The following is a 42,997-nucleotide window of genomic DNA, read 5'->3' on the forward strand; positions in this document are numbered from 1 at the left end:
TCAGCTCTCGAATTTTAACAAATGCACCGGAATTTCGGCTTGACCCGTTTTTACCCCTATGTAAGAAATTTTGTAGGAGAAATATATGGAGAATGTTATTGGAACGAATATAATATGTTATGGTACTTCTCAGGGTTCATGGGATATGTTGTGCTTGCTCATTATATTCGGCATCATCTTCAATGGACTTTTAAAAAAAGTATAGGAATCGGAACCATGCTATATATCATAGGCTATTGTGTTACAGCGTTAATCTGGTATAATCGCATACCAACGGCAACCACTCTACAAGAACTTGAACTAAGTTGGCGTTTTTGCACCCCCAATGTCATATTGATGAGTTTTGGTGCCTTTATTGTAATTCAATCCATATTCTCTAAGTATAGGAAAGGCAACCGGATAGTCAATGAAATTTCAATATTGAGTTACGGCATATATCTGATGCATATTTTTGTCCTCGAAGTTGTTCATTCTCAGTTTAAAGACATATTTCCTACACAATGGACAATCATATTGGTCGGTACAGTTACTTTTGTAATATGTTGCATCATCACAAAAATAATATCCTTTTTACCATTCAGTAAATATATTATTGGCTAAAAATAAAAGTTTACCTATCAGCGGAAGTCCTAGAATACGTTCATCACCCTGAAAGAAGAATGAAATGCACTATAAAAATACCGTATTTGTAGATAATTTCTTACATCCTGAAAATTTCATAAAGCCCCCAACGCCATAGTATATCAATCCCCTCTTAGATAATACAAAAACACTCATTTTTACACCTAAGAATGTAAAAATGAGTGTTTGTCTTGCAATTTACTGATTTTCAGCAATTATTGCGGAAAGAGAGGGATTCGAACCCCCGGAACAGTTACCCGTTCACCGCATTTCGAGTGCGACCCGTTCGACCACTCCGGCATCTTTCCATGAAACGATTGCAAAGTTACGAGTTTTTTTCATTTTTGCAAGCAACCGCATCCATTATTTTTTCATATAGCGCTTGTTCAACCCAACTATGACCTCATTGGTAATATCCAAACTCTTATCTGCGTAAAGTGTAGCATTTTTATAAACAATCATAGAATATTTCTTGCTTTTATTATAAACAGCCAAGAAATTGTTTATGCTATCCTGAAGGGTTTTTGCAAACTTTTCCTGTTCTTCACCCATTTCCTGTTGCGCGCTCAAAGTATACTTCTGATAAGCATTTTGTTGCTTCTGGAAGTTTGCCATTTCTGAATTATACTGGGCCTCAGTTGTAATCTGCCCACCCTGCATGCGCTTTTGAATATTAGCCTGTAGCTGCTGCAAAGATTGTTCCTTTTGTACAATATTGTTTTGAAAACTCTTCTGTTTAGCTTCAAGAATTTCTTTTTGGTCTATACAAAATTGATATTTTTCCTGCAAAGAATCTATATCGACAAAAGCTATACTATTGGATTTTACATTATTGGAAACCAAAGGAGCTACTTCCTCCTTTTTTTCACCACAAGCAGTGAAAAGAATTGTACCGGTAACGATTACAAGAATTTTTTTTAGTGAATTCATATTGATAATGTATTTTGTTTATTCTGGTTTATATATTTCTGACACCTTAAACGCTGATCAAACGTTATTATCCAACCCTTTTTCTTTAATTTATAGGTGGCTATCTATTTTTCACTGACGGCATGCGGATTGTCCTGACGCTTAGCCGCATCAAGAGACTGAACACAATGAATACCTTTTTCATTCAGGGCCTTGTTACCATCTACGTGAGTATGAACAAAACGTTTGCCAACCCAAATACGAATACATAAAAAGCCTAATCCAATTGCAATAATTAACAATGTAAAAAGGAAAGTCTCTAACATTTCTTATTATTTTTGCATAAAATACTTCTACGCCAACATGATGTATGCGGATTTTCGCTGCAAATATACAGTAAAGGCGGCACATAGGAGATAAAAGATATTAAAAACTTACTTAAATATGAGCAACATGAAATCTTTGCAACCTAACGTTGTGTTCAGCTGTTTTGAAGAAGTGACTAAAGTGCCCCGTCCTTCAAAGCGGGAAGAAAAAATGATTGATTTTCTGACAAACTTTGGGAAAGAGCTCGAACTGGAAACAATCGTTGACGAAACCGGCAATGTTCTGATACGGAAACCGGCCACACCCGGATATGAAAATTGTAAGACAATCATTCTGCAAAGCCACATGGATATGGTGTGTGAACCAAGTGATGGTTCTTTTGATTTCAATAACAATCCCATTGAAACAGTTATTGACGGTGAATGGCTGAAAGCCAATGGTACAACACTGGGAGCCGATGACGGCATTGGTGTAGCCATGCAAATGGCCATCTTGAAAAGTACAGATATAGAACATGGACCGATAGAATGTGTCTTTACTCGTGATGAAGAAACCGGGCTGACAGGGGCAATGGGCATGAAACCCGGTTTTATGACGGGTAGCTTGCTCATCAACCTTGATTCGGAAGACGAAGGACAAATATTCGTAAGTTGCGCTGGCGGTGCACGGACTACTGCTGAATTTGAATGCAAAGAAGAAGCCATACCTGCCAACTATTATACTTTTCGCGTAGGTGTCAAAGGTTTTACCGGTGGCCACTCTGGCGATGACATCAACAAAAAGCGCGCGAATGCCAATAAAGTGCTCATACGTTTTATTTGTGATGAAATGGCAAAAATGGATCTCCGTCTGGTAGATATCCAAAGCGGCGGCCTCCACAATGCCATTCCCCGCGAAGGGTATGCGGTATGTGCAATTCCTATGTCACAGAAAGAACAGATCCGTATTGACCTGAACATATATCAAAGTATACTTGAGGAAGAATATTCCAATACAGAGAAAAATTTTGTTCTTACACTTGACAGTATTGAACCGGCAGTAACTGCCATGAATGCCAAAGATGCAGAACGTATGCTATTGTCATTGCGCGTTGTCCATAATGGTGTCTTTGCCATGAGCCAAGACTTGGATTGGCTGGTAGAAACCTCTTCAAATCTGGCAAGCATACGCAAACAAGACGGAAAAATAATAGTAACAACCAGCCAACGCAGCAGTTTGCAGGAAGCACGCGAGAATATCAGTGCCACAGTACGTGCCGCTTTTATTCTTGGTGGTGCCCGTGTAGAAACAAATGAAGGTTATCCCGGCTGGAAAATGAATCCTAACAGTCTGATGCTGAAAATCACCAAAGAAAGTTACGAACGATTGTTCCACCAAGAGCCCCAAATATTAGCCATTCATGCCGGACTGGAATGCGGACTCTTCAGCGAAAAATATCCAGGTCTTGACATGGTAAGTTTTGGCCCCACATTACGTGGAGTACATTCGCCTGACGAACGTCTGCTGATTCCTACTGTACAAAAGGTATGGGATCATTTACTTGACATTCTGAAACACATTCCTCAAGCATAAAGATTCTCCGAAGAGCACATAGATTAATATTCCACTGCTCATAATATTATGGATACCATTTTCCGTAAAATATTACGAAAGCTACCCCATTGCACGTGGGGTGGCTTTGCCATTTTATATCTGCTTACCGCATGTATGGCAGACGAAGAATATAGCCTCTCACCAGCAGACAAGTTAACTTTTCCAACGGATACCATAGCATTTGACACAATTATAAGCGGACAGCCTACCAGCACCTACTCTTTTCAAATTTATAACCACAATGAAAAAGCCCTGCGTTTACCAAAAATTTATCTGGAAAGAGGCATAGAATCGGACTTCGTAGTAAATATCGATGGCACTTATCTGGAAAATGGCAGTGCCTCTGATTTTGAAATAAGCGGACGTGACAGTTTGCGGGGCTTCGTCTTCGTAAACACCCCCTCAAAAGACTGTGACAATCCAGTTAAGACAACGGACAAACTTGTTTTCATTACAGAGGCTGGTACACGGCAGGAAATTGTACTTACAGCTAGCGGACAATCTGTTATTCCCATAACAGGTATAATCTTTAAGAATGACACAATTCTTGATGCGCATCGCCCTTATCAAATAAAAGACAGTCTGGTTGTTGAAGAAAATACGACTCTGACGATTGCTCCTGGTACAAGACTTTACTTCCATCCCAAAGCAAAATTAATTGCACGAGGAACAATCATTGCACGAGGAACAGCCGAACAACCGATTGTCATGCGAGGTGACCGCCTGGAAAATATGTTTTCCCAACAACCCTATGACCGCATACCAGGGCAATGGGGAGGTATAGTATTAGATAAGGGAAGTTATGATAACAAATTAAATTTCTGTGATATACACAGTGGTAGTTTCGGTATTCTCTGCGACTCTTCAGACATTACAAAAGAAAAACTTGTAGTAGAGAACAGCATTATCCACAACATGAGCGGTGACGTACTTTCTGTGCGTGCATCTAAAGTTTTTGTCGGCAATAGCCAGTTAACCAATGCCGGAGGCAACTGCGTAACACTTCAGGGCGGAGATGCCACATTCGTACATTGTACCATTGGCAATTTTTATTCCTTTACGGGCGGACGCGGCGTTGCTTTAAGTTACAGCAATACAGACGGAAATATCCGTCTGCCTCTTCACAAAGCCCGCTTCATGAACTGCATCATCACAGGCTACTCTGATGATGAGATTATGGGTAATCAATCCGACCGCTATAAAGACGATCCTTTCAACTATTCATTTGAAAGTTGTCTGCTCAACACTCCTGAAATTAACAACGAATATATTATCAATTGTCTTTGGGATAACGACAAAAACAATCATAAGGTATGGCGCGAAAACAACTTTTCGCCAAAATTCGACTTAAACAAATTGATTTTCACTTTTGCTTTAGATTCTTTGTCACAGGCTATTGATTCTGCCGATCCCCAGATAACCCGACAGTACTATCCCTACGACCGCCTCGGACGCTACAGGTTGCAAGATAACCGGCCAGACATGGGATGTGAAGAATACAAAGATAAGACACAAGTAGAAAAGAACTGATAACAACTCTCATTTATGCCCGCCAACAACAGAGAAAGAAAATATACGCCTAAAAAAGGACAAACTCCAGCCACCGACGACTATGGCCACCTTCAGCCTCAAGTTCCTGACTTGGAGAAGGTGGTACTCGGCGCTCTGATGATTGAGAAAGACGCTTACTCTCTCGTCAGCGAAATACTCCGCCCTGAAAGTTTTTACGAAACACGCCACAAACTCATCTATGAGGCGATCCGTAAACTCAACATCGAACAGAAGCCGGTGGATATACTCACCGTTACCGAGCAGCTGAAATCCTCCGGCACCTTGGAAGAAGTGGGCGGTCCTTTCTACATCACCCAACTGAGCGGCATGGTGGCGTCATCGGCTCACATAGAATACCATGCCCGCATCATCGCTCAAAAATATCTGGCTCGTGAACTGATAACCTATACAAGCGGCATTCAAACCAAAGCTTTCGATGCCACACAGGATGTGGACGAGCTGATGCAGGAAGCTGAGGGCCGTCTCTTCGAAATTTCACAGCGTAATTTAAAGAAAGATTATACACAAATAGACCCGGTTATCAATGATGCCTACAACATGCTGCAACTAGCCGCCGCACGCAGTGACGGATTAAGCGGCATTGCCAGCGGTTTTCAGGAATTAGACAAAATGACAAGCGGATGGCAAAACTCCGATCTCGTGATCCTGGCCGCACGTCCCGCTATGGGTAAGACGGCTTTTGCCTTGAGTATGGCCAAGAACATAGCCGTAGATCAAAAAATCCCAGTAGCCTTTTTCTCATTGGAAATGTCAAACGTACAATTGGTTAACCGCTTGATTGTGAACGTATGCGAAATAACCGGCGAGAAAATAAAAAGCGGACAACTGGCCCCTTACGAATGGGGACAACTCGACCATCGCATAAAAGACCTTTATGGCGCCCCACTATTCGTAGATGACACTCCATCGCTTTCGGTATTCGAATTACGCACCAAAGCACGGCGTCTGGTGCGGGAACACGGCGTAAAACTGATTATGATTGACTACCTTCAGCTTATGAACGCCTCAGGCATGAGTTTCGGCAGCCGTCAGGAAGAAGTCTCAACAGTGAGCCGCTCTCTCAAAGGACTGGCTAAAGAACTTAACATCCCTATTCTTGCCTTGTCACAGCTGAACCGTGGAGTGGAAAATCGAGGCGGCCCAAATGAAAATGCCGCAGAGGCCAAACGCCCGCAATTGTCAGACTTGCGAGAATCCGGCGCCATCGAACAGGATGCCGACATGGTACTTTTCATTCACCGTCCGGAATATTACCGTATATTTTCAGACCAACAAGGCCGTGACCTCCGCGGAAAGGCAGAAATCATCATTGCCAAACATCGTAACGGTGCCGTTGGCGATGTACTTCTTACATTCAAGGGGCAATATGCACGTTTTCAGAATCCTGACGACGACTTTGTCGTACCAATGCCGGGAGAAGATAACGGCATGATCAGCGGAGGATTCACAGCCAACGACATTCCTCCCACACCGAATGACACACCTCCTCTCCCACCCGATGCCGTACCTTTTGCGCCACCTTCAAGCGAAGTACCTTTCTGACATTAGTCCAACCACTTTAATCAGGAAAATCCTCCTAGAAGTGTGCTTTATGCCCTTCTAGGAGAACTTGAACCAACGTCTTCCACTTTAACATATTTAACTTCTTATTACATTTCAGAGCATTGAAAAACAGGTTTCAAACCTGAAAAAAGGAAAAGTCCTTATCGGATTTTTAACACGAATACTTGGAATTTAAATTCGAATACGGGGATTTTGAGCAACGAATATGGTGATTTTTCTCTTGAACTTACCTGAAAAACAATGAAAAAGCGGGACTTCCATGTGTAAAGTCCCGCTTCGCTATTACAAAGATACGACATTTTACGGTCAAAAGCAAATAGTGTTAAAATTCAGTACCTATCATTCCATTCACTCTGTCCCTCCCATTAATAACATCGACTTAGCCAACTCAACCTTTCCTGTTTTCAAACGAAAACACGACGCAACGCGTTTCTTTCAGGCGAACCAATCCCTTCCCTGGATATGTAATCCTTAAACGTCTGCGCAAACGTTCCCCTCCCATTCCATCATACCATTTCACTGTGTTATTTTAACAAAAGAAAAAAAGCCGTTGAAAATACTTGTCCATACTATTTTTTTTTCATACATTCGCCGTTGTAAGAAAAAAGTATTAACCTATCTAAAACTAACCTACAATGAAAAAGTATAATTTCGGCGCGGGTCCTTCCATTCTCCCGCAAGAAGTAATGAAAGCCACAGCTGAAGCTTGCATAGAATTTCAAGACATGGGACTTTCTCTCATGGAAATCAGCCATCGCACCCCAGAATTTCAAGCCGTTATGGATGAAGCGCAAGCTCTCTTCAAAGAGCTTCTCAATATTCCAGAAGGTTACTCCGTACTCTTCGTTGGCGGTGGAGCCAGCTTGGAGTTTTGCATGGTACCTTTCAATATGCTTGAGAAAAAAGCAGCCTACCTCAACACTGGAGTATGGGCAAAAAAGGCCATGAAAGAAGCCAAGCTCTTCGGTGAAGTCATTGAAGTTGCCTCATCAGCCGATGCCAATTACACTTTCATTCCCAAGAACTATGACATTCCGGCAGATGCGGACTATTTCCATATCACGACCAACAACACCATATATGGAACGGAATTACATGAAGACCTAGACAGTCCGGTTCCCCTAGTTGCCGATATGTCAAGTGATATATTCTCCCGCCCCATAGATGTAAGCAAATACGGGATGATTTATGGCGGAGCACAAAAAAACCTCTCCATGGCAGGTGTTACCTTTGTTATCGTAAAAGATGAACTTCTGGGAAAAGTCAGCCGTTCAATTCCTACAATGCTTGACTATCGCACACATGTAGACAAAGGTTCGATGTTCAACACTCCTCCAGTCGTACCTATTTTCTGCGCAGTTCAAACGCTCAAATGGATTAAATCGCAGGGAGGCGTAAAAGAAATGGAACGGCGCGCCCAAGAACGGGCAGAATTGCTCTATGGTGAAATAGACCGCAACAAAATGTTCCAAGGAACCGTGACAGCAAAAGAAGACCGTTCACTGATGAACATTTGCTTCGTAATGGCCGATGAATACAAGGAATTGGAAAAAGACTTCCTGAAATTCGCCACAGAAAAAGGTATGTCCGGCATCAAAGGCCACCGTTCAGTCGGCGGATTCCGCGCATCATGTTACAATGCCATGCCAATAGAAGGCGTAAAGGCGTTGGTAGCCTGCATGCAGGAATATGAGAAAATGCACGCCTGACAATTTTCTTTTTTCCCATCCCTGAAACCTGACAACTTATGAAAGTATTAATTGCAACCGAAAAGCCTTTTGCCTCCGCTGCGGTAAAAGGTATACAGGAAATACTCGACACAGCCGGTTATGACTGTGAGATTCTGGAGAAATACACAGAAAAATCACAGCTTCTGGCAGCAGTAAAAACAGCCAATGCCCTGATAATCCGCTCTGATAAAGTGGATAAAGAAGTGATGGAGGCCGCGCCGGAACTTAAGATTGTGGTACGTGCCGGAGCCGGCTACGATAATGTAGATCTTGAAGCAGCAACACAGCTTGGCATAGTGGTTATGAACACCCCCGGACAAAATGCCAATGCTGTAGCCGAACTTGTTGTCGGCCTGCTGATTTATACTATTCGTCACAAATATGACGGCACTTCCGGTACTGAATTAATGGGTAAGAAAATCGGTCTGATGGCCTTTGGAGCTGTAGCACAAAACCTGGCCCGTATTGCCAAAGGTATCGGCATGGACGTATCCAGCTTCTCTCCGCTTAACCGCCCACAGAAAATCATTGACGCCGGTTTCCATGTACACGAATCGGTAGAAGCCTTATTCCTCTACAATGACATCGTAAGCCTACATATTCCGGCAACCCCCAAAACCCGAGGCAGCATAGGCTATGACCTTATCAGGAACATGAAGAAAAACGCCATTCTCGTGAATACTGCCCGCAAAGAAGTGATTGACGAACAAGGATTGCTCCAAGCCATGACGGAACGCGAGGATTTACGTTATGTAACCGACTTGAAACTTGATGCCCATCAGGAAGCTATAGAAAAACTAGGTGAACGCTATGTTTTTACACCTAAAAAAATGGGGGCACAAACCTCAGAAGCCAATATCAACGCAGGTTTGGCCGCAGCACAACAAATAGTGGATTTCTTTGAAAACGGCACAAAACAATTTCAGGTAAACAAATAATCTCTCAAACGGATAACAAGAAAACCGGCAGACTGACAATTTTTCCAAAAAGATTATGCGATGTCTGCCGGTTTGTCCTTTTATCATCCATTGCTAATATCGTACTTTTATCAACCTAAAAAATTCTACAATACGATGACAAGAGTTAAGCCTTTCCGCGGAGTAAGACCGCCTGCAACATTGGTTGAAGAAGTGGAATGCCGCCCTTATGACGTTTTGACTTCAGAAGAAGCCCGCATCGAAGCCGGCAGCAACGAAAAGTCACTTTACCACATCATAAAACCTGAGATCAATTTTCCTGAAGGGACCAGCGAATATGCCCCATGCGTATACGACAGCGGCGCCGAACAGTTCAAAAAATTTCTGGACAAGGGCTGGCTGAAACAGGACGAAAAGGAAAACTACTACCTCTACGCCCAAACGATGAGCGGCAAGACACAATATGGTTTTGTACTTTGCGCCCATGTAGATGATTACTGGAACGGCATCATAAAAAAACACGAACTCACCCGCCGTGACAAGGAAGACGACCGCATGATGCATGTCAACAAGACTAATGCCAACATAGAGCCTGTCTTTTTAGCCTACAAAGAAAATGCCCCGTTAGCGGCACTTATAACAAAATACGCCAATTCTCAACCGGAATATGACTTTATCGCCCCCATTGACGGTTTCGGTCATAAATTGTGGATTATAAGCGACGAAAAAGATCAGAATATCATCACCAAAGAATTCTCGGCAATGGAAGCCCTCTACATTGCCGATGGTCACCATCGCTCTGCTGCTGCTGCACGCGTTGGTAAAGAAAGAGCGGAACAGGATGCCAACCACCGTGGCGATGAAGAATACAATTACTACATGGCCGTATGTTTTCCGGCTGACCAACTCACGATCCTCGACTACAACCGCGTAGTGAAAGACCTCAACGGCCTATCTTCAGAAGAGTTCATTAAGGCGCTGGAAAAGAATTTCATAGTAACTCCCAAAGGAACAGAAAATTACAAGCCCAAACAGTTACATGAATTTTCGCTTTATCTTGACAACCTATGGTATAGTCTGCTAGCGAAACCCGGAACATTTAATGCAGAAAGCCCTATCGGTGTACTCGATGTCGATATTTCCTCACGCCTCATACTTGATGAAATTCTAGGTATCAAGGATTTGCGAAGCGACAAGCGCATCGATTTCATTGGCGGACTGCGCGGACTTGGCGAACTGAAAATGCGCGTAGACAGCGGGGAAATGAAAATGGCTTTAGCTCTCTACCCTGTCAACATGCAACAAATTATAGACATTGCCGACAGTGGCAATATAATGCCACCCAAAGCTACATGGTTTGAGCCCAAATTGCGGAGCGGTCTGATTATACACGTTTTAGACTAGACCCAACAGACACTGAAATGTAACAAGCTCCAATGAGGATAAAACGATAAATCAATCCCCTTATTCTTTCTTACAAAAATTGTAATCTCAAAAGAATAAGGGGATATTTTCATGTTTTCAGGGTATATCCTGAAAATATTTTACAAATCCGAACGAACTATGCGTCCCATCTGCATGACGAATTTCAGTTCCTGTTTTCCGTCAAACATGATGATGTCTGCGTCCTTACCTTTTTCGATAGAGCCTTTGCGGTCATAAATTCCCATAATTTTAGCAGGCGTCTCACTAGCCATACGGCAGGCATCCTCCATCGGTATGCCGGCCTGTTGCACACAAGTACGCACAAGGCGGTCCATGGTCGCAATACTTCCGGCCAAGGCCGAACGGTCGGAAAGTTTGCACACACCATCTTCAATAATAACCCGAGGATCAAAAGCTCCGTCAATCCGGCTGGCCGTACAGGAAAGAGCATCCGTAATGAGTGCTGTCTTGTCTACACCTTTTATCTGGTAAATCATACGAAGCATCACAGGAGGCACATGAATGCCGTCAGCAATCATCTCCACAGTCATATCCTTGAGCGTAAAGATACTCTCCACCGTACCCGCCGTTTTAAATTCGCGAGACTTATAAACCACAGGCATCGCATTATAGAAATGAGTAGCGTGTGTCATACCTGCATTGTAAGCCGCCTCTACATCTTCATAAGTGGCACGGGTGTGGGCGATAGAAGGCAATACTCCATGCTTGCGGCAAGCTTTGATGAAATCCACCGAGCCTTCCAGTTCGGGAGCTTCGTCCCAACGTTTCAAACACTTGGCCTTTTCAAGTAAAGGCTCATATTCTGCGGCATCAGGAGCTTTAATCCATTCAGGAATTTGCGCGCCAGCCTGTTTCATGTTAAAGTACGGCCCTTCCAAATGCAATCCCATTATCGGGCTGTCCGGTTCTGCCATTAACTTTTCACACGTTTCCACAGCCGCTTCAATCATTGGCATGGTAGACGAAGAAAGTGTCGGATAAATAGCTGTTGTACCATATTGCAAATGAGCGTCAACGGCTACACGGAAAGCCTCTTCCGTGCCTTCCATAAAGTCACGTCCGCCGCCACCGTGTACATGCATTTCAATGCCACCCGGCACAACATCTGCGCCTTTAGCATCTATAATCTCTGCATCTTTCACCTGAATTTCACTGTCCAGAACAGCTACGATTTTGTTGCCTTCCACAACAACGGAGCCGCCTTCCAACCATCCCTGAGGCGTTAGAATACGGCCGTTTATTATCTGTTTCATCATAATGAGTAATGTTTAAATAGTTTATTGACGCAAATATACGCAAAAGCACTGACAAAAACGAACTTTTGAGGATTTATATAAAGGCTCCTCCTCCCTGATTTCAATATGTTCAATCTTTAAGCGCTTTTCCTAAACAGAAAATGCTGTTGCGGAGGTCCACCGGAAAAAAGAGAATTAAAGCAAATCAACAAGAGTTCCTCACCATCCGCCACACGCGATACGACATTTTAAAAGTCATGTTCGGCTAAATCAGATCCGCTCCACCTCTTTACATTGGTCAAAAATTCCGTTCGGCACCATCATCCATATTTTAACACAATTTGCTTTTAGGCGAAAAATATCGTATATTTGTAACAGCAGAGCGGAGCTTCCAAGTAGAAAGTTCCGCTTTTTCAATGTTTTTCAAACCAGCAACCACAGTTTTCCAGCGTTTTTTTGAGAAAACTCCCCGTATCGGAATTTAAAATCCAAGTATTCGTGTTAAAATTTCAATAAGGACTTTCACCACTCCAATACTTAGAGTTGATATTCCACCTCTTCAGAATACATAAAAAGGTTAAAAATGTTAATTTCCAATTATGTAAAAAGTCGGTTGACAGATAAAGTTGACAACGTAACGATGGTTACGGCTACAAGACTGCGGCGGGACAATACAATGCAGACAGTACAACAATGCCGTGCTAGAGTTGCCGCTTTACGCGATAAAGGCATTTCATTGACTAAAACTGTTGACATCTTGTTCTTGACAGGAGTAAAGCCACACTTTCCCCGCTTGTGGCTTCGCCCTTTCAAAGAATAGTTGTAATTTCGCAGCCATAAATAAACAAAGAAAATAAAAAACAGACAACACATGTATAGAAGTAGAACTTGTGGGGAACTTCGCCTTGAACATGCCGGCGAAGAAGTGACCTTGGCAGGCTGGGTACAACGCAGTCGCAAAATGGGTGGTATGACTTTCATTGATCTCCGCGACCGTTACGGTATAACCCAACTGGTTTTTGACGAAAGTTCTGATGCCGAACTATGCGGACGCGCCAACAAGCTTGGCCGCGAATTTGTCATCCAAATTGTCGGCACTGTCAATGAGCGTTATGCCAAAAACGACAAAATGCCTACCGGAGAAATTGAGATTATCGTAAAGAAACTCAACATACTCAACGCCTCCGAAGTTCCTCCTTTCACCATTGAAGAAGATACTGACGGCGGCGATGACCTGCGCATGAAATACCGTTATCTTGATATCCGCCGCGCTAATGTACGCGCAAATCTTGAATTGCGTCACAAATTCTGTCTGGCAGTGCGCCACTATCTCGATGAAAAAGGTTTCATGGAAATTGAGACCCCGGTCCTAGTCGGCTCCACACCTGAAGGCGCACGCGACTTTATCGTGCCCTCACGTATGAATCCCGGACAATTTTACGCCCTGCCACAGAGCCCTCAAACACTTAAACAACTGCTCATGGTAGCCGGCACAGACCGCTATTTCCAAATTGTAAAATGTTTCCGTGATGAAGACTTGCGTGCAGACAGGCAGCCGGAATTCACACAAATAGACTGTGAAATGTCATTCGTCGAGCAAGATGACATACTCAAGCTCTTTGAAGGCATGACAAAATATCTTTTCAAAGAAGTGCGCGGCTACGACTTGGGAGAAGCGCCTTTCCTGCGCCTGCCGTGGAGCGAGGCAATGCGCCGCTTCGGCTCCGACAAACCAGACATGCGTTTCGGCATGGAGTTTGTAGAATTGATGGATATTCTCAAAGGAACCGGAGATTTCGCCGTGTTCAATGATGCGGCCTACATAGGAGGCATCTGTGCAGAAGGTTGCGCCTCTTATACGCGCAAACAAATAGACCAACTCACCGATTTTGTGAAATCCCCACAGATAGGCGCAAAAGGACTTGTTTATGCCCGCATACAGGAAGACGGAACCGTGAAAAGCTCCGTTGACAAATTCTACTCTCCCGAAACATTAACCGCAATGGCAGAAAAGATGAATGCCAAGCCGGGAGACCTTATCCTCATCATTTCCGGTCCGGACATGATGAAAGCACGCAAGCAACTATGCGAACTCCGTCTTGAAATGGGACAACGACTCGGTCTGCGCGACAAGAACAAATTCGCCTTGCTGTGGGTGGTGGACTTCCCTATGTTTGAATGGAGCGAAGAGGAAGGCCGTCTTATGGCTATGCACCATCCGTTTACCTCCCCAAAACCCTCCGACATAGCCAAACTCGACACCGATCCGGCAAATGTTCTGGCCGATGCCTATGACATGGTATGTAACGGCATTGAAGTTGGAGGCGGAAGCATCCGTATTCACGATGCCGTGCTTCAGGCCAAAATATTCAACGTCCTTGGTTTCACTCCCGAACGTGCGCAAGAACAGTTCGGGTTCCTTATGAACGCATTTAAATATGGCGCTCCACCTCACGGCGGACTTGCCTATGGCCTTGACCGTTGGGTTTCACTTTTTGCCGGACTCGACAGCATACGCGACTGTATAGCTTTCCCAAAGAACAATTCCGGACGCGATGTTATGCTCGACGCACCTTCATGCGTAGACCCCAAACAACTTGACGAACTTTATCTGGACATCAAACCAACTGACAAGTAAAAAAGCAACTGACCTTACCACTTTACAAGACACTCATTGTTTATATATAGGAGTAATCACGCTATGAGGAATAACTTCCAAAACTTCAGCCTGATTACTCCATATATCATTATAAAACCTAATTGAACATGTACAACGGTTTCATTAAAGTTGCCGCAGCCGTACCACAAGTAAGGATTGCCGACTGCCGCTATAATACGGAACAAGTGGAGCAAATAATGGCTCGTGCAGAAGGAATGGGCATTAAAATAGTATGTTTCCCAGAATTGAATCTGACAGGTTACTCCTGCCAGGATCTCTTTTTGCAGCAAATATTACTTGACGAAGCAGAGGCCTCCCTACTGCGTCTCATGGAATTCAGCCGAAACCTCAATGTCACAACCATCATCGGCGTGCCTATAGCCTATAGCGGAACACTCTTCAACTGTGCAGCAGTTCTGCAGCGTGGCAAAGTACACGGCATCGTCCCAAAAACATTCATTCCCAACTACAATGAGTTCTACGAAATGCGCTGGTTCCACCCCGGAACAACATTACCGGAAGGTGCCACACTCAAATTCTGCGGACAAAATGTGCCATTCAGCACAAAATTACTTTTCGACATTGCCGATATTAAATTCGGCATAGAAATATGCGAAGATCTTTGGGCAGTAATTCCTCCGAGTTCATGGCTTACATTGGCCGGCGCAGACCTGATCTTCAACCTGAGCGCAAGCAACGAGATTATCGGTAAGGCAGAATACCTGAAAACACTCGTCATCAACCAAAGCGCCCGCTCACTTTGCGGCTACATATATTCCGGATGCGGCTGGGGAGAAAGTACGCAGGACGTTGTCTTTGGCGGACGTGCCTATATTGCCGAAAATGGTCATCTTTTGGCAGAAGGAGCACCTTTCCTATTGGAAGAACAGATTATTGTAAGTGATATTGATGTCGAACTGTTGCGCCACGAACGACGTGTCAACACATCATTTTCCTCCGCATACGAACTTCTACATCAACAAATCAACCGGTCTGCATACCGTACCATAGAACTAGAATCCGGCACAACACAAGAAAACACCCATCCTCTCTCACGCTCCGTCAACGCCTTGCCGTTTGTACCTCAAAGTGGAGAGTTGAACAGACGTTGCGAGGAAATCCTCAGCATACAGTCGGAAGGACTAGCAGGTCGGCTTCGCCACACCAACACAAAAACAGTCATTGTGGGTATCAGCGGCGGCCTTGACTCCACTCTGGCTCTCCTCGTTGCGGTCAATGCTTTCGATCGTCTCAAACTCGACCGCCGAGGAATTATAGGTATTACCATGCCAGGATTCGGCACAACAGAACGTACCTACACCAATGCAATAGAACTCATGAAGAGTCTAGGCGTAACCATCCGTGAAATAAACATTCGCGAAGCTTGCGAATTGCACTTCCGCGACTTAGGACATAATCCTCAACAACATGACATCACCTATGAGAATGCTCAAGCTAGAGAACGCACTCAAATACTGATGGACGCCGCCAACCAGATGAACGGTTTTGTCATAGGTACAGGAGACCTCAGCGAACTGGCACTGGGATGGGCCACTTATAACGGCGATCACATGAGCATGTACGGCGTAAATGCTTCTATCCCCAAAACACTTGTCCGGCACATCGTAAAATGGGTGGCGGAAAATGTCGCGGACGAATATAGCCGTAACATTTTACTCGATATTGTTGATACCCCTATCAGTCCCGAACTCATTCCGGCCGATAGCGACGGAAATATAGCACAGAAGACAGAAGACCTCGTAGGCCCCTACGAACTCCACGACTTTTTCCTTTATTATACTTTGCGATTCGGGTTCCGGCCGACTAAAATATATAAAATGGCCCAACAGGCATTCGGCGGATCCGATGAACGTGTAACTGTTTATGATGATGAAACAATCAAGAAATGGCTTATTACATTTTACCGCCGCTTCTTTTCCCAGCAATTCAAGCGCAGTTGCCTGCCCGACGGCCCTAAAGTAGGAAGTTGCTCCCTCAGTCCTCGTGGCGACTGGCGCATGCCCAGTGATGCTTGTTCAACGGCATGGTTGGAAGAATGCAAAACACTTAACTGAAAGAGTCTCTAGGTTTTTCAAAAGAAAAAATGCCCCGCAAAATGAAACGTACTCTCTTCATTCTCGCCAGTATTCTTTTCTGCTTGCCCTCACTGACTAAAGAAAAAAAGGAAGTGCAATTCTTTGTGCGTACTTTCTGCGACAAAAAAGAGGTGTACCAAGGCGACAGCATACTGGTTTCATACATACTCTTCGCCAACATGCCTTTTACCCAAGTAGAATGCAAAACAAAAATGAAGGTAAAAAATGCACGGAGCCGAGCACTAAATATCAATCGCCATAACACTTTAAGCCGTTCCCTTGAAAAAGGCCGTCCTTATTATACCATAGTGTGGGAACAATATGTGATAGTTCCTCTGGACACAGGCATCATCAAACTGCCGGAACTCCATTTTGATGCGACATTCAACATGCACCAAACACCACGTAGTCCTTTCGAAAGTTTCTTTGGGAACCACACTCCCACAATAACGATAAAGGCAACAGCCAAAAACGAACTTCACACCTTGCAAGTGTTAGAAAAGCCACGCCGCACAACACGCGAATTGATAAGAGAAGGGGGTATCTGAAACACTACAAACTGCTTCTTGCGTCAAAATACAACACACACAATAAGGGAAGATACTGAACATTCCAATGGCAGTAATCTTCCCTTATTGTATTCATTGGTCAATCGGAGGCACTCCCACAGAAAAATCCCAGAATCTTAAAACAAATCAAGGTATCTGAATTCTAATAGGACCTGTCACCGAAAATGGATGAACCAATACGTACCATATTGCTTCCCTCCTCAATAGCTATTTGAAAATCTCCACTCATCCCCCAAGAACGGAAGCGGAAAGCTACCGTATCATTAAAGAACTCCTGTTTAACCTTTCTGTAAAAGTCATAGGCCATACGAAAATCATGGCGGATGCGATTTTCATCATCCGTATTTGTTGCCATGCACATAAGACCGACTATTTGGACATGATGCAAATCACGCCACTCACCGCCAGATAGAAGTTCATGACATTCACTAAGTGTCAATCCAAACTTAGTTTCTTCTTCCGCCACATGAAGTTGAAGCAAACAAGGAATTATCCGATCGCAACGATGCGCCTGTTTATCAATTTCGCGGAGTAGTTTCAAACTGTCAACAGCATGAATAAGGGACACAAAAGGAGCTATGTATTTCACCTTGTTGGGTTGTAAATGACCTATAAAATGCCACTCAATATCTTCGGCCAATACCTGATGCTTAACCACAAGTTCCTGAGCGCGGCTTTCGCCGAATAGACGGGCTCCCGAAATATAAGCCTGTTCAATCGCCTCCGCCGGATGATACTTCGAGACAGCCACTAACTTCACATCAGTGGGGAGCTGGGCCTGAATATCTGTCAGTCGTCTCTGAATATCAGTCATAATTACTCCTCCACCGATTGTTTCTGCGAAAATTCAGGTACAGCCTCTTTATAATGGTACACATCCATGATTTGCGTCTCGGCCACAGAGGCAATCACATAGTCCATCATCGATCCCTTCATGCCTTCGTCAAGGCGAGTAATAGCCCCTCTCAAATCCGCGGCCTGAATAAGAACGTTCTGAGACGTTTTACGTTCCTTACCAGTTTTTTCATCCAATGTCACAAATACCAATTTAGCCTTAAACCAACGGTCAGCACTCTCTTCTGCCGTCTCGAAAAACTCGGCATAATGAGCACGCTTGATGTCGGCCACCTGAAATTCACCGGTCATAAAAGGTGTCATCTCTTCTATTATACGGCGTTCAGCCTCCGTAAAGTTCAAGGCATCCACCAGATAAGGTTCTGTGACCTTCTTCATCAGACCATTCTCCATGGTCTTGTCATACTTTATTTTACATTCAAACCATTCGTTCATCATAATACCTTTTAATTTTGATGTTTATAAAACCGAAAGCAAAGTTACGAATCTATTTTCGGTTGACAAGCAAACGATAGCATGTAAACCAATAATATTTTTTATTTTTGCACCATCATACATTTACAATAAAACAGCAGATATGTTTTCAGGAATTATTGAAGACGTCGCACAGGTCATAGCCTTGGAACGCGACCAAAAGAACCTACATCTCACCTTTAAGTGCGGCTTTACCGACGAATTAAAAATAGATCAGAGTATAGCGCATAACGGCGTATGCCTGACTGTGGTGGCACGAACAGACGACACCTATACCGTAACTGCCATAGACGAAACCCTCAGCCGGTCCAATTTAGGGTCACTAACCATAGGTGACGAAGTAAACGTGGAACGTTCCATGCCTATGAACGGGCGCCTGGATGGACACATTGTACAAGGACACGTAGACACCACTGCCGAATGCACGGCTATAGAAGAGGCTGAAGGCAGCACCATATTCACGTTCACTTACCGGCACGACCGCCAAATGGCGCAACGAGGATATTGTACCGTAGACAAAGGCAGCGTTACTGTGAACGGCGTAAGCCTCACTGTATGCAATCCGACCGATAACAGCTTTCAAGTCTGTATAATACCCTATACACTCACACACACCAACTTCCGCAACATACAAAAAGGCAGCAAGGTAAACATTGAGTTCGACATTCTGGGCAAGTACATCAGCCGCCTGATAAGTTTTGCCGATAAAAAAGCGTAAAACGGTGTCAGAACAGACACGAGAAAAGAGAACAGGAACCAGTTTTTGTCCCAAATGCGGTAAAAGAAAAAACTCCAGGAGAATATCCGACATCAACCTTAATCAACATGATATTTCGGAGAAAATACCCACCGACACGATTTTAACATTTCTTGTTTTTCAGAAAAAATTTTCGTATATTTGTAATAGCGAAGCGGGGCTTTCTACACGAAAGTCCTGCTTTTCCATTGTTTTTCAGGCCTGACAGCGCGAAAAACCATCTCATTTTACGAACAAAATCTCCGTATTGCAATTCAAATTCCAAGTATTCGTGTTAAAATTCGAATACAGACTTTTCAAATCCAATACTTGAAATATAGTTTTTCAGCCCTCTTAAATGTATACAAAGGTTAAATATGTTAAAGCTAAGGGTGGTCTCCATCTCAAGAAATCTTCCCCTATTCCTCTTCGGAAAATCTTTGAACAATCTCTTCCATGGCCATTGACTTAATGATCAAAAACAGTAACCTGCACTCCTTTTTCACTTCCAATATAGCATATAATATACACTGGTCATACCATTTTCATTACAACGACAAAAGCTCATTGACACTCCCACCTCACAAAAAAACACAATATCCTAATCCTTGTTATTTTTTCTTCATTCTTTCTCACCTGTCAATTTATTGTTATATCTTTGCCACGTAATAAAAACAAAAAACATGATACAGTCGATGACCGGCTACGGTAAGGCCGAAGCCCATTTCAATGGAAAAAAAATACATGTAGAAATAAAATCTCTCAACTCCAAAAATTTTGACCTTTCAGCACGCATCGCACCTCTCTACCGCGAACGCGAAATGGAAATCCGGCAACTGCTGGCCAAACAGCTGGAACGCGGAAAAGTCGAGTTCAACTTATGGATTGAAAAGGAAGCCGTTTCCCAGTCAGTCTCCATCAACGCAGAAGCCGTAACGGAATACATCCGCCAAATGCGTGAGATCAGCCAGGCCAACCACATACCTTTTGACGAAAGCAGGATATGGGACGTGGTCATGAAATTACCAGAGACGACCCAAAGCGCATCAACGGAAGAGATTAGTGATGAAGAATGGGGAATAATGCTCCACACCGTAAAAGAAGCCATTAACCGGCTGGTAGAATTCCGCAAGCAAGAGGGTGAAGCCCTTGCCGAAAAATTCACGGAAAAACTTGACAACATCGCAGCTTTGATGATAAGCATCGAACCTTATGAGAAAAGCCGCGTAGAGAAAATCCGCCAACGGCTCACCGAGCGCCTGAGCGAACTAAAAGGTATAGACTATGATGCCGGCCGTCTGGAGCAGGAGTTGATATACTATATAGAGAAACTTGACATAAGCGAAGAACGGCAACGACTGACCAACCATCTGGCCTACTTCCGCGAAACAATGGAAAACGGCCACGGACAAGGGAAAAAACTCGGTTTCATAGCTCAGGAAATGGGCCGTGAGATTAATACCACCGGTTCGAAAAGCAACAACGCAGAAATGCAGAACATCGTAGTAATGATGAAAGACGAACTGGAACAAATTAAGGAGCAGGTGCTCAACGTTATGTGACAGACGCTAAATTGTCATGCAACTCTTACTGTAGCCTCTCAATGAATAAAGGTAAAGTCATTATTTTCTCCGCACCTAGCGGTAGTGGAAAAAGTACCATCATCAACTACTTGATGACAAAAGGGCTAAATCTTCATTTCTCCATTTCCGCCACCAGCCGACCGCCACGCGGCCGTGAGCAACACGGTGTGGAATACTTCTTTCTCTCACCGGAAGAGTTCCGCCAACATATCACCGCCGGTAAATTTCTTGAATATGAAGAAGTCTATAAAGACCGATATTACGGCACTCTCAAAGAGCAGGTAGATAAACAATTAAAAGCCGGAGAGAACGTGGTTTGCGATGTCGATGTCCTAGGGGGCTGTAACATCAAACATCACTACGGTGAAGAAGCCATCAGCCTGTTCATTCAGCCACCGTCAATCAACGCTTTGCGGAAACGGCTGGAAGGCAGAGGGGAAGACTCTCTTGAAATCATAGAGCAACGCATAGAACGCGCAGAATTCGAACTTTCATTCGCTCCAAAATTCGACCAAATCATCATTAACGATGATTTGGCTACAGCGCAAGCCGAAACCCTGGCCGTCATCAAGACATTTCTCTCGAAATGAAGCGGGTAACAATTTTCGGCGGTTCTTTCAACCCTATCCACAACGGCCATATAGCTTTGGCAAGAAGCGTATTAGCGAATGACATGGCCGATGAAGTTTGGTTAATGGTATCTCCGCAAAATCCACTGAAAGAACAACAAGACCTCATGCCTGAAAGGTTTCGCCTGCGACTGGCCGAACTGGCTGTTATTAATGAACCCCATATCGTGGTGAGCGACTTCGAATTCAAACTGCCACGGCCTTCCTTCACTTCAAATACACTCAAGGCCTTGCGCCATCAATATGCAGGCACCGATTTTTCCTTACTGATTGGAGGAGACAATTGGCGGGTATTTCACAAATGGGCTGACTATGAGGAGTTGTTACGCAACCATACAATTATCATTTATCCACGTCCGGATTATGCTATAGAGAAAGAAAATCTACCTTCTAATGTATTGATGCTGAAAGACGTACCACTCTACCCTTGGAGTTCCACCGAAATCCGACGCCATTTGCATTGCGGAGAAGACATTTCAACAGCAGTTCCACCAATTGTAGCCGATGTCCTCAAGCAAGAGTACCATGTATTCAAGAAACATTTACCTACATGAAAATATAAGAGATTTAGTTAAATTGTTTTATTATTAAGAATTTTGTTATGAAAGAATTGAAAGGAACGAAAACAGAGAAAAACCTTCTGGAAGCTTTTGCCGGAGAATCAATGGCGCGGAACAAGTACACTTATTTCGCTTCTAAAGCTAAGAAGGACGGATACGAACAAATTGCGGCGATCTTTGAAGAAACAGCCAACAATGAAAAGGAGCATGCCAAATTATGGTTTAAATTTCTTCAGGGAGGAGGAATCAAATCCACCATCGAAAATCTGGAAATAGCTGCGACTGGTGAAAACTACGAGTGGACTGACATGTACGACCGCATGGCCAGAGAAGCAGAGGAAGAAGGTTTCACAGAAATCGCTGCCCACATGCGTGGTGTAGCTGCCGTTGAGAAAAATCACGAAGAACGATACCGTAAATTACTGCAAAACATCAACGAAAAAATTGTATTCTCCCGCGATAACGATTGTATCTGGCAATGCCGCAACTGCGGCCATATCGTAATAGGCAAAAAAGCCCCTGAGGTTTGCCCTGTTTGCGAACATCCCAAAAGTTATTTCGAACTCAAAGCAGAAAACTATTAATCAACGATGCTACGATAATAGAGAAATCAAGAGCAGTTTCTTCTTTTATATAAAGAACGGAACTGCTCTTTACTATTCACCGCTACAAACATCTCTCAGGACGGCAGATGGGAAAAGACTGTGCTTTTTAGATCGACCAAATGCTTTATTATTCAAAAAATATCGTTACCTTTGCGCCAATATAAAACAATCGGATTATGCTTAAAATAACTTTTCCCGACGGATCAATACGCGAATATGAAAAAGGCGTTACGGGACTTCAAATAGCCGAAAGCATTTCTTCGCGTTTGGCTCAAGATGTTTTAGCTTGCGGCATCAATGGGGAAACGGTAGAATTAAACCGCCCAATCAATGAAGACGCAACCATTCAACTCTATAAATGGGAAGACGCTGAAGGTAAACATGCCTTTTGGCACACCTCAGCCCACTTGATGGCCGAGGCCATGCAGGAACTATGGCCTGGCACTCAATTTGGTATTGGTCCTGCGATAGAAAACGGTTTTTACTATGACGTAATGCCTCCCGAGGGCATTTCAATTTCTGAAAGCGATTTTCAAAAAATTGAAAAGAAAATGCAAGAACTAGCCACCCGTAAAGAAGTTCTTGTACGCCAAGAAATCAGGAAAAGTGATGCTTTAAAATTCTTCGGCAATTGCGGCCAGCATTATAAGAACGAGCTGATTGAAGAACTTGAAGATGGCAATATAACAACATACACACAAGGCAATTACACAGATCTATGTCGTGGTCCGCACCTTATGAGCACAGCACCGATCAAAGCGGTGAAGGTGATGGCTGTAAGTTCGGCATATTGGCGCGGTGACGAGAAACGTCCCCAAATGACACGTGTTTATGGTGTTGCATTCCCAAAGAAAAAGTTTCTGGATGAATATTTACAATTATTAGAAGAAGCAAAACGTCGCGACCACCGCAAAATTGGCAAGGAAATGGAGTTATTCATGTTCTCCGACCTCATTGGGAAAGGATTGCCTATGTGGTTGCCTAAAGGTACAGCCTTAAGGTTACGGCTTGAGGATTTCCTGAAGAAAATACAAAAACGTTACGGTTATCAGCAAGTAATAACTCCACACATCGGTTCAAAAAATCTCTACGTAACATCCGGACATTATGCTAAATACGGAAAAGATTCCTTCCAACCGATCCATACCCCTGAAGAAGGCGAAGAGTACATGCTCAAACCAATGAACTGTCCCCATCACTGTGCCATTTTTTCCTGGAAACCACGATCTTACAAAGACCTTCCACTACGATTGGCAGAGTTCGGAACAGTATACCGCTATGAACAAAGTGGTGAACTACATGGCTTGACACGTGTACGTGGCTTTACTCAGGATGACGCTCACATTTTCTGCCGTCCCGATCAGGTTAAAGATGAATTTCTACGTGTAATGGATATAATAATGATTATATTCAGTGCTTTGAAATTCGATAAATTTGAAGCTCAAATATCCTTGCGTGACAAAGTAAACCGCGAAAAATATATCGGTTCTGAAGACAATTGGGAACGCGCGGAGCAAGCCATCATTGAAGCATGTAAGGAAAAGGGATTACCGGCCCATATCGAATATGGTGAAGCTGCTTTCTACGGCCCCAAATTAGACTTCATGGTTAAAGATGCGTTAGGTCGCCGTTGGCAATTAGGCACCATTCAAGTAGACTACAATCTTCCTGAGCGTTTTCAACTTGAATATACCGGTTCAGATAACCAAAAACACCGCCCAGTCATGATTCATCGCGCACCATTCGGTTCCATGGAGCGTTTTGTGGCTGTGCTCATAGAACACACTGCCGGTCATTTCCCATTGTGGCTGATGCCTGACCAAGTCGCGATTCTCCCTATTTCCGACAAATTCAATGATTATGCCCAAAAAGTATGCAAAATACTTGACGAGCAGGATGTCCGTGCTTATGTGGATGACCGTTCGGAAAAGATAGGCAGGAAAATCCGCGACAATGAAATGAAGCATGTACCTTACTTACTTATTGTAGGCGAAAAAGAAGCAACCGAAAACTCGGTTTCCGTTCGCAAGCAAGGAGAAGGAGACCAAGGGAGCATGAATATTGCGGATTTTGCAAAGAAAATCAATGACGAAGTCGTTGAAATGACAAAAAACTATTAACTTTGCAGCCGCTAAAACAATAAACATCAACAACAATCACACAAACGACAACTGAAACATTCTGAATGAAGAACGACAAAATGAAATATAAGTACCGCATCAATGAGCAAATCCGTTCACGTGAGGTACGAATAGTAGGAGACGATGCGGAAGCAATGGTTCTGCCAACCCATAAGGCATTACAACTAGCCGAGCAGAAAGGTTTGGATCTCGTAGAGATTTCACCTAACGCACAACCTCCGGTCTGCCGTTTGATTGATTATTCAAAATTCCTCTATCAGCAGAAAAAACGCCAAAAGGAATTAAAGGCCAAACAAGTGAAGATTGAAGTGAAAGAAATCCGATTTGGGCCACAGACAGATGAGCATGATTACAACTTCAAATTAAAGCATGCCAAAGAATTTCTTACAGATGGCGATAAAGTAAAAGCTTATGTTTTCTTCCGCGGACGAAGCATACTATTCAAAGAACAAGGAGAAGTATTATTACTACGCTTTGCCAGCGATTTGGAAGATTATGGAAAAGTAGAGCAAATGCCGGTATTGGAAGGTAAGCGCATGATTATCTTCATTGCTCCTAAAAAAACACCTGTAACAAAAAAATCAGAAGAGTCCTCAGAAGAAATTACTGCAATTCCCGAAAAAGCAAAAGCAGCTCCAAAGATAAAAGCTCCAAAGGAATATACAGGTCCTAAAGTAGAAGGTGAAGATTTCTGAACAGAGTTTATTTAAAATAAACAAATATAAAGCGCGTTTGTGTTTGGTATCTCACGCAGCCGCTAACATTAATAATTAAAAACAAAAAGAAAATGCCAAAAGTTAAAACTAATTCCGGTGCCAAAAAGAGGTTCGCCCTTACCGGAACGGGTAAGATTAAAAGAAAACACGCATTTCATAGTCATATTTTGACTAAGAAAACGAAAAAGCAGAAGCGTAATTTGGTTCAAACCGGTACTGTTGACGGTACTAACGTACGTCAAGTACGTGAGCTTCTCTGCCTCCGTTAATCTTTAACGAATATCTTTTAATCATTATTAGTTTAACCGGCTGTTTAGCACAAAGTTCGTTATAAAAAACGGCGCTAACTGCCCTAAAAAACAAACACATGCCAAGATCAGTAAATCACGTTGCTTCAAGAGCAAAAAGAAAAAGAATCTTAAAACTAACACGCGGTTATTATGGTGCTCGCAAAAATGTTTGGACCGTTGCCAAAAACACTTGGGAGAAAGGTCTGACTTATGCATTCCGTGATCGTCGTGCAAAAAAACGTAACTTCCGCGCCTTGTGGATTCAGCGTATTAACGCAGCCGCTCGCTTAGAAGGACTTTCTTATTCTCAATTAATGGGCAATCTGCACAAAGCAGGCATAGAAATCAATCGCAAAGTTTTGGCAGATCTCGCAGTAAACAATCCCCAAGCATTCAAAGCTATTGTAGAGAAAGTAAGATAAAAAGTCTTTCTCTCTAATACAAAATCAAGTGCACTACAAAATGTAGCGCACTTGATTTTTATCATCATATATACACTTACTTATGAGCGACGGCAATTATAATAAAAACTTATTACCTTATAATAATTATCAAAGCGGTTTACGAGCTGGACGCGCACAAATGAAACGCGCTGCAATAGATGCCTTTACCCAATGGTATATTTCAGAACATCCATCAGAGAATCCTGCTACAGTAAAGGCAGAGGTTGAAGTTTTTTATAAAATGCTACCTTAAAAAGGTAAAAAGAGAAACCAATAACTTGTATACCTCACAGGAAAAAAGTAATTTTGCATGCAATAAAATATCCTTAAAGTTATGATTTCTGATTTTATTGCCGACAAGATTGTAATGGACGGTCTCACTTTTGATGATGTCCTCTTAGTTCCTGCTTATTCAGAGGTTCTACCACGTACTGTGAGTCTGGGTACGCCATTTTCCCGTAACATATCCCTACAAATTCCTTTTGTAACAGCTGCAATGGACACTGTTACAGAAGCACCGATGGCCATTGCTATTGCCCGTGAAGGAGGTATCGGAGTCATACACAAAAACATGACCATCGAAGAGCAAGCACGTCAAGTAGCAATCGTAAAGCGTGCGGAAAATGGCATGATTTATGACCCTATCACTATTAAACGTGGAAAGACCGTTCGTGATGCACTTGCCTTAATGCAAGAATATCATATTGGAGGAATCCCCGTAGTTGACGATGCAATGCATTTAGTGGGAATTGTCACCAACCGCGATTTACGCTTTGAACGTGATTTAGATAAACATATAGATAAAGTCATGACTTGTGAAAATCTTGTAACCACCAATACACAAACAGATTTAACAAGTGCTGCACAAATCCTCCAAGAAAATAAAATCGAAAAGCTTCCGGTTGTTGACAAAGACGGAAAACTAGTAGGTCTCATCACCTATAAGGATATTACTAAAGCTAAAGACAAGCCAATGGCTTGCAAAGATACCAAAGGACGTTTACGTGTCGCAGCAGGTGTTGGAGTCACAGCCGACACAATGCAACGTATGGAAGCTCTTATAAATGCTGGTGCAGATGCCATTGTTATAGACACAGCTCATGGACATTCCAAGTTTGTTATAGACAAGCTACGCGAAGCCAAAAGTGCGTTTACAGGTGTTGACTTTGTTGTTGGTAATGTAGCTACGGGTGCCGCCGCCAAAATGTTGGCCGATGCCGGTGCTGATGCCATAAAAGTAGGTATCGGACCCGGTTCTATTTGCACAACACGTGTTGTCGCCGGTGTTGGAGTTCCACAGTTATCTGCGGTTTATGATGTCGCTTGCGCATTGAAAGGTACCGGAGTACCCCTTATTGCTGATGGTGGATTGCGCTATTCTGGCGATATAGTAAAAGCCTTGGCCGCTGGTGGAAATTGTGTCATGATTGGCTCACTTGTTGCAGGAACAGAAGAAAGTCCCGGAGAAACAATAATCTTCAACGGCCGTAAATTCAAGACATACCGTGGAATGGGAAGTCTTGAGGCTATGGAAAATGGGTCAAAGGACCGTTATTTCCAGTCAGGTGTTGTAGAAATCAAAAAACTTGTTCCGGAAGGTATTGCCGGTCGCGTTCCATATAAAGGATCTGTACAAGAAGTCATCTATCAGATGGTAGGCGGATTACGATCTGGTATGGGATATTGTGGTGCTGCGACCATCGATGAATTACATAATGCTAAATTTACCCGTATTACAGGTGCTGGTGTTATGGAAAGTCATCCTCATGACATAACAATTACAAGTGAAGCCCCCAATTATAGCCGCTCTGAATAAATAACACTCTTAATGTTTATAATTGAAAATACATCAACTGTATATTAAAGAATATACTCTTATCCTTATAAGTTTGCACTACCAATATGTCGCAAAAAATAAGGATAAGAGTATTATCATTACAGCTCTATAAATCATTTAAATATGAAAAAAATATTCATCTCCATATTTTTCTTTATGAGTCTTATCGGATGGTCTCAGAATGAGGACCCAATCCTAATGACCATCAATGGCAAACCAGTTTATCGTAGTGAATTTGAATATTCTTACAATAAAAATGGGAATATTGAAGGTGCACTAGAAAAGAAAACAGTAGATGAATATGCTGAAATGTTTGTTAATTATAAACTAAAAGTAGCAGTAGCCGAAGCCGCTCATCTTGACACATTGAGTAGTTTCAAAGAGGAATTTATGCAATATCGTGACATGCAATTAATTCCCCAACTCATAGATACTACTTATATTGATTCCATTGCACAAAGTATTTACACAAGAACAGCCAATCAACTAGAAGGGAAAGACTTATTACGCTTAGCGCATATCTTAATATTAATCAAGCAAAATGCTTCAGAAAAAGACAGACAACAAGCAAAAACTAAAATCGACTCCCTATATCAAAGATTAAAAGAAGGAGGTAATTTTACTGATTTAGCACAAAGACACTCAGAAGACAGAGGAACTGCTTCACGTGGCGGAGAACTACCTTGGATTGGCCCCAATATGACATTGAAAGAATTTGAAGAAGCAGCCTATTCGCTTAATGTTGGAGAAATGTCTTCCCCGATACAGTCTTCTGTCGGCTTTCACATCATTAAGATGCTTGAACGTAAACAATTAGAGCCTTATGAAGTGTTAAAACCAGAAATTTACGCATCGCTTAAACGTCAAAACATCGAAGAACTATCTGCAGAACATCATATACAAAAACTCATCACTGCAAGTGGAGAAAAGTTAACACGCTCAGCAATTCTCGACAGTATACTGCAAATACAACAAACTCGTCAACCGGATTTAAAATATCTTATACAGGAATATCATGACGGACTTTTATTATATGAAATTAGTAAACGCCTTATTTGGGATATCGCTGCAAATGACGAAAAAGGTCTAGCAGCAACTTTCAAGGCTAATAAAAAGAATTACATTTGGACAGAACCTCATTTTAAAGGTTTTGTAATTCGAAGTAAAAATAACAACTTAATAAAAAAAGTCAATTCTTTCATTAAGAAAAATTCCAATAATCCAGATTGGCGCAGACTTTTGAAACAAACATTCAACAAAGATTCTGTTACAGTAAGCGTTTCAGGACCTTATCTTGTAAAAAAAGGTGAAAACGCTTATATAGATCAATGCGTATTTGGCGGTGAATCAGTTCCGACAAAAACAGATTTCAAATATGTTGGAGTTTCTGGTAAAAAAATAAATAAACCACAAAATTTCTTGGATGTTAAACAACAAGTTCTAGCAGATTATCAAGAACAACTCGAACAAGTCTGGATTGAAAAATTACGCAAAGAATATACTTTCACAATCAACAGAGATATATTGTCAACTGTGAATAAGCACTGACTATAAGCTCTTTTGAGTGTGTAAAAAATAGCTTCTTATATAAAAAATAGAATTATGCCTCAAAAATTAGTTACAACTATAGCAACACTGATATTAACATCAGCGATTTCGGCACAAAATAATAATATTGTAGACGAAGTCATATGGATGGTTGGCGATGAACCCATATTATTAAGCGATGTCGAAGAGATGCGTATCAGTGCAGAAATGTATGGTGAACGCATAGAAAATCCATATTGTGTAATTCCCGAACAATTAGCCATACAAAAACTATTTCTCCATCAAGCAGCTTTGGACAGCATTGAAGTCGATGAATCACTGATTATAAAAGCAGCCGATGAGCAAGTCAACCGTGCTATTCAAAATTTTGGTTCACGTGAAAATGTTGAAACAATGGCCCGCAAAACAATTGCACAATTTCGCGAACAGCAGAAAACAATGTTTCGCAATGATGAGAAAATCCGCCAAGTACGAAAAAAAATTACAGATAACCTAAAAATCACTCCGGCAGAAGTACGTGAATATTTCAATAACTTACCACAAGATAGTTTACCTTTAATTCCAACACAAGTGGAAGTTCAAATTATAACTTCTGCTCCTCAAGTAACTCGTAAAGAGGTGGAACGCATAGAAGAGCGTTTGCGGGAGTTTGCACGTCAAGTAAACTCAGGAGAAACAGAGTTCTCTATGTTAGCAAAATTCTATTCTCAAGATGGCTCTGCACGCAATGGAGGAGAATTAGGCTATAGTGGACGCAACCAATGGGTACCAGAGTTCTCCAATGTGGCTTTTAGCCTCAATGACCCTAAAAAGGTTTCAAAAATTGTACGTACCGAATATGGTTTCCATATCATTCAATTTATAGACAAACGAGGAGATAAAGTCAATGTACGCCACATTCTGTTGAAACCTGAAATAGAAGAAAACGAAATTACAAAGAGCCTAGAGAAATTAGACTCCATTGCAAACGACATCCGATTAAACAAATTAACTTTTGAAAAAGCCGCTGTTCAATCAGATGACAAAAACACAAGAAATAACAAAGGTTTAATGGCTTACTTAAATCCTGAGACTCATACCAACATGTCTCGCTTCCAAATGGAGCAACTTCCTCCAGATGTGGCAAGAGTCGTAGAGACCATGCAACCTGGAGAAGTTTCCAAAGCTTTCAAAATGACTAATGAAAAAGGACAAACAGTCTGTGCTATCATAAAATTGAAAAATAAAATCGAAAGCCATAGAGCACACATGACTGAAGATTTTCAAGTTCTCAAAGACATTGTTTACCAAAAACGCAGTGAAGAAAAAATAAAGCAGTGGATTATTGACAAGCAAAAACAAACATTTGTAAGAATCAATCCCAACTGGCGAAATTGTGATTTCATGTACCCAAATTGGATTAAATGAATTTTTCCTCTTATTCAATAAAAAACAAATTTGCTTGGGCTATATTGATATTTCTCCTATCAGTGTTAGCCCAAGCAAATCCTATATTTACCACGACGTTCCCTACCCTCACCTATTCCCCAGCACAAAATAACAAGCGCATAGAACTTATTCATGCCGATCACTGGTTTTATGACGAATACGAGCATCCCGATGCACAACGCTTAAGTGGTAATGTTGTTTTCAGACATGACGGCATGATACTAAAATGTGATAGTGCCGTATATTTTCAAGCAGGTAATTCGTTTGAAGCTTATGACAATGTTAGATTAACTCAAGGTGATACTCTCTCACTCACCGGTAAGCGAATGTTCTATGATGGTAATGAAGCTTTAGCTGAAGCGCGTGAAAACGTGATATTAACACACAGAGGACAAATTCTTACCACCGATTCACTTAATTATGACCGTCTCTATGGAAAAGCTTACTTTTTTGATGGTGGTAAACTAGTAGATAAAGATAATACCCTAACTTCAGATTGGGGTGAATACTACACCGACACAAGACAATCCACTTTCAATTATAATGTCGAATTGATCAATCCTAAATTTCGATTAGTTTCTGACACCTTACATTATAATACAATCACAAAAATAGCGGAAATCGTAGGTCCTTCCAATATCTATAGTGATAAGAATCAAGTTGCCACCACCCACGGTTTCTATTATACTCAAACAGGTCAAATTGAACTTTTCGACAGATCTACAGTCCTCAATGGAGAGAATACCATGATAGGTGATAGCATCTATTATAATGAAAAGAACGGTATTATGGAAGCTTTTCGCAACGTTGTCTACCATGACAAAACCAACAAAAATATTCTTTCCGGAGATTATTGCAAATATAATGACATCATAGGTGAAGCCATAGCTTACGGCAATGCGTTAGCCAAATATTATGCTAACAAACAAGACACTCTGTTCGTACATGCTGATACATTACGATTATTTTCCTATAATCTAAAAACAGACAGTACTTTTCGTGTTCTCCATGGCTATTTCCATGCCAGAGCTTATCGTTCCGATGTACAGGCCGTTTCCGACTCTCTTGTATTCAACTCTTTAGAGCATAAATTATCTCTCTACCGCGATCCTATTGTATGGAGTGAAAATAAACAAATTGTAGGTGAGGAAATAAACATTTTTGCTAACGATTCTACAATTGACAGCATTTACGTACAACGACAGGCCATCATGATAGAACAGTTAGATTCCGTTCATTTCAATCAAGTTACCGCACACCTTTTACGTTCCTATTTCAAGCAAGGGGAAATGAAACTCAACTGCGCTGATGGCAATGTCCATATCGTAAACTTTCCATTAGAAAAAGACAGTACAATCATCTATCAAAATTACACAGAGACATCTCAATTACGAATGTTCATGGAAAATCGTAAATTACGAAAATTATGGGCACCAGCTTCAACCGGATGTTTCTATGTTGCCGGCCTTGCTCCTGCAGAAAGAACCCGGCTGTCAAATTTTGCATGGTTTGATTATATCCGGCCACGCAATAAATATGATCTGTTTGAATGGCGACCAAAGAAAAAGGGAATGGAGCTAAAACCCTCAATACGCCATGAAGCCCCAATACAAAAGTTTGAATGAAAACTCTTCTAACCTGGTTTACAAAACATCTCCATGAGCGATATTATCAAATTACTTCCTGATGCTGTTGCCAATCAAATCGCAGCCGGAGAAGTCATTCAGCGCCCTAGTTCCGTTGTTAAAGAATTAGTAGAAAATGCCATTGATGCCGGAGCTAGCCGCATTCAGATTTTCATAACAGATGCCGGTAAGACATGCATACAGGTAGTGGATGATGGCAAGGGAATGAGTGAAACAGATGCCCGTTTGGCATTCGAACGCCATGCAACCTCAAAAATAAGTGAAGCCACCGATCTGTTCAGTCTCCGCACCATGGGATTTCGCGGCGAAGCCTTAGCTTCCATTGCTGCGGTTGCACAAGTTGAGTTACGCACACGGCTAGCAGACAACACATTAGGAGTCTGTATAAATATTGAAGGGAGCAAAGTAACAGCACAAGAACCTATAGCCTGCCCCATTGGCTCAAACTTTGCTGTTCGTAATTTATTTTTCAACATTCCGGCACGACGAAAATTCCTCAAATCCAATCAAACAGAACTAACTAATATCATACAGGAATTTGAGCGCATAGCGTTAGCACATCCCGACATAGCCTTCACGATCCATACCGAAGAAAAACCTATAATGTCATTACCTTCCGGTAATTTCCGACAACGAATTAGCGGTATTTTTGGAAAAAAAATAGACAGTCATTTGATACCGGTTGAAGTTGAAACATCCCTAGCAACAATATCCGGATATGTCGGCATTCCCGACAGTGCACGGAAAAAAGGGGCTCATCAATTTTTCTTCGCCAACGGACGCTACATGCGTCATCCCTACTTTGCCAAAGCCATTATGTCTGCTTACGAACGATTAATTCCAGAAGGAGAACAGGTTCATTATTTTTTGAATTTCAATTTAGCCCCTTCACGAATAGATGTCAACATTCATCCTCAAAAAACAGAAATCAAATTTCAGGATGATCAGGCATTATGGCAAATCATTTTAGCTGCTGTAAGAGAAGCATTAGGAAAATTCAACGCCATACCTACCATCGACTTTGACACGACCAATAGTCCTAATATTCCAATATTCAATCCAAACACTGATACTGTTGTCCAGCCCCAAGTACATATAAACAATCAATTCAACCCTTTCGCCACCAATAACGAAAACAAAACATCCAGCGCTCATTCATCGACAGATAATCGATCTCCTTCCACAACGTCTAATCATCGAAAAAACAATGACTGGCAAGAACTTTACACTACGATTCCAGAAGAAGATTTCAAGATTTCTGACGATTCCACACTAAGTAATGTCCCTACATTATACGACAAACTATCCGAAGAAGAGCAAATCATTTGGGAAAAAAACGACACACCTTGTTTTCAGTTCCGCGGACGCTTCATCGTAACAGCAACAAACAAAGGTCTGCTACTTGTAGACCAACACCGTGCCCATATGAGACTACTTTACGACATGTACCGCCAACAACAAAATGAGCACCAAGGAGTAAGCCAAGGATTACTGTTCCCACAAATGCTACAGCTATCTCCATCGTCGGCCACCACTTTCGATACCTTACTCCCGACATTAGCAGATGTTGGTTTTGATATTTCTCCATTAGGAGGAGGAAGCTATGCTATTCAAGGTATACCGACAGGAACAGAAGGAGTGGATTACATCACATTACTACAAGGTATAGCCGATGATGCACTACAGGGAAAGCTGCAAGCCGGCGACCCAGTAATACATTTAATATCATTATCTTTATCACAAAAAGCAGCTTTACCAATTGGACAATATCTCACTCCTGAGGAGATGGCAGACCTCATTGAACGCCTCTTTACATCATCCGATGCCACTTATGCTCCTGACGGGCATAAAATACAAATTTTAATAAGTACTGACAACTTACAAAATTATTTCAACTGAAATTCAAAATTCAATCATACACATTATTCCTGTGTTACAATAAGTTCGATTGCGTTTTCAATTCTTACAGAAAGAATTGAAAACGCAAGTTTTTTATCCTCAAGATCATTATAAAATAAGAAACACCCTCATATCCTTTCAGATACAAAATAAATTAGAAATATAGCACTATTTCCAAACAAGAAATCTCCACTCTTAAGAAAAAGAAAAGTCTGCATACAAATTTTGTATGCAGACTTTTCTTTTTCTTATATAATCAAATCATTCAGACTTCTTTGAAAAGTCCATATCATTCATTGATTAATCCGTTTTCATGTGAATTATTCACCCTTTTCCATTTTAGCTTTCAAAGCTGCAAGAGCATCAATATCTCCGAGACTGGTGGAAGCGGCCTGATTCTGGATACCAGCAACAGTTTCTTCTTTCTTAGCAGTCTTACGAACACTCTTCTTCTCAGCACGGGCTTCTGCACGCTGTACATCTTCGAATGTACGGCTGTGAGAGAGAATGATGCGCTTGCTGTCCTTGTTGAATTCGATTACCTTGAAGGGGAGTTTCTCGTTGAGCTGAGCATGGCTGCCATCTTCCTTAACGAGATGTTTGGGAGTTGCAAAACCTTCTACGCCATACTGGAGCTGTACAACGGCACCCTTATCAAGCATTTCGATGATTGTACCTTCGTGGATGCTGCCATCTGTGAAAACTGTTTCGAATACATCCCAAGGATTCTCTTCAAGCTGTTTGTGACCGAGAGAAAGACGACGGTTGTCTTTATCTATTTCAAGAACAACTACTTCGATTTCTGCACCAATCTGAGTGAACTCAGAAGGATGTTTGATTTTCTTAGTCCAAGAAAGATCTGAGATGTGAATCAGTCCGTCCACACCTTCTTCAAGTTCTACGAACACGCCGAAGTTAGTGAAGTTACGAACCTTGGCCTGATGCTTGGAGTTTACAGGGTATTTAACTTCAATATCTTTCCAGGGGTCCTCTTTGAGTTGCTTGATACCGAGTGACATCTTACGTTCGGTGCGGTCGAGAGTCAGGATAACGGCTTCAACTTCATCACCTACTTTAAGGAAATCCTGAGCAGAACGCAAATGCTGGCTCCAGCTCATTTCGCTTACATGGATAAGACCTTCCACGCCGGCTGCGATTTCAACAAATGCGCCATAATCGGCCATAACGACAACTTTACCCTTAACCTTGTCACCTACTTTGAGTTCAGCATCGAGGGCATCCCAAGGATGCGGAGTAAGTTGCTTCAGGCCGAGGGCAATACGCTTCTTTTCCTCATCGAAATCAAGAATAACGACATTGAGTTTCTGGTCGAGTTCAACGATTTCTTTCGGATCATTCACACGGCCCCAGCTAAGGTCGGTGATATGGATCAAACCGTCTACGCCACCAAGGTCAATGAATACACCGTAAGGAGTGATGTTCTTGACAGTACCTTCAAGCACCTGACCTTTTTCGAGTTTGGAAATGATTTCCTGCTTCTGTGCCTCAAGTTCGGCTTCAATGAGTGCCTTGTGGGAAACAACAACATTCTTATATTCCTGATTAATTTTCACAATCTGGAATTCCATGGTCTTACCAACGAATACATCGTAATCGCGGATAGGCTTAACATCGATCTGCGAACCGGGCAAGAATGCCTCGATTCCAAATACATCGACAATCATACCACCCTTTGTGCGGCACTTGATGTAACCCTTAACCACTTCTTTGTTTTCAAGAGCCTGATTAACACGCTCCCATGATTTGCTTGCACGAGCCTTTTTGTGAGAAAGAACCAACTGTCCTTTTTTGTCCTCCTGATTCTCGATGTACACTTCAACAGTGTCGCCCACCTGAAGCTCAGGATTGTAACGGAATTCATTTACGGGAATGATACCATCGCTCTTGTAGCCGATGTTAACAACAACTTCGCGCTTGTTGATAGAGATAACCGTACCTTCAACCACTTCGTTTTCATTTACGCGGCCAAGGGTCTGGTCGTAAGCTTTTTCAAGCTCTTCCTGGCTTTGAGCGCTTTCAGCGACTCCGTTCTCGAATGCATTCCAGTCAAAATCCGACAGAGGTGCAATGTTCTTGATGTTCTCCATTAAAATGTTAATAAATTAGTTAATTAAATAAGTTGGACATTATGTTGTAAATAATACCGGCCACAAAGTTACGCTATTTTTTTGATATAACCATATTAGTTTCCATGTTTTATTTTGTAAGTTGAAATAAATGTGTAACTTAGCCCCCGATTAAAAGATTATGACATTATGAAGAAAGTTTTCATGTTCGCAGCAGTGCTGTTCAGCCTCATGCTGAGCAGCTGCGGAAAAGGCAAATCTTCGGATAAGCAAGGCAATACCGATTCCATAGCCGCCCCGGCACAAATTATCGATACCGCCCCTCAAAAAAGCATGCCCGACTCCACCGTCTACGGCCGCTCGGAAGGATTCGGAATGAGTGCCTTTACACTGGTAACAGAAGATGGACGCGAATTCGACATTGCCCTAACATCCGAAACAGGGGAGCCACATTACGGAAAAATCTACGGCGACCGCAGTGACACGGCCCGCTATGCCATGACGACACGGCATGATAACGAAGAACTGGACGTTTTGATTAACCTCTCGCAATTGGAAAAATTTATTTCCAATTATGAAATATACAACTGTCATGTCATCATTAAAGACGGGCGTAACCGCGACTGGGTGGAAATAGAAGAACTGAACGATTCTATTTTCCGCGCCAAAGGGAAAAGCGGGAAAAATTATGAATTCAGGAAACAATGAACAAATATCCGGCACACCGGTCGGGACTCGCTTCGGTAACCTATAACCGAAGCGAGTCTTTTTTAATTGAACTCAGCCCCAATGGCAGCCCCTTTGAATATTAACATTTTTAACCTTTCATTACATTTCAATGGGCTGATTTTTGAATTCTAACTATTGGAATTCAAAAAGTCCGTATCGAATTTTTAACACGAATACTTGGAATTTAGATTCCGATACGGAGTTTTTTCCCGAAAACACGTCAAAAAAACATATGACCACTCCAGAAAAACACGCAAAAAGCGGGCCTTTTCATAAGAAAGTCCCGCTCTACTATTACAAAGATACAACATTTTTCGCCTAAAAGCAAATTGTGTTAAAATGATCGCACAAGCCCAAATACCCACTTATGGTGATACCGCTGAAAGGGAAAGCAAGTTTTTTTTGACTATTTTTGCAGCCGGAACTCCCACATTTCTTTACAGACAAACAAGAATATGCCCTCTTACTACAACGACAATACAAAAATGAGTGACATCATTTGTGACGCACCGCAATTGCTGCAAATGATGAGCCGTTTTGGCATCCCTTTGGGTGTTGGCGACCGCTCTGTACAGGAAATATGTGCCACAGCAGGCGTGGATACACCTACTTTTCTGGCTGTAGCCAACTTTATGCGTCATGGCAGCGACAGTGTGACACAGCATCTGGACCAGGTGTCAGTATCGGCATTAATGACCTATCTGAAAAATGCTCACGACTATTATCTCAGTTTCCAGCTGCCGGCCATCCGCCGCAAACTTCTTGAAGCAATCGACACAGCACAACAAAACGACGTGGCTCTGCTCATTCTGAAATTTTATGATGGCTACATGGGAGAAGTACGGCGGCACATGGAATATGAAAATCACAAAATATTCACCTATGTCGAACGGCTGCTGAACGGAACATACGATAAGAATTTCAAGATAGACTGCTTTGCCCGCCGTCACACCGGCATCGACAAGAAACTTCAAGAGCTGAAAAACATTATCATAAAATATTATGTCCCCACTGGGGACGGAGACTTACTCAATTATGTGCTCTTCGATATTTTCAACTGCGAAGCCGACTTGCGCTCTCATTGCCAACTGGAAGACGAATTGTTTGTGCCTGCAGTTGGCATTCTGGAAGAACAGCTGGCCCAACAAGGACTATGCCATAGCGAAAAGACTGGAGATAAAACAGTTACTGATCCGCTTTCCGAACGTGAGAAGGAAGTTGTCTGCTGCATTGTGCGCGGCATGACGAACAAGGAAGTGGCAGCCTTTCTCTTCATCAGCATCAATACAGTGCTTACCCATCGCAAAAACATATCACGCAAGCTCAACATTCACTCCGTGAGCGGACTTACCATCTACGCCATTGCCAGCGGACTGGTAGACGTAAAGGAACTAAACGCTACTGCCAATATAAAGAAAGCCGCATCGTTACGATGATGCGGCTTTCTTACCTCACAAATTCTGTTTCTCATCCCTCTATTTTGAGCACAACTGCACTATTGGCTGCCACTGCCACCATCGTAAAGCCATCAGGTTTCAACTCCACCGTTTGAGTTTCTCCCGAAAGCAAATCGATTGCGGCATATAAGCCGCCACGCAAATCCATAAAACTAAAAGCATGTGCAGGAACACGTACTCCGACATTGATGTCTGCCGCATCAAAATTGGCAACAATAAGGAGTGTTTCCTCCTTTCCTTTTCTGATAAAAGCATACTGCCGATCAGGATTAAAACCACAAGTACGGTCATAATTCGCATACATGAGATCATAGAAAATACCTTCACGAACAGCTTCCGAACCATTGGCCAGACGCATCACTTGCCTATAAATATAGTATAAACGAACTTCATCCTCCGTCAGCAAAGACCTATCGGCTGTTGACAGACGTCGTAAAGAATCCACACACCAATAGTCAAAAATTGTCGTTCGCCCATCAATACCGCTAAAGCCTTCGGAATCCATACCGGCCTCCCCCACTTCCTGTCCGGCATAAACCATGAAAGGATTGGTACCCATCAAAGCGCTTACAACCAAGGCCGGAACGGCACGCAAGGCTTCCCCGGCAAAGAAAGGAGAAGCGATCCGTTGTTCGTCATGATTTTCCAGAAAATTCAACATGTGGCAGCGAATACCATCGATACTCTGCCAACAACCGGTGATACAAGAGGCTGAAGCCTCGCCCCTCACCACAGCACGCAAAGTATCATAAAGACCGACTTTATCGTAAAGAAAATCAAAGCCTCCGCGATGAATATAATCATAATACAGTCCCGGATTATAAACCTCAGCAATAAAAAGAACAGCCGGATAAATAGTCTTTACCTTGGCTATGGCATAGGCCCAAAACTCACACGGCACCATTTCCGCCATATCGCAACGGAAAGCATCAACTCCTTTCTTAGCCCAAAAAAGAAGAATATCTGTCATCTTTGTCCAAGTAGAAGGTACAGGATCGAAGTGACAAGTCCTCCCCCCCATATAGTCAACACCGTAATTGAGTTTCACGGTTTCATACCAGTCATTCCGCGAAGGCCAGGCATTAAAGCAGTCATTTCCAGTAGCTTTAGCCGGATACTCACGATACGGGCCGTCAGCCGCACGCACGTCAGTAAAATCAGTGTGAAGCGTTTGTCCTTGTATATAATAGAAATTATTGTTCGCAGAAAAGCCCAAAGACATATCATCGCCTTCGCCCAAATCCTTCACTCTAGCCGGCTTGGCATCAGAAAAATATTGACGCGCCACATGGTTTGGCACGAAATCAATGACAACTTTCATTCCAGCCTTATGGGTACGCCGAAGCAAAGCTTCAAATTCTTTCATACGCCGCTCCGGCTTTACGGCGAGATCCGGATCTATATCATAATAATCCTTGATAGCATAAGGCGAACCGGCCCGGCCTTTAACGACCGCCGGATGATCACAACGAATGCCGCAAGCTGAATAATCAGTCTGAGTGGCATGTTCCAACAAGCCGGTATACCATATATGTGTAAATCCGAAATCACGAATATTAGCCAAAACCTCATCTGTAAAATCAGCCATTTTTCCACACCCATTTTGTTCAATGGTGCCATGAGGCAAATTTTGTCCAGCCTTGTTACCATAAAGTCGTGGCAACACTTGATATATTGTTATTTTTTCTTGCATTTATATTATGTTTTCGAAGACAAAAAAACAAAAAGAGTCAGAACCACTACTACCATTCCTTGGTTTGTCTAGCTCTGACTCCTGTTATGTTCACTGGCATTGCTTTATCCTAAACAATACCACACGCATTTTATTCACCTACGCCATGAACCGTCACCTCTGCATTGCCCTTACATATTTTAGCAATCATGCCTTGCAGAGCTTTACCCGGACCGCATTCGGTAAAGTCCGTAGCCCCGGCATTCACCATATTCTGGACTTCCTGAGTCCAAAGAACACTAGCCGTAAGCTGCTTAATAAGGTTAGCTTTGATCTCTTCAGGATCAGTATGAGCCAAACCATCAACATTCTGATAAACAGGGCATATCGGTTTTTGGAACTCTGTTACGGCTATTGCAGCCTCCAATTCTTCTTTAGCAGGTTGCATAAGCGGACTGTGGAAAGCACCACCAACAGGAAGCAACAAGGCACGTTTGGCTCCGTTTTCTTTCAATTTGGCGCAAGCAGCCTCAACAGCTTCCTGTTTACCGCTAATAACCAACTGACCAGGGCAATTATAATTAGCAGGTACAACGACCATTCCTGTCTCTTGGCTCACTTCTTCACAAATAGCTTCAACTTTTTCATCAGGTAAGGCGATAATGGCGGCCATCGCACCGGGAGCAGCCTCACAAGCCTTCTGCATTGCCTTGGCACGGGCTGCGACCAGTTTCAAGCCATCCTCGAAACTCAAACAACGCGTTGCAGTAAGTGCAGAAAGTTCACCCAAAGAATGACCAGCAACCATTTCAGGAGCAAACTCCTGTCCTAAGCAAAGGGCGCTTATCACGCTATGAAGGAAAACGGCTGGTTGAGTAACCTTCGTCTGCTTGAGTTCCTCATCCGTACCACTAAACATGATTTCAGTTATCTTAAAACCGAGAATCTTATCAGCCAAGTCGAAATGCTGCTTAGCAATAGGATGATTTTCGTACAGGTCCTTACCCATACCAACGAATTGTGAACCCTGTCCGGGAAATACAAATGCTTTCATTATAGAGGTCTGTTTATTTATTAAATTTCCAAAGTTTTCTAGTATCTATAAGACTAGGCAAAGGTACTCAAAATTCTTCGATTAACAGAGGCTCTGGTGCAAAAAAGTGGTTCATGCCGCCACGACCGCCACCCAGCCTTTGCTCCAAACCAGCCTTGAGGGCTTTTTCCACAAACTTTTTTGCCTGACACACGGATGCTTCAAGCGGGAAACCACGAGCCAAAAAAGCTGTGATAGCAGATGAAAGTGTGCATCCTGTACCATGATCATTAATAGTATGAACACGATGACCGTTCAAGACGACACGTCCTGCCGGAGTGCTTAATACATCACAAGGCACTCCACTGCGATCGCCTCCTGTTACAAGCATACAAAGACTCGGATCCACCCTTTTCTCCTTTTCCAAACACTCCTTTAGCACAACAGCCTCAACAATATTGGGAGTAACTAAACTGCAAAGCGGCAACAATTTTGTACACAGCACTTTTAAAGCTTCAGAGTCCATCAAACGACAACCGGAAGATGATACCATTACAGGATCAAGCACAACATGAGACACAGGAAATGTGTTGAGTGCCGTCACAATTGCCTCAATAATCTCAACTGTCGGAGTCATACCTATCTTCACCGCAGTAGGTGACATATCGGAAAGCACAGCCGTTATTTGCTCATATACCAAATTGGCATCAACAGGAACAGACTGTACAACCCCTTTGGTGTTCTGTACAGTAAGAGCGGTAATCGCCGATGCTCCATAACACCCTAAAGCAGAAAAAGTTTTAAGGTCTGCTTGTATACCGGCACCTCCAGAAGGATCACTTCCGGCTATAGAAAAACATACGTAATAACGTTTCATGACAACAAAGATAATGCAAATAGACGAAAAAGGAAAACGCTGTTCGCTACCCAAGAGAACGGAATCAAACATAACCTTTCTTAAAGACTTCTTCTCAAACAAAAGTATCAAAAGCACGAACACGTTAACATCCATCCAACGAAGAAGCACTAACCTGCTTTCACAGTATTCTTTACAACATATTATAAGTCAATCTGATAAAGTCTTGACTCCTCACCCCATGGATGATAACAAGAACCAAGATATCTGAATCCAAACTTCTCATAATATGGGTCAAGCCGAAAACACGGTGCATACGTTTTGAATCCTAATAATTCAGCCTCAACGATTGCACGGTCTATCAACACTTGCCCTAGATTATGTCCCCGACAGTCTTCTTCAACATATAATGCAACCAATCAAGGATATAAATCCATTCGGGAATTAAAATCATTAGTAACAAGACCAAAACAGCCAATAACTGGGTCAAGCCGAAAACACGGTGCATGAATTTTGAGAAAAGTGTTAAATTTGTG

The 42,997-nt window shown here is 42.4% G+C and carries 37 protein-coding genes and 1 tRNA gene; 27 read left to right on the forward strand and 11 right to left on the reverse strand.

The genetic code is table 11. From position 1 onward, the window contains the following. Positions 1 to 138: 138 nt before the first annotated feature. On the forward strand, positions 139 to 600 hold the full coding sequence (locus tag C5S62_RS14140) for an acyltransferase family protein (protein WP_371411202.1): 462 nt from the start codon (positions 139 to 141) through the stop codon (positions 598 to 600). A 242-nt stretch (positions 601 to 842) separates the two neighbouring features. On the opposite strand, the gene C5S62_RS10420 is transcribed toward C5S62_RS14140, so the two are convergent. From C5S62_RS10420 to C5S62_RS10430, 3 genes are all read right to left on the reverse strand, one after another. Then, positions 843 to 929: transfer RNA gene (locus tag C5S62_RS10420), tRNA-Ser, on the reverse strand. Between the two features lie 55 nt (positions 930 to 984). Beyond that, entirely contained in the window at positions 985 to 1,551 is a 567-nt protein-coding gene (locus tag C5S62_RS10425) for an OmpH family outer membrane protein (RefSeq protein ID WP_104405317.1), read from the reverse strand. A gap of 104 nt (positions 1,552 to 1,655) precedes the next feature. After that, positions 1,656 to 1,856: a hypothetical protein gene (locus C5S62_RS10430; protein WP_104405318.1), complete on the reverse strand. Its 201-nt coding sequence runs from the start codon at positions 1,854 to 1,856 to the stop codon at positions 1,656 to 1,658. 118 nt (positions 1,857 to 1,974) lie between these two features. Here C5S62_RS10430 and C5S62_RS10435 point away from each other — a divergent pair, with 118 nt between their 5' ends. The 6 genes from C5S62_RS10435 (at position 1,975) to C5S62_RS10460 (ending at position 10,636) form a co-directional block, all read left to right on the forward strand. Next, positions 1,975 to 3,429 (forward strand): aminoacyl-histidine dipeptidase, encoded by a 1,455-nt coding sequence (locus tag C5S62_RS10435; protein WP_104405319.1) that lies wholly within the window; start codon positions 1,975 to 1,977, stop codon positions 3,427 to 3,429. A 48-nt stretch (positions 3,430 to 3,477) separates the two neighbouring features. After that, a complete protein-coding gene (locus tag C5S62_RS10440; protein WP_104405320.1) occupies positions 3,478 to 4,980 on the forward strand; it encodes a hypothetical protein in 1,503 nt (500 codons plus the stop codon). Positions 4,981 to 4,995: 15 nt separating this feature from the next. Further along, positions 4,996 to 6,564, forward strand: coding sequence for a replicative DNA helicase (gene dnaB / locus C5S62_RS10445; protein WP_104405321.1), 1,569 nt, complete (start codon positions 4,996 to 4,998; stop codon positions 6,562 to 6,564). A gap of 656 nt (positions 6,565 to 7,220) precedes the next feature. Beyond that, positions 7,221 to 8,294, forward strand: a complete 1,074-nt coding sequence (gene serC / locus C5S62_RS10450; RefSeq protein WP_104405322.1) for a 3-phosphoserine/phosphohydroxythreonine transaminase — start codon at positions 7,221 to 7,223, stop codon at positions 8,292 to 8,294. Positions 8,295 to 8,332: 38 nt separating this feature from the next. Further along, complete coding sequence (locus tag C5S62_RS10455; protein WP_104405323.1) at positions 8,333 to 9,253, forward strand: NAD(P)-dependent oxidoreductase; 921 nt, start codon at positions 8,333 to 8,335, stop codon at positions 9,251 to 9,253. A 135-nt stretch (positions 9,254 to 9,388) separates the two neighbouring features. Continuing rightward, on the forward strand, positions 9,389 to 10,636 hold the full coding sequence (locus C5S62_RS10460) for a DUF1015 domain-containing protein (protein WP_104405324.1): 1,248 nt from the start codon (positions 9,389 to 9,391) through the stop codon (positions 10,634 to 10,636). Between the two features lie 140 nt (positions 10,637 to 10,776). Here C5S62_RS10460 and nagA read toward each other — a convergent pair whose 3' ends face one another. Continuing rightward, the gene (nagA, locus tag C5S62_RS10465) at positions 10,777 to 11,934 is read right to left on the reverse strand and encodes an N-acetylglucosamine-6-phosphate deacetylase (RefSeq protein WP_104405325.1); all 1,158 of its coding nucleotides are present in this window, start codon (positions 11,932 to 11,934) and stop codon (positions 10,777 to 10,779) included. An 850-nt stretch (positions 11,935 to 12,784) separates the two neighbouring features. On the opposite strand from nagA, the gene aspS reads away from it, so the two are divergent. The 3 genes from aspS (at position 12,785) to C5S62_RS10485 (ending at position 17,216) form a co-directional block, all read left to right on the forward strand. Then, positions 12,785 to 14,551, forward strand: a complete 1,767-nt coding sequence (aspS, locus tag C5S62_RS10475) for an aspartate--tRNA ligase (RefSeq protein WP_104405327.1) — start codon at positions 12,785 to 12,787, stop codon at positions 14,549 to 14,551. A 128-nt stretch (positions 14,552 to 14,679) separates the two neighbouring features. Further along, positions 14,680 to 16,647, forward strand: a complete 1,968-nt coding sequence (locus C5S62_RS10480; protein ID WP_104405328.1) for an NAD(+) synthase — start codon at positions 14,680 to 14,682, stop codon at positions 16,645 to 16,647. A gap of 41 nt (positions 16,648 to 16,688) precedes the next feature. After that, a complete protein-coding gene (locus C5S62_RS10485; protein ID WP_172486013.1) occupies positions 16,689 to 17,216 on the forward strand; it encodes a BatD family protein in 528 nt (175 codons plus the stop codon). Between the two features lie 163 nt (positions 17,217 to 17,379). On the opposite strand, the gene C5S62_RS10490 is transcribed toward C5S62_RS10485, so the two are convergent. Then, positions 17,380 to 18,051 carry a YggS family pyridoxal phosphate-dependent enzyme gene (locus tag C5S62_RS10490; RefSeq protein ID WP_104405330.1) on the reverse strand — a complete coding sequence of 224 codons (672 nt, stop codon included), beginning with the start codon at positions 18,049 to 18,051 and terminating at the stop codon, positions 17,380 to 17,382. A gap of 2 nt (positions 18,052 to 18,053) precedes the next feature. Then, complete coding sequence (locus C5S62_RS10495; RefSeq protein WP_223301221.1) at positions 18,054 to 18,533, reverse strand: DUF4494 domain-containing protein; 480 nt, start codon at positions 18,531 to 18,533, stop codon at positions 18,054 to 18,056. Between the two features lie 136 nt (positions 18,534 to 18,669). Here C5S62_RS10495 and C5S62_RS10500 point away from each other — a divergent pair, with 136 nt between their 5' ends. The 15 genes from C5S62_RS10500 (at position 18,670) to mutL (ending at position 34,627) form a co-directional block, all read left to right on the forward strand. Then, positions 18,670 to 19,284 (forward strand): riboflavin synthase, encoded by a 615-nt coding sequence (locus tag C5S62_RS10500; protein WP_104405332.1) that lies wholly within the window; start codon positions 18,670 to 18,672, stop codon positions 19,282 to 19,284. A gap of 701 nt (positions 19,285 to 19,985) precedes the next feature. After that, the gene (locus tag C5S62_RS10510; protein ID WP_104405334.1) at positions 19,986 to 20,864 is read left to right on the forward strand and encodes a YicC/YloC family endoribonuclease; all 879 of its coding nucleotides are present in this window, start codon (positions 19,986 to 19,988) and stop codon (positions 20,862 to 20,864) included. Positions 20,865 to 20,905: 41 nt separating this feature from the next. Beyond that, positions 20,906 to 21,475, forward strand: coding sequence for a guanylate kinase (gmk, locus tag C5S62_RS10515; protein WP_104405335.1), 570 nt, complete (start codon positions 20,906 to 20,908; stop codon positions 21,473 to 21,475). Continuing rightward, positions 21,472 to 22,068 (forward strand): nicotinate (nicotinamide) nucleotide adenylyltransferase, encoded by a 597-nt coding sequence (nadD, locus tag C5S62_RS10520; protein ID WP_104405336.1) that lies wholly within the window; start codon positions 21,472 to 21,474, stop codon positions 22,066 to 22,068. Before gmk ends, nadD begins: the two co-directional genes overlap by 4 nt. A 47-nt stretch (positions 22,069 to 22,115) precedes the next feature. Continuing rightward, positions 22,116 to 22,658 carry a rubrerythrin gene (gene rbr / locus C5S62_RS10525; protein ID WP_104405337.1) on the forward strand — a complete coding sequence of 181 codons (543 nt, stop codon included), beginning with the start codon at positions 22,116 to 22,118 and terminating at the stop codon, positions 22,656 to 22,658. Positions 22,659 to 22,855: 197 nt separating this feature from the next. Beyond that, positions 22,856 to 24,799: a threonine--tRNA ligase gene (gene thrS, locus C5S62_RS10530; protein ID WP_104405338.1), complete on the forward strand. Its 1,944-nt coding sequence runs from the start codon at positions 22,856 to 22,858 to the stop codon at positions 24,797 to 24,799. A gap of 65 nt (positions 24,800 to 24,864) precedes the next feature. Further along, positions 24,865 to 25,515, forward strand: coding sequence for a translation initiation factor IF-3 (infC, locus tag C5S62_RS10535; RefSeq protein WP_104405339.1), 651 nt, complete (start codon positions 24,865 to 24,867; stop codon positions 25,513 to 25,515). 92 nt (positions 25,516 to 25,607) lie between these two features. Next, positions 25,608 to 25,805 (forward strand): 50S ribosomal protein L35, encoded by a 198-nt coding sequence (rpmI, locus tag C5S62_RS10540; RefSeq protein WP_104405340.1) that lies wholly within the window; start codon positions 25,608 to 25,610, stop codon positions 25,803 to 25,805. 98 nt (positions 25,806 to 25,903) lie between these two features. Beyond that, positions 25,904 to 26,248 carry a 50S ribosomal protein L20 gene (gene rplT / locus C5S62_RS10545; RefSeq protein ID WP_104405341.1) on the forward strand — a complete coding sequence of 115 codons (345 nt, stop codon included), beginning with the start codon at positions 25,904 to 25,906 and terminating at the stop codon, positions 26,246 to 26,248. A gap of 82 nt (positions 26,249 to 26,330) precedes the next feature. Then, positions 26,331 to 26,522 (forward strand): hypothetical protein, encoded by a 192-nt coding sequence (locus C5S62_RS13320; RefSeq protein WP_133159579.1) that lies wholly within the window; start codon positions 26,331 to 26,333, stop codon positions 26,520 to 26,522. A gap of 81 nt (positions 26,523 to 26,603) precedes the next feature. After that, a complete protein-coding gene (gene guaB, locus C5S62_RS10550; RefSeq protein ID WP_104405342.1) occupies positions 26,604 to 28,085 on the forward strand; it encodes an IMP dehydrogenase in 1,482 nt (493 codons plus the stop codon). A gap of 144 nt (positions 28,086 to 28,229) precedes the next feature. Continuing rightward, positions 28,230 to 29,654, forward strand: a complete 1,425-nt coding sequence (locus tag C5S62_RS10555; protein ID WP_104405343.1) for a peptidylprolyl isomerase — start codon at positions 28,230 to 28,232, stop codon at positions 29,652 to 29,654. Positions 29,655 to 29,708: 54 nt separating this feature from the next. Beyond that, positions 29,709 to 31,061: a peptidylprolyl isomerase gene (locus C5S62_RS10560; protein WP_104405344.1), complete on the forward strand. Its 1,353-nt coding sequence runs from the start codon at positions 29,709 to 29,711 to the stop codon at positions 31,059 to 31,061. Next, on the forward strand, positions 31,058 to 32,707 hold the full coding sequence (locus C5S62_RS10565; protein ID WP_104405345.1) for an OstA-like protein: 1,650 nt from the start codon (positions 31,058 to 31,060) through the stop codon (positions 32,705 to 32,707). Before C5S62_RS10560 ends, C5S62_RS10565 begins: the two co-directional genes overlap by 4 nt. 33 nt (positions 32,708 to 32,740) lie before the next feature. Next, the gene (gene mutL, locus C5S62_RS10570; protein ID WP_104405346.1) at positions 32,741 to 34,627 is read left to right on the forward strand and encodes a DNA mismatch repair endonuclease MutL; all 1,887 of its coding nucleotides are present in this window, start codon (positions 32,741 to 32,743) and stop codon (positions 34,625 to 34,627) included. Positions 34,628 to 34,947: 320 nt separating this feature from the next. Here the strand turns inward: mutL and rpsA are convergent, their stop codons facing one another. Beyond that, a complete protein-coding gene (gene rpsA, locus C5S62_RS10575; RefSeq protein ID WP_104405347.1) occupies positions 34,948 to 36,735 on the reverse strand; it encodes a 30S ribosomal protein S1 in 1,788 nt (595 codons plus the stop codon). A gap of 168 nt (positions 36,736 to 36,903) precedes the next feature. On the opposite strand from rpsA, the gene C5S62_RS10580 reads away from it, so the two are divergent. Together C5S62_RS10580 and C5S62_RS10585 are read left to right on the forward strand one after the other, a co-directional pair. Continuing rightward, positions 36,904 to 37,422 carry a hypothetical protein gene (locus tag C5S62_RS10580; protein ID WP_104405348.1) on the forward strand — a complete coding sequence of 173 codons (519 nt, stop codon included), beginning with the start codon at positions 36,904 to 36,906 and terminating at the stop codon, positions 37,420 to 37,422. A gap of 476 nt (positions 37,423 to 37,898) precedes the next feature. After that, the gene (locus C5S62_RS10585) at positions 37,899 to 38,879 is read left to right on the forward strand and encodes a LuxR C-terminal-related transcriptional regulator (RefSeq protein ID WP_223301219.1); all 981 of its coding nucleotides are present in this window, start codon (positions 37,899 to 37,901) and stop codon (positions 38,877 to 38,879) included. A 31-nt stretch (positions 38,880 to 38,910) separates the two neighbouring features. On the opposite strand, the gene C5S62_RS10590 is transcribed toward C5S62_RS10585, so the two are convergent. The 4 genes from C5S62_RS10590 to C5S62_RS14145 all read right to left on the reverse strand — a co-directional run bounded on the left by C5S62_RS10590 (position 38,911) and on the right by C5S62_RS14145 (position 42,880). Then, a complete protein-coding gene (locus tag C5S62_RS10590) occupies positions 38,911 to 40,593 on the reverse strand; it encodes an alpha-amylase family glycosyl hydrolase (RefSeq protein ID WP_104405349.1) in 1,683 nt (560 codons plus the stop codon). Positions 40,594 to 40,723: 130 nt separating this feature from the next. After that, positions 40,724 to 41,626: an ACP S-malonyltransferase gene (gene fabD / locus C5S62_RS10595; RefSeq protein ID WP_104405350.1), complete on the reverse strand. Its 903-nt coding sequence runs from the start codon at positions 41,624 to 41,626 to the stop codon at positions 40,724 to 40,726. Positions 41,627 to 41,693: 67 nt separating this feature from the next. Further along, positions 41,694 to 42,554 carry a bifunctional hydroxymethylpyrimidine kinase/phosphomethylpyrimidine kinase gene (gene thiD / locus C5S62_RS10600; protein ID WP_223301220.1) on the reverse strand — a complete coding sequence of 287 codons (861 nt, stop codon included), beginning with the start codon at positions 42,552 to 42,554 and terminating at the stop codon, positions 41,694 to 41,696. A 110-nt stretch (positions 42,555 to 42,664) separates the two neighbouring features. Next, positions 42,665 to 42,880, reverse strand: coding sequence for a GNAT family N-acetyltransferase (locus C5S62_RS14145; RefSeq protein WP_371411201.1), 216 nt, complete (start codon positions 42,878 to 42,880; stop codon positions 42,665 to 42,667). Positions 42,881 to 42,997 lie beyond the last annotated feature (117 nt).

It is taken from the genome of Prevotella sp. MGM2 (assembly GCF_002933955.1).
In the GTDB taxonomy this organism is placed as follows: Bacteria; Bacteroidota; Bacteroidia; order Bacteroidales; family Bacteroidaceae; genus Alloprevotella.

Excerpts from the sequence above, each read along its gene's own strand:
- C5S62_RS14140 (WP_371411202.1), top strand. The coding sequence starts at position 139 with ATGGGATATGTTGTGCTTGCTCATTATATTCGGCATCATCTTCAATGG.
- C5S62_RS10425 (WP_104405317.1), bottom strand. The coding sequence starts at position 1,551 with ATGAATTCACTAAAAAAAATTCTTGTAATCGTTACCGGTACAATTCTT.
- C5S62_RS10430 (WP_104405318.1), bottom strand. The coding sequence starts at position 1,856 with ATGTTAGAGACTTTCCTTTTTACATTGTTAATTATTGCAATTGGATTA.
- C5S62_RS10435 (WP_104405319.1), top strand. The coding sequence starts at position 1,975 with ATGAGCAACATGAAATCTTTGCAACCTAACGTTGTGTTCAGCTGTTTT.
- C5S62_RS10440 (WP_104405320.1), top strand. The coding sequence starts at position 3,478 with ATGGATACCATTTTCCGTAAAATATTACGAAAGCTACCCCATTGCACG.
- dnaB (WP_104405321.1), top strand. The coding sequence starts at position 4,996 with ATGCCCGCCAACAACAGAGAAAGAAAATATACGCCTAAAAAAGGACAA.
- serC (WP_104405322.1), top strand. The coding sequence starts at position 7,221 with ATGAAAAAGTATAATTTCGGCGCGGGTCCTTCCATTCTCCCGCAAGAA.
- C5S62_RS10455 (WP_104405323.1), top strand. The coding sequence starts at position 8,333 with ATGAAAGTATTAATTGCAACCGAAAAGCCTTTTGCCTCCGCTGCGGTA.
- C5S62_RS10460 (WP_104405324.1), top strand. The coding sequence starts at position 9,389 with ATGACAAGAGTTAAGCCTTTCCGCGGAGTAAGACCGCCTGCAACATTG.
- nagA (WP_104405325.1), bottom strand. The coding sequence starts at position 11,934 with ATGATGAAACAGATAATAAACGGCCGTATTCTAACGCCTCAGGGATGG.
- aspS (WP_104405327.1), top strand. The coding sequence starts at position 12,785 with ATGTATAGAAGTAGAACTTGTGGGGAACTTCGCCTTGAACATGCCGGC.
- C5S62_RS10480 (WP_104405328.1), top strand. The coding sequence starts at position 14,680 with ATGTACAACGGTTTCATTAAAGTTGCCGCAGCCGTACCACAAGTAAGG.
- C5S62_RS10485 (WP_172486013.1), top strand. The coding sequence starts at position 16,689 with ATGAAACGTACTCTCTTCATTCTCGCCAGTATTCTTTTCTGCTTGCCC.
- C5S62_RS10490 (WP_104405330.1), bottom strand. The coding sequence starts at position 18,051 with ATGACTGATATTCAGAGACGACTGACAGATATTCAGGCCCAGCTCCCC.
- C5S62_RS10500 (WP_104405332.1), top strand. The coding sequence starts at position 18,670 with ATGTTTTCAGGAATTATTGAAGACGTCGCACAGGTCATAGCCTTGGAA.
- C5S62_RS10510 (WP_104405334.1), top strand. The coding sequence starts at position 19,986 with ATGATACAGTCGATGACCGGCTACGGTAAGGCCGAAGCCCATTTCAAT.
- gmk (WP_104405335.1), top strand. The coding sequence starts at position 20,906 with ATGAATAAAGGTAAAGTCATTATTTTCTCCGCACCTAGCGGTAGTGGA.
- nadD (WP_104405336.1), top strand. The coding sequence starts at position 21,472 with ATGAAGCGGGTAACAATTTTCGGCGGTTCTTTCAACCCTATCCACAAC.
- rbr (WP_104405337.1), top strand. The coding sequence starts at position 22,116 with ATGAAAGAATTGAAAGGAACGAAAACAGAGAAAAACCTTCTGGAAGCT.
- thrS (WP_104405338.1), top strand. The coding sequence starts at position 22,856 with ATGCTTAAAATAACTTTTCCCGACGGATCAATACGCGAATATGAAAAA.
- infC (WP_104405339.1), top strand. The coding sequence starts at position 24,865 with ATGAAGAACGACAAAATGAAATATAAGTACCGCATCAATGAGCAAATC.
- rpmI (WP_104405340.1), top strand. The coding sequence starts at position 25,608 with ATGCCAAAAGTTAAAACTAATTCCGGTGCCAAAAAGAGGTTCGCCCTT.
- rplT (WP_104405341.1), top strand. The coding sequence starts at position 25,904 with ATGCCAAGATCAGTAAATCACGTTGCTTCAAGAGCAAAAAGAAAAAGA.
- C5S62_RS13320 (WP_133159579.1), top strand. The coding sequence starts at position 26,331 with ATGAGCGACGGCAATTATAATAAAAACTTATTACCTTATAATAATTAT.
- guaB (WP_104405342.1), top strand. The coding sequence starts at position 26,604 with ATGATTTCTGATTTTATTGCCGACAAGATTGTAATGGACGGTCTCACT.
- C5S62_RS10555 (WP_104405343.1), top strand. The coding sequence starts at position 28,230 with ATGAAAAAAATATTCATCTCCATATTTTTCTTTATGAGTCTTATCGGA.
- C5S62_RS10560 (WP_104405344.1), top strand. The coding sequence starts at position 29,709 with ATGCCTCAAAAATTAGTTACAACTATAGCAACACTGATATTAACATCA.
- C5S62_RS10565 (WP_104405345.1), top strand. The coding sequence starts at position 31,058 with ATGAATTTTTCCTCTTATTCAATAAAAAACAAATTTGCTTGGGCTATA.
- mutL (WP_104405346.1), top strand. The coding sequence starts at position 32,741 with ATGAGCGATATTATCAAATTACTTCCTGATGCTGTTGCCAATCAAATC.
- rpsA (WP_104405347.1), bottom strand. The coding sequence starts at position 36,735 with ATGGAGAACATCAAGAACATTGCACCTCTGTCGGATTTTGACTGGAAT.
- C5S62_RS10580 (WP_104405348.1), top strand. The coding sequence starts at position 36,904 with ATGAAGAAAGTTTTCATGTTCGCAGCAGTGCTGTTCAGCCTCATGCTG.
- C5S62_RS10585 (WP_223301219.1), top strand. The coding sequence starts at position 37,899 with ATGCCCTCTTACTACAACGACAATACAAAAATGAGTGACATCATTTGT.
- C5S62_RS10590 (WP_104405349.1), bottom strand. The coding sequence starts at position 40,593 with ATGCAAGAAAAAATAACAATATATCAAGTGTTGCCACGACTTTATGGT.
- fabD (WP_104405350.1), bottom strand. The coding sequence starts at position 41,626 with ATGAAAGCATTTGTATTTCCCGGACAGGGTTCACAATTCGTTGGTATG.
- thiD (WP_223301220.1), bottom strand. The coding sequence starts at position 42,554 with ATGTTTGATTCCGTTCTCTTGGGTAGCGAACAGCGTTTTCCTTTTTCG.